The sequence below is a fragment of the Novosphingobium sp. genome, from assembly GCF_019748365.1.
Taxonomy (GTDB): domain Bacteria; phylum Pseudomonadota; class Alphaproteobacteria; order Sphingomonadales; family Sphingomonadaceae; genus Novosphingobium.
On the sequence record NZ_JAIEPN010000003.1, the window covers coordinates 1 to 54744 of the forward strand.

A 54744-nucleotide genomic window follows, 5' to 3' on the forward strand; every position below is an offset into this window, starting at 1 on the left:
GAGTGCCCCCGCATGGCGCGCGTTACCGTCGAAGATTGCGTCGACAAGATCCCCAACCGCTTCGATCTCGTGCTGCTGGCTGCCGAGCGCGCTCGCGCGATTTCGGGCGGCGCGGAACTGACCGTCGATCGCGACCGTGACAAGAACCCGGTCGTCGCGCTGCGCGAAATCGCCGAATCGACCGTGCGACCGGCCGTGCTCAAGGAAAACCTGATCCAGTCGATGCAGCGCGTGCTGCCGGACGACGACGATCAGGTCGACGAAATCGGCTCGCTCTCGCAGTCGGCCGAAGCGCTGCGCATCACCGCAGCGGCGCCGGTGCGCAATACCTCGCTCGGCGCAGACTACGACGGCTGATCCTCTATTCCCCCCTCCCGCCTGCGGGAGGGGTCGGGGGAGGGCGTGTTCGCAGCACAGCCTCTGGATAAAGCCCCAATGGCCGCTTGCACCATGCAGGCGGTCTTGCCACATTCGAAGGCATGGCCAGCCCCTTGCCTTCGCGCGCTGACCGCGACCGCAGCCCGGTCAAGGCTGTGCTCGGCCCGACCAACACGGGCAAGACTCACCTCGCCATCGAACGCCTTTGCGCCCACTCCTCCGGCGCCATCGGCTTTCCGCTGCGCCTGCTGGCGCGCGAGGTCTATGACCGCGTCTGCAAGATCAAGGGCGAGGCCAACGTCGCGCTGATCACCGGCGAGGAGCGGATCGAGCCGCCCAATGCGCGCTGGCACCTCTGCACGGTGGAAGCGATGCCGAGCCGGCCGGATCTTGCCTTCGTCGCGCTTGATGAGGCCCAGCTCGCCGCCGATCCCGAACGCGGCCACGTCTTTACCGACCGGCTGCTCCACACGCGGGGCCGCGAGGAGACGATGCTGCTCGGCTCGGCCACGCTCGAACCGATGGTCAAGGCGCTGGTGCCGGGTGTCGAGGTCGTCAGCCGCCCGCGCTTTTCCACGCTGAGCCATGTCGGCGCGAAGAAACTGAGCCGCATCCCGCCCCGAAGCGCCATCGTCGCCTTCTCTGCCGAGCAGGTCTACGCGATGGCCGAAATGTTGCGGCGCTTTCGCGGCGGCGCGGCAGTGGTGATGGGGGCGCTCAGCCCGCAGACCCGCAATGCCCAGGTCGCCATGTATCAGGCGGGCGAAGTCGATTACCTCGTCGCCACCGACGCCATCGGCATGGGGCTCAATCTCGATGTCAGCCATGTCGCCTTCGCGGGCCTTTCCAAGTACGACGGCCACCGCCACCGCCGCCTGACGACCGCCGAAATGGCCCAGATCGCCGGTCGCGCCGGGCGGCACCACAAGGATGGCACGTTCGGCACGCTCGCAGGCATGGGCGGCCATGATCCTGAATTTGCCGACGAGGAAGTCTACGCGATCGAGGAGCACCGTTTCCCCCCGCTCACCCGCCTGTTCTGGCGGGAGGCCGAGCCGCGCTTCGACAGCCTGACAACGCTGATCGAGGACCTGGAAAGCCCGCCCCCGCAACTGGAACTCTCCCCCGCCCCCCAAGCCATCGATCTGGCCGTGCTGAAGCGCCTGGCCGACGAGCCCGAGGTCGCGGGCACGGTGCGAGGCCGCAGCTCGGTGCAGCGCTTCTGGCAGGTCTGCTCGCTTCCCGATTTCCGCCAGCAGGGTGCCGAGACGCACTCGCGCTTCGTCGCCCGCTTGTGGCAGGACTTGCGCCATGGCTACCTCGGCGCGGATTATGTCGCGCAGGCCATCGCGCAGCAGGACAATCCCTCCGGCGATATCGATACGCTGCAGGGCCGAATCGCCGCGGTGCGCAGTTGGGCCTACATCACCCAGCGTCCAGACTGGGTGCTGGCGCGAGACGAAATGGCCGCCCGCGCCCGTGCTGTCGAGACGCGCCTCTCGGATGCGCTCCACGCCCGCCTCACCGAACGCTTCGTCAACCGCCGCACCACCGTGCTCATGCGCAAGGCCGGCGGCGATGCCTCGCTGCTGCCGGTGCGAATCAGTGATGCAGGCGCCGTGCTCGTCGACGATGAGCCCATCGGCCACCTAGAAGGCTTCCGCTTTGTGGTCGATCCGCTGGCCCGCGCGTCGGACCGCAAGCTGCTGCTCGCCGCGGCCGAGCGTCACCTCCCCGGCCTCCTTTCCGCGCGCGCCGATGCGCTGATCGCAGCGGCTGCGGAACCTGGCGGCCTCGTGCTGGAGCAGGGCGCGCTGAGCTGGAACGGCCTCGTCGTGGCCCGGCTCGAGCCCGGCAAGACCATGCTGGAGCCGCGGCTGCGGCTCGATACAACGCTCGGCCTGCTTTCCGCGCGCCAGCGCCCGCAGCTGATCAGCGCACTCGAGAGCTGGCTGAACCGGCACATTTCCGCCGACCTCGGGCCCCTCGCCCGGCTCGCGGAGGCAGCCCGGGCGCCGCAGTCCGGCCCCGATCTGCGCGCGCTGCTGCTGCTGCTCGTTGCCGGAGGCGGCGTGCTGGCGCGCGAGGATGCGGCGCTCGACAGGCTGGATGGCCGGCAGCGCGATGCACTGCGCCGCCTCGGCGTGCGCATCGGGGCGCTGGATCTGTTCGTTCCTGCCGTGCTCAAGCCCGGCCCGCTCGCATTGTGGTGCAAGCTCGCCGCGCTGCGCGGCGAAGCGCCGCTGCTGCCGCCAGGCAATCTTCCGGCTGTCGTCGCCGCAAAGAGACCGCCTGCCGGTTATCGCCGCGCAGGCGCACAGGCGATCCGCGTCGATCTCGCCGAGAAACTGCTGCAGGCTGCACACCGCTGCCGGATCGGTGCCACGGCAAAGCGCTATCCGCTCGATCCCGCGCTCGCCCGCTCGATGGGTCTCGCCACCGCAGGCTATGCCGCGCTGCTGCGTGCCGCAGGATTTCGCGTGCATATGGCGCGATTGCTCGACGAGGCCGCACACGGCCCTCCCGCCCCGCCGATGTGGGACTGGCGCCCGCCCCGCAACGCTCCAGCGCGCGCCGCCGCAACACCGGCATCACCGCCAACCGGCGCTTTCGCCGTGCTGGCCGAGCTGATTCGCTGATGGCTGGCGAAGGCACCCTGCGTATCGACAAGCTTTTGTGGTTCCTGCGTTTTTCGGGCTCTCGCAGCCTCGCGCAGGAGTGGATTGCCGAAGGGCATATCCGCCTCAATGGTCGCCGAATCGAGCGAGCAAGCACCGCGGTTCGCTGCGGCGACGTGCTGGTCCTCCCACTGCGCAGCGGCGTCAGGGTGATCACGGTGGAACAGCTTCCCCGGCGGCGCGGCCCTGTCGAAGAAGCCAGGGGGTGTTATGAGGTGCTTGACGCAGCGGGCTCACCCCCTCTAGCAAGCCAGTCGGATTTACCTGAACCCGCCCAAACCGAACCTGAGGGACTGCCACTGCCATGACCTATGTCGTTACCGAAGCCTGCATTCGCTGCAAGTTCATGGATTGCGTCGAGGTTTGCCCGGTGGATTGCTTCTACGAGGGCGAGAACATGCTGGTGATCAATCCCAGCGAGTGCATCGACTGCGGCGTGTGCGAGCCCGAGTGCCCGGCCGAAGCCATCCTGCCCGATACCGAAAGCGGCCTTGAGCAGTGGCTCGAACTCAACGCGAAGTACTCGGCCGAGTGGCCCAACATCACCACCAAGAAGGACGCCCCTGCCGACGCCGACGATCACAAGGGCGAAGACGGCAAGTTCGAAAAGTACTTCTCGGCCGAGCCCGGCGAGGGCGACTGACCGCCTTGCCGCAGGGTCCGGGTGGGCGCCCCGGTTGCGCCCTCGGAACCACGGCACTTTGGCGCAGTATCCGCACCCTTACCTCTGGCATTTTTGTGACAGAGCTGCTATATACGCCCGCAAGCGCTGGGCGGAACGATCCTCCCTGTCGCCAACAACACGCTAAGGCAGGACAAACGGCAAACGGATCGCAGTGCTTGTAGACCGCGTTTAAAGACGGTCGTTTGCCGGACCTCCCCCCAAAGGGCCCGGATTGCTGTCCGGGGGCGTCTCTGCCCCACCTTGCCTTCGTCCCTGCTGCGCCGAAAGGATAAGCAATGGCAACCAAGGCACTTGCCTTCGATGTTGGGGATTACGTGGTCTATCCCAAGCACGGTGTTGGCCGTGTGGTGGAACTTCAGAACGAGGAAATTGCAGGCATGAAGCTGCAGCTCTATGTGCTGCGCTTCGAAAAAGAACGCATGACCCTGCGCGTGCCCGTCAACAAGGTTGAGGCGATCGGTATGCGCAAGCTGTCTTCGGACAAGACGCTGCGTGAAGCGCTCGATACCCTTAAGGGCAAGCCCAAGGTCAAGCGCACGATGTGGTCGCGCCGTGCGCAGGAATACGAAGCCAAGATCAACTCGGGCGATCTCGTCTCGATCGCGGAAGTGACGCGCGATCTGTTCCGCGCTGATGACCAGCCGGAACAGAGCTACTCCGAACGCCAGATCTTCGAAGCCGCGTCTTCGCGTCTGGCGCGCGAACTCGCCGCCATGGAAAAGACGGACGAGCCCGCCGCGCTCAAGAAGATCCTCGCGATCCTCAACGAGCACGCGCCGAAGTACTACGAAACGGCCTGAGGCCAGCTGCGCCCTCCGCCTCTTTGGGGAGAGGTGGAGGCGCTCACAAAAAAGGGCCGCCGGATCACTCCGGCGGCCCTTTTTCGTGCCCATCGCTCCGGCAAACCGACAACGGGGATCGGCGGACGACTTGGCGTGAGGCGTCTCAGTGCCTTATAGAGGCAACACACCATCTTCAAGGAGTGCGCCATGATCAAGGATATCGTCCGCACGCTCGGCGGGATCGCCGTGGCCGCCATCGCCCTTTCGCTCAGCGCCTGCGACGGCGTGACAATGGAAATGAACGGCATGAAGGGCGTGCGACTCGCCGAACTCGATCTCACGGCCAAGGCACCCGAGGAAATCACCCTGCTCGGCCCGGACAATGTGCGCGTGGTTCAGGGCGACAAGCTCGCGATCACGGTAGAGGGCAACGAGGATGCCAAGGACAGGCTGCGCTTCGTGCTCAAGGATGGCAAGCTCGCCATCGGCCGCGAAGGTTGGAAGATCGGCGGTTCGGATGATCTCGCCACGATCAACGTGACCGTCCCGGCGGCGCGGCGGCTGGTCATGGCGGGGTCAGGCACGATGCACGCCGATGCCCTGCGCGGTGATGCCGCCAGCATCAGCATTGCCGGTTCCGGCGATATCGAAGTGCCTGTGGTCGACACCAACGAACTCAAGGTCGAAGTGATCGGCTCGGGCGATTTCAAGGCAGGCGGCAAGGCAAAATCGCTCAAGATCTCGGTCGCCGGATCAGGCTCGGCCGATCTTGCCGGCCTCAGCGCCGAAGATGCCAAGGTCGAGATCGCCGGATCAGGCGATGCGCGCTTCGCGTCGGACGGTCAGGTCAAGGCCGACATCATGGGTTCCGGCTCGGTCACGGTCAAAGGCCGTGCGCAGTGCAAGGTCAACGCGATGGGTTCGGGCACGCTGACTTGCGAGCCTTGATCACCACACCGGTCATGGTGCGGCAAGGATCGTTGGGCTAGGCCTTGGCGTCCTGTTGTGAAAGGCCACCGGCGCTTGTCCCGATCCCTGCTTTTTTCCGTCCTTGGCGTCATGGTTCTGTCGAGCGGCATAGCGGAAGCTTCGAGCCAGCCCGAGGCGGACCGCGCCGCGTACAAGCGCGAAGCGCTGATCGCCAAGCTGGAGAGGAAGTACAGCCGCCAGCTCGAGGCCTGCAATCGCGGGCAGACTGCCGCCTGCGCCGAAGCCAATCGGATCAGCGGCGAGATCACGCTGCTCCGCAAGGAACGCTAGAGCCTGTCCTGATGAGGTGGAGGCATCGTCATCGCGTCAGGAAGCTTCTCGGCAAGGAGCGCCGCGCAGCGCGGGCTGGTAGCCCGTGCCAGCGGCGCGACGCTGTCCGAGGGGCTTCCTGACGCGACCCCGAAGGGGCGGGCCGCTTTTGGCCCATCGCAGCGTTGATCGTCGGTCACTATGGGCCAGCATAGCTCCCTCCTCTCGCCTCGCGCTGGGCCAAAATCGGCTCCGTGCCGATGCCTCCACCTCATCAGGACAGGCTCTAGGCAGCCGCGCGGCGCAGCCGATCGTTGATGGCAACGCCGATGCCGTCTTCGGGAATCGGCGCAACCGCGATCCGCGACTCCGGTGCAGCAGCGGCCTGGTGAAGGCAGGCATAGAGCCGCGCTGCGGCTTCAATGAGATCGCCCGCTTCGGAAAGCGACACGGCACCCGCAACGCCCCCAAAGCCGATCAGGAATTCGCCCGGCCCAGCGGTGACCGCGCCAAGCCGCACCGGCTTGCCCGGCGCATAGTGGCTGGCAAGCTGCCCCGGTGCCTCGATGCGTGCCTCGTCTGACGCCATGGCTTCGGCATCCGCCCCGAGAACGGCGGCAAGTTCGGCCTCGGTCACGGGTCCCGGTCGCAGCACCTGCCAGCCACCGTCGGAGCGCAAAGCAACGATCGTCGATTCGAGGCCTTGCTGCGTCTCACCACCATCGAGAATGAGATCGGCCCGCGCCCCCAGCGAAGCCGCGACATGCACCGCGCTGGTTGGGCTGACACCGCCGCTACGATTGGCCGAGGGCGCTGCCAGCGGCAGACCTGCTGCGCCAAGCAAGGCCCGCATCACCGGATGGGCGGGAACCCGCAGGGCGACGGTGGGCAACCCAGCCGTGACCGCGGCGGCCAGCGGCGCATCATCCCGGCGCGGCAGGACCATGGTCAGCGGCCCCGGCCAGAAGGCCGCCGCCAGTGACCTCGCGCGTCCGTCCAGCACCGCAAGTCCTTCCGCCGCCGCCACATCGGGGACGTGAACAATCAGCGGGTTGAAATCAGGCCGCCCCTTGGCACGGTAGATCGCCGCCACCGCCGCATCGCTGTCAGCACGGGCAGCCAGCCCGTAGACCGTCTCGGTCGGCACCGCCACGGTCCCCCCTGCCGTCAGCAGACGCACGGCCTCGGCAATCCCGGCGCTATCGGCGGGCAGCACGTTTGGAGACATTTGCGCGGTCATGGCTTGCCGCTATAGCCCTCGACAGAGGCTGCCAAGGAAAAGAGCGCATGAGCTTTATCGCCCCCACTGAAGACCAGGTCCTGGCCATGCGCGTCTGCGCCGGAATTGACGAGCTCGCAGCGCATGAACGCTACGCCGCGGCCACGCCCGACGTGGTCGAGGCGATTGCCGAGGGCATTGGCGCCTTTGCCGCTGGCGAATGGGCCCCGCTCAACCGAATCGGCGATACCGAAGGCGCGCATTGCAAGGACGGCGTGGTCTCCTCGCCCGCGGGCTATGCCGAGGCCTACAAGGCTTTCGTCGAACAGGGCTGGGGCTCGATTGCCGGTCCGGCCGAGTTTGGCGGACAGGGTCTGCCTTTCACGCTCGCCACCTGCGTGCTCGAAACGCTCGGCGCGGCCAATATGGGCTTCACCCTGCTGCCGATGCTCACGGTCGGCGCGATCGAGGCGCTCGATCACCATGGCAGCGAAGCGCAGAAGGCGATGTATCTGCCCAACCTGATCTCGGGCGCATGGTCGGGCACGATGAACCTCACCGAGCCGCAGGCCGGCTCCGACGTTGGCGCGCTGCGCAGCACGGCGGTGAAGATCGAAGACGGCCCGCACGCGGGCAAGTACCGTATCGCCGGCACAAAGATCTACATCACCTGGGGCGAGCATGAGCTGGCCGAGAACGTGATCCACCTCGTTCTCGCCCGCACCCCCGGCGCGCCCGCCGGTTCGCGCGGCATCTCGCTGTTCATCGTGCCCAAGTATCACGTGAATGCCGATGGCTCGCTGGGCGCGCGCAACGACCTGCGCTCCGTTTCCATCGAGCACAAGCTCGGCATCAACGTCTCGCCCACTTGCGTCATGTCCTACGGTGACAACGGGGAATGCATCGGCGAACTCGTCGGGCACGAGAACGAGGGCCTCAAGGCCATGTTCACGATGATGAACTCGGCGCGCATCAACGTCGGCAGCCAGGGCGTGCAGATCGCCGAACGCGCGCTGCAGCAGGCCCGGATCTACGCGCGCGACCGCGTCCAGTCCGCCCGCGCCGGTTCGCCCGACAAGAACCCGGTTGCGATCATCGAGCACCCCGACGTGCGCCGCATGATCCTGCGCATGCGTGCCCTTACCGAAGGCTCGCGCGCGCTGCTCTACTACACCGCCGGCCAGGTCGATCGCGGCCTGCTGGGCGACAAGGCCGCGGGTGCCCGCGCCGAGCTCCTCGTGCCGCTGCTCAAGGCCTGGGGCACCGATGTCGGCTGCGAAGTCGCCAGCCTCGGCATCCAGATCCACGGCGGCATGGGCTTCGTCGAGGAGACCGGCGCCGCGCAGCACTATCGCGACGCGCGTATCGCCCCGATCTACGAAGGCACCAACGGCATCCAGGCCGCCGATCTCGTCACCCGCAAGCTCGGCATGGAAGCGGGCGGCGTGCTGCAAGCGCTGATGGCAGACATCTCCGCCGAGATGCAGGACGTCCCTGAAGTCGCCTCGCTCGCCAAGGATGCGGCCGCCATCGGCTCGTGGATGGCGAGCGGCGATGCCACGCTCGACGACAAGCTCGCCGGCAGCGTGCCGTTCCTCACGATGTGCGCGGTCGCGGTCGCCGGTTGGCAGCTCGCCCGACAGGCCCGCGCCACCGGCTCGGTGGAGAAGACCGCCGTCACCAAGGTGTTCAACCGCACGATCGTCCCCGAAGCACGCGGGCTCGGTGCGGCAGCGATGGCCGGCGCGGCGCTCTATTATGATCTGGACAGCGAGGCGCTGACCGGATGAGCGAGCCGCTCGAACGTATCGCGGCAGCGCTGGAGCGACTCGCTCCGCAACTGCCCGCCGCGACCGACTGGCACGCACATCCCGCCTATGTCTGGACCGGCACGGCAGCGCGCGCGGTCGATCCGCTCGAGGCGCCGCCATTGGCGCTGATCAAAGGCATCGAGGCCCAGAAAACCGCCGTAGCGGACAACGTCCTGCGCCTCGCTTCCGGTGCAGCGGCGCACGACATGCTGCTGTGGGGTTCACGCGGCATGGGCAAATCCGCACTGGTCCGCTCTGCCGTCCGCGCGGCGCAGGATGCGCATCCGGGGCGGATCGCGCTGATTCAGGCGTCGCCGGATGAAAGTCTGGCCACACTGCTGGGCGCGCTGCGCACGGTGGACCGCCGCTTCCTGATCCTGCTCGATGATCTCGGGTTCGATGCAGGCGATTCGGGCGACGCCCGCCGTCTGCGCTCGTGGCTGGAAGGCGGTGTCGAGGCCCGCCCCGCCAACGTGCGCCTCGCCGTCACCTCGAACCGCCGCGCCATCGTCGAGCGGCACATGGCCGAGCAGGACGACCCGATCAATCCACGCGACGTCGTCGACGACCGCCTTGCGCTGGCGGATCGGTTTGGCCTCTCGCTCGGCTTCCACGCCTGCTCGCAGGATGATTACCTTGCGATCATCGCGGGCTATGCCGCGCACTACGGGCTGAGCTTTGCCGAGGATGACGCGCTCACCTGGTCGAAGCAGCGCGGCAGCCGTTCGGGCCGCGTCGCCTGGCAATATGTCAACGAACTCGCCGGGCGCGCAGGCCGCAGCCTCTAGTTCTGCGGTTTGGTCAGGTCCGAATCCATCGTCGGCTTGACGATGAACTTGGTGCCCGGCTTGGGCGCGGGCGGCATCGGCGTTGCCGGGATCGGCACGATTTCCGCCGCCGGCTTCGCGCCCGGAGCCACCACGCGCCAGATCACGCCGCCGGTATCATCGCTCACCAGCAGCGCGCCATCCTTGGCAAAGGCGACCCAGGTCGGACGACCGTGTGTTTTGCTGTCCTTGGTCAGGAAGCCTGTCAGCACCGGCACCGGTGGCTGCGGCAGTGCATTGCCGTTGTTGTCGAACGCCACGAAAACAACGTCATAGCCCGAAAGCGGCTTGCGGTTCCACGAACCATGCCGCGCGATGAAGGCCCCGCTGGCGAAGCGCTCTCCCATCAGGTTGCCCCCGCGCGCAAAGGCCAGCCCCAGCGGCGCGACGTGCGAGCCGAGGCCGTATTCGGGCTTGCGGACATAGGAGAACATGTCGCGCGGCATGGGATCGTTGACGCGCCAGTCGATGTTCTTCTTCCAGTACACCCAAGGCCAGCCATATTGCGCGCCGAGCGGGACATTGGTGAGGTAATCAGGCACAAGGTCGGAGCCGAGCATGTCGCGCTCGTTCACCGTGGTCCACAGCTCGCCGCTGCGCGGATTCCAGTCCAGCCCGTTGGGATTGCGCAGGCCCTGGGCATATTCGCGCGAGCTCTTACGTTCGAAATCATACTCGTAGATCGCCGCGCGGCCTTTTTCCTTGTCGAGCCCGTTCTCGCCAATGTTGGAGGCCGAACCGACCGAGACGTAGAGCAGCTTGCCGTCCGGGCTCAGCGAAAGGTTGCGCGCCCAGTGGTTGCCGCCGCCGGGGAGGTCCATCAGCTTTTCCGGCTTGCCGGCGAGCGTGGTCTGCCCCGGCGTGAACGGCCACGAGACCACGGCATTGTGGTTGCCAACATAGAGCCGGCCTTCGCGCAGAACCATGCCGAAGGGAGAATCAAGCCCCGGATTGCTCATCTCGAAGCGCTGGTCAGCGGTGCCATCGCCATTGCTGTCGCGCAGCACCACGATCTTGTTTGGCGACGCCTCCCCCGCGCCGGCAGACTTGAGCAGATAGCCCATGACCAGCCCGGTGAGGCCGCCCGGCCCCCGCTGCGCAGGGCCGTTGGTTTCAGCGGCGAGCACATCGCCATTGGGCAGCACGGTAAGCGTCCGGGGATGATCGAGCTTGTCGGCAAACCGCGTCACGACAAGGCCCTCGGCCGCCACCGGCGTTTCGCCCGCGGCCCAGCCGACCGGCTTTGCGATGCCGATGGTGGGGAACCACTGCGGCGCCGCTTCGGCGAGTTCAGGCTTCGGCCCGGTGGTCTTGTCGAGCGTGAGCTGTGCGGTGTCGCCGCGCATCAGCCATACGGCGGCGAGGCCGAGCACGACGAGGACAATGACGAGCCCGGTCAGGGTCTTGCGAATGGTGGACATGGGGCCTTGTCTAGAAGCCGGGCCGCGTTCCCGCAATGGCCCTCGCGGCCAAGCGAACGGCCTGCTAAGGCCAAATCATGTACGACTTTGTCCCCGTTGCCGGCCAACCCAAGCCCGCGCTCTATGCCGACCTTGCCGATGCGGCCCGCGCGATCACGCACGATGAGCCCGACGCGATTGCCAACATGGCCAATTGCGCCGCGCTGCTCAGCCAGTTCCTGCCCGATCTCAACTGGGCGGGGTTCTACCGGATGGTTGGCGGCGAGCTTGTTCTCGGACCCTTTTCCGGCAAGCCAGCCTGCATCCGCATCGCATTAGGTCAGGGCGTCTGCGGCACCGCTGCCGCCACAGGCGAGACGCAGGTGGTGCCTGATGTTCATGCCTTCCCCGGTCATATCGCCTGCGACGCCGCCAGCCGGTCCGAACTGGTGGTGCCTGTCATCCGCGAAGGCGCGGTGATCGCGGTCATCGATCTCGACAGCCCGCTCCTCGATCGTTTTGACGCCGAGGATGCCGCCGGGATCGAGGCCCTCGCGCGCTTGCTTGCCGAGCGGATTTGATCCAGCCAGCGGGAGGGGCCGCCACTGGTGCCCCGTTTCGGCACAGGCGCACCGCAACCCTTGGTCGGCGGCGGCTTGCGATGCTAAACGACGCGTTAAGACCGGATTCCTGCGCGGCAGTCCCGCGTATCCGGCCCGTGCAGGGGATCACCATGGCGAGACTTATCCGTGCCCTTCTGACTGTCGGCGTCGCCGCTTCGCTCGCCGCACCGGCATTCGCGCAAGATCAGGCGCCGCCACCCGCGCCGCAAGGCGGCTGGGCTTCGGGCTATCCCGGCGCCTATCAGGGGACCTGGCAGGGCACATGGCAGGGTACTTATGCTCCACCCCCGGGCGCAGCGCCCGGCGCCTATGCCCCTGCGCCGGGCAGCTATCCCCCGCCGGGGGCCTATCCTCAGCCTGAAGCGGACCCTCGCTACCGCGAGATGGTGGAGAAGTGTCAGGGTGTCGAACGACGCCATAGCGGCACGACGGGCGCGGTTATCGGCGGAGTGCTAGGCGGCGTGGTCGGCAACCGGATCGCCTCGGGCAACCGCGTGCTCGGCACCGTCGCCGGTGCTGCTGCGGGCGCGGTGGCAGGCGGTGCGATCGGCAAGTCGATCGACAAGAACCGTGAACGCGAGTGCGAGGCATTCTTCAGCAGCTATGCACCGCAGCAGCCGTATCCCGGCGTGTTTCCCTATGGGGCGCAGGGTGGCTATCCTGGGGCCTATCCGGCCTATGGCTATGCGCCTTACGGCTATGTCATGGTTCCGGTGATGACCATGCAGAACAACTGCTGCAACAATCCCCCTCCCTGCACCGAAACCCGCACGACCACGGTCACTTATGTGCGCGAACGCGTGCGCAATGTGGTCTACCGCCCAGTGCGCACCAAGCGCGTGAAGGAAAAGCGGGTCTACGTCGGCAGCTGATTCAACGGCGCCTGATACTGGCCAAACAGAAAACCCCGCCGGTTCGCCCGGCGGGGTTTCTTGTTCAGCAAGGGCTCGTAGTCAGAGCTTGCGGCCGATCAGCTCCTTCATGATCTCGTTGGTGCCGCCGAAAATGCGCGTCACGCGCGCACCGCGCCAGGCACGGGCAATCGCGTATTCATTCATGTAACCGGCGCCGCCGTGGAGCTGGAGGCACTTGTCCATCACTTCCCACTGCAGTTCGGTGTGCCACAGCTTGGCCGCGGCGCCCTCCTCGGCAGTCAGCTCGCGCTTGAGGTGGCGGGCCAGCGCCCAGTCGAGGTGCGCCCAGCCCACCTGCAGCTTGGACTTGAGATCCGCCAGCGTGAAGCGGGTGTTCTGGAAATCGAGAATCGGCTTCCCGAACGCCTTACGCTCACGGGTGAACGCAACGGTGTCGTCAAACGCCTTCTGCGCCGAAGCCTGCGCACTGACGGCGATCGACAGGCGCTCCTGCGGCAGTTCGCTCATCAGATAGATGAAGCCCTTGCCTTCTTCGCCGAGGCAGTTGGTAATCGGCACGCGCACGTCCTCGAAGAACAGCTCCGAGGTATCGGCTTCATCCTGACCGATCTTGTCGAGGTTGCGGCCGCGCTTGAAGCCTTCGCGATCCGCCTCGACCAGCACGATCGAGACACCCTTCCACGCCGGCTGGATCTCGGTGTCGGTCTTGCAGCACACGAGGATGAGATCGGCGTTCTGGCCATTGGTGATGTAGGTCTTCGACCCGTTGATCACGTAGTGGTTGCCGTCCTTCTTGGCGCTGGTGCGCATGCCCTGAAGGTCGGAACCGGTGCCCGGCTCGGTCATCGCGATGGCGGTGATCACCTCGCCCGAGACCATCTTGGGCAGCCACTTGCGCTTCTGTTCTTCCGAGCCATACGAGACGAGATAGTTCACCACGATGTCGGACTGGAGCGAGAAGCCCGTGGCAACGCGGCCATAGTAGGCGCTCTCTTCATCGACGATGGCGTTGTAGCCGAAGTCGAGGCCAAGGCCGCCGTATTCCTCGGGAACGGTCGGGCACAGCATGCCAAGCTCGCCCGCCTTGGGCCAGATCGACTTGGGAACGATGCCTGCTTCCGCCCACTCGTTGGCGTGCGGCGCGATTTCGGTTTCGAGATAGCGCCGCACGGTCTGGCGGAACGCCTCGTGATCGGGCGTATAGGCGGATCGGGGAATCAGATCGAGCGACATGGCAGGCTCTCCGGTTTCGTGTCTCTTATCGCCTTCAAAGATAGGCAAACCGGTCCGGTCCGGTCAATCGAAATTAATCGACCGGTTAACTAGTCCTTGAGGGCAGAATCTGGGGCGCTTAAATAGCCCCGCCGGTCAGCCGCTGGCAGATCAGATCAAGCTGATCGAGCGTCTTGTAGCGGATAGTCACCGAACCGGTGCGCGGATCCGCGTCGGCCTGGATCGTCACCTTGAGCCCGAGGAACTCCTCGAGATGCGCCTGGACCGCCGCAATATCGGCGGAGCTTGCCGGATCGCGCCCGGCCCGCGCGCGGCGCGGCTCCGTATCGGGCCGCATGGCCCGCTTCGCCAGCCGCTCGATGTCGCGCACCGAATGGCCCTTGGCGACCGTCTCGCGCGCCAGCGGAACGGGATCCGGCAGCACCGCCAGCGCCCGCGCATGGCCCATCGAAAGCTGCGCACGCTCAACCATATCGAGCACTTCGTTAGGCAGAACCAGCAGCCGCATCAGGTTCGCGACATGGCTGCGCGACTTGTCGACGAAGGTGGCGATTTCCTGCTGCGTCAGCCCGTCCTGTTCGGACAGGCGCTGATAGGCCCGCGCTTCCTCGATCGGATTGAGATCTTCGCGCTGGAGGTTCTCGATCAGCGCCAGCGCAGTCACCTCGCGGTCGTCGAGTTGCCGCACGATCGCCGGGATTTCGTGCAGGCGTGCGCGCTGCGCCGCGCGCCAGCGCCGCTCCCCCGCGACGAGCTGGTAGCGCCCGCCGCCCATCGGCCGCACCACCACCGGCTGGATCACCCCACGCGCGGCGATCGACCGCGCCAGCTCTTCCAGCGCATCCTCGTCGAAGTGCCGCCGCGGCTGCTCGGGATGCGGCTCGATCGAGGCGACCGACAGCGAGGCCAGGCCGCTGACCACCTGCTCACCCGGCGCGGAAACCGAAATCCGCGAAACCACTTCCTCGCGCCGCGTCTCGCCCAGCAGCGCGCCAAGGCCGCGCCCCAGCGCCGGCCGCTTCGCAGCCTTGATGGCGCCACCCGCCTCCGCCTCGCTGCTCATGCTGCTTTCCTCCGCTCCGGCAGGCGGCCGATCAGCTCGCGTGCCAGCTTCATGTAGGCCTGCGAACCGGCGCAGGCATGGTCGTAGATCAGCGCCGGGAGCCCATGGCTCGGCGCTTCGGACAGCCGCACATTGCGCGGAATCACGGCCTCGAACACCAGGCCATGCAGGCAGGAGCGCACGTCATCCGCCACCTGATCGGTCAGCCGGTTGCGCCGGTCATACATGGTGAGCACGATACCGAGGATGCCAAGATCCGGATTGAACCGCTCCTGCACCCGCTCCACCGTCTGCAGCAACTGGCTCAGCCCTTCCAGCGCGAAGAACTCGCACTGCAGCGGCACCAGCAGCGCTTTCGCCGCCGTCATCGCGTTAAGCGTCAGGAGGCCCAGCGAAGGCGGACAATCAATCAGGCAGATATCATGCCCCGCATCCTCGGCCAGCGCCGCGCGGAGCTTGCCGGTGCGGTCTGTCGCACTCACCAGCTCCACCTCGGCGCCTGACAGGTCAACCGTGGCGGGGATAAGGTCCAGCCCTGGAATCCGCGTCGGGATCATGCACGAAGCCACGCTCGCCTGCTCGATCAGCAGATCATAGGATGATCGCTCGCGCTCCGCCGCCGAGATTCCGATCCCGGTCGAGGCATTGCCTTGCGGATCAAGATCGATGAGCAGGACCTTCCACCCGGTCGCAGCGAGCGCCGTGGCAATGTTGATCGCGGTGGTGGTCTTGCCCACCCCGCCCTTCTGGTTCGCGACGGCTATCGTGATCATCGACCTGAACCTCGCTTGCGTGATGCGGCCTTGCCTTTGCGTTGAATCCCGGTGCGCCCGTGCAGATGGCCAACGATGATGCCAGCCGATGCATCGGTCAATGATTGTTCCACGTGAAACACGTGATTCCAATCTGCACCGAGCGTTTCCAGTTCATGCTGCGCCTTGGCCCCCTTCGGCAACAGCCACAATGTCTCCGGTGTGGAAAAGCGCGCCGCAACCTCAAGCAACCGGTCCAGCGGCGCAAAGGCCCTTGCGGAAATCACGTGCCACTGCCGTTCAGCCAGATCCTCCACCCGCGCGAGAATGACCTCGACATTGGTCAGCTCCATCAGTGCCGCCGCCCGGGCGAGCCACTCGGTCCGCAGCCGCCGCGAATCGACCAAGGTCACTGGCCGATCAGGCTGAAGCGCCGCAATCACCAGCCCCGGAAACCCCGCACCGCTCCCCAGATCGAGCCAAGGCCCATCGGGCACTGTTTCACGTGAAACATGCAGGAGCTGCGCACTGTCGACGATATGCCGCTGCCACACCGAATCCAGCGATGGTCGCGACACAAGATTCTGACCCTCGTTCTCCTTGGCCAGCGCACGAACGAGCACCTCCAGCCGCGCCATGGCCTCACCATGCCGCGCGGCTAGCCAGTCCCGCGCCACCGCCTCCCCAATCAGGATCATGCCGCCACCCGCCGCCGCGCCGCGACCAGCAGACTCGCGAGTGCCGCCGGCGTGATGCCCGGAACCCGTCCCGCAGCCGCAAGCGTATCGGGCTGCGCGCGTTCCAGCCGCTCGACCATCTCGCGCGAAAGGCCGGGAACTTCGGCATAGGGAAAGTGATCACCCAGCGGCACGCCATCGCTTGCCCTGAGCTGCTTCAGCTCGGCTTCCTGCCGCGCCAGATAGGGAGCATAGGCCGCATCCTCCGCGATCTCTTCCGCAAGATCGGCGCCCGGCATTGCCTCGCCCAGCCAGCGCTCAAGGGCTGCAAAGGTCACTTCAGGGAAACGCAGCCACTCTTGCAAGGTCCGCCGTACTCCATCCCCGCGCACCATGACGCCATGGGCAATGAGCTCGGTCGGCAGCACTTCCTGCGCCAGCGCCGCTTCGGCCCGCGCTCGCGCTTCCTCCCTCGCGGCAAACCACGCGGCGCGTTCGGGCCCGATGCAGCCTGCCGCCAGTCCCAGCGGCGTCAACCGCGTCGCAGCATTGTTCGCACGCAGCCGCAACCGATACTCCGCCCGCGCGGTCAGCATGCGGTAAGGCTCCGATACGCCGTGCATGGTCAGATCATCCACCATCACCGCCATATAGCTCGAAGCTCGATCAAGCCCCGGAGCCTCACGCCCGAGTACCGCGGACGCGGCGTGCAGCCCCGCAACCAGGCCTTGCGCAGCCGCCTCCTCATACCCGGTCGTGCCATTGATCTGCCCCGCGCAATAGAGACCGGGCATATCCCGCAGCTCGAGGCTTCGCCGCAGCGCGCGCGGATCGATATGATCGTACTCGACCGCATAGCCCGGCACGAGAATGTCGACCGCTTCGAGCCCCTCCATCGACCGCATCATCGCAACCTGCACATCGGTCGGCAATGACGTCGAAACGCCATTGGGATAGATCACATGATCGTCGAGGCTCTCGGGCTCGAGGAAAATCTGGTGCCCGTCCCGATCGCCAAAGCGATGGATCTTGTCCTCGATCGAGGGGCAATAGCGCGGTCCCTGCGCATCGATCGCCCCGCTGAACAAAGGCGAACGGTCAAGGCCCGCGCGAATGGCGTCATGCGTCCGCGCGTTGGTCCGGGCAATCGCACAGAACACTTGCGGCTGCGGGCGGATACGGGTCAGAGGCGACATCGTCCAAGGCTCGGCATCGCTCGGCTGCGCTGGCAGCCGCGACCAGTCAATCGTCCGCCCGTCAAGCCGGGGCGGCGTGCCGGTCTTGAGTCGCGCCATCGGCAGCCCGGCCCCGCGCAACTGCTGCGCCAGCCGATGCGCGGCACTCTCACCGATCCGGCCCCCGATCATCCGCTCTTCACCGCGGAACAACCGGCCACCGAGGAATGTGCCCGTGCACAGCACTACCGCCCGCGCCGCCAGTGCGGTTCCATCGGCAAGGTCGATACCGCAGACGGCGCCTCCCGCCAGCCGCAACGCCGCCGCCTCACCGGCAATGACGGTCAGCCCGCTCTGCGCGGATACCATGCGCTGGATCGCGGCACGAAACAGCTTCCGGTCCGCCTGCACTCGCGGTCCTTGGACTGCGCTGCCCTTGCTCCGATTGAGCATCCGGTAATGGATCGCAGCCTCATCCGCCGCACGGGCAATGAGACCGTCGAAGGCATCGACCTCGCGCACAAGGTGGCCCTTGCCCAGCCCGCCGATCGCAGGATTGCATGACATGGCGCCAATGGTCGCGGGATCGAAGCTAACCAGCGCCGTGCGCGCACCCATCCGCGCGGCAACGGCTGCCGCTTCGACGCCGGCGTGGCCGCCGCCGACAACGATGATATCGAACTGGTGCATGGCGCCGCGATATGCGATTCGCGCTGCCGCGTCAAAGCGGGCCGCGCCGCCTTGTCAGTGTTTCACGTGAAACATCACTTGCCGATGCAGAATCGTCCGAACAGCGCGTCGAGCATGTCTTCGGTGCCGGCCCGGCCAACAAGTCGATCAAGCGCGACGCGCGCCAGCCGCAGATTCTCCGCAGCGAGCAAGGCGTCGCTGCAACGGCCAGCCTCGCCAGTGGCAACCGCAACCTCGGCGAGCAGAGCATGTTGCCGCGCATTGAGCGCGACCGCACCCGGCTGCGGCAGTGCGCCGCGTGCATGATCAATCAGCCCCGCTTGCAGCGCAGCGAGCCCTTGCCCCGTCACCGCAGAAACCCGGAACCGTGCATGGCGCTTTGACGGAATGTCCTTCCGGTCCGCTTGTGCAGCAATCTCCCAGACCGTCCGGCCCACGGGCCCTTCGCCCTCCGGCCCTAGCCACAGCACGAGATCTGCCCGTTCAGCCTCTGCGCGGGCGCGAGCGATGCCGATCTGTTCGATGGCACCAGCGCCCTCGTCACGCAGACCGGCCGTATCAACAAAAGCGAACGGCACGCCGCCAAGCGCCACCGCGCGCACCAACACATCGCGCGTCGTGCCGGGTTCAGCAGCCGTGATTGCCGCCTCATCCTCGACCAAGGCATTGAACAAGGTTGATTTTCCGGCATTGGGCGGGCCCGCGAGGACGACCCGGAAGCCCTCCCGCAGGGGTTCGGCGCGCGGGCGCGCCAACCAGCCGCCAAGCTCATCGGACAGCAGAGCGCAGCCCTGCGCAAAACCCGGCGGCAGGGCGCCATCATCCTCGATCTCGTCGTCGCCCGCAAAATCGAGCGCTGCCTCGATGGCGGCGGAAAGTGCCAGCACCCGGCTCCGCCAATCCGCCACGAGCCGGGACAGCGCACCGCCAGCCATGGCAAGCGCACCGCGCCGCTGCAGTTCGGTCTCGGCGGAGAGCAAGTCCGCAAGCCCTTCGGCCTCAGCAAGATCGATGCGGCCATTGGCGAAGGCGCGGCGGGTAAACTCGCCCGGCTCGGCGCGGCGCAGGCCGGGCACTGCGCTGAGTGCGGCTTCCACCGCCGCGACAACCGCGCGGCCGCCGTGGAGGTGGAGTTCTGCGCTGTCCTCACCGGTTGCCGTGCCGGGACCCGGAAGCCACAACACCATGCCCTGATCCAGCGGCGCGCCAGCTGGGTCGCTCAGCACCGCGAGCACCGCGCGGCGCGGCGGCGGCAGCCTGCCGGCCAAGGCCATCAACGCGGCGCCGGCCTGCGGCCCGCTAACGCGGATCACGGCAATCGCTGCTGGTGGCGCGCCGGACGACAGCGCGAAGATCGTATCAGGCACCGGCGGCAGACGTCGTTCAGGTCTTCGGCTTCTCGCCGCCCGAGGCGCCAGCCTTGAACCCGGCCATCGCCGCGCCCGCGCCTTGCTCGACAAATTGCTGGAACAGCTTGAGACCCATCTCGCCCATCGGTGCGATCTGCTTGGCAAAGCCCTGGAGCTGGTCAACGCTGTTCATGCCCTGCATCGCCTTGGCGATCGCATCGACATAGATGTCGTTCGCCCGCGTCACATCCGGCAGACCCAGAAAGCGGCGCGCCTCTTCCGGCGTGCATTCCACCTCGACGTTGACTTTCATGGACATGCCTTTCGCTCTACGGCCGCAACACTGTCATGTGCTCTTGGCAAAGTCCATCGACAGCGCCAATCAGGAGCTCGACGAACAACCATCCGAAGAGGATCAGCACCATGGGCGAGAAGACGACGATCCCCACCCTCAATGGCGACAACGAGATCCCGGTCTATATCGCGACGCCCGATGATCAGACCGAAGCCGCGATCATCGTCATTCCGGAAATCTTCGGCGTGAACGCAGGCATCCGCACGAAGTGCGAAGATTGGGCCGCGCTCGGCTATGTCGCGCTCGCCCCGGATATCTTTTGGCGCTTTGCTCCCGGCGCCGAACTCGATCCCGATGTCCCGGAAGAGTTCCAGACCGCGCTCGGCTATTTCGGGCAATATGATGCCGATCTCGGCGTACAGGATATTGAAGCGGCGATCCACTGGCTGCGCCACGTGCAGGCGGTGGACAAGGTCGGTCTGGTCGGTTTCTGCCTGGGTGGGCGCATGGCCTATATGGCCGCGGCGCGCACCGATATCGACGCCTCCGTCGGCTATTATGGCGTGATGATCGACCAGATGCTCAACGAGGCGCACGCGATCGCCAATCCGCTGATGCTGCACATCCCGACCGCCGACCACTTCGTCGGGCCTGAGGCGCAGGCCGCGATTCACGGCGCACTCGATTCGCATGCCAAGGTTGTGCTGCACGATTACGTTGGGCTCGATCATGGATTCGCGGCCGAATTGGGCTCACGCCGCGATGAGGCCGGGGCACAGCTTGCGGATGAGCGCACGCGCGATTTCTTCAAGGCGCACCTGACCTGAGGCGGGCTCCGGCCGCGCTGCGTGGCCGGCTATGCCTTTGCGCACGTGTCAGCGGTTGTCATGTCACCACGACTGGCGCAAACCTGCGCTGAATCAATGGCGGCGCGTCGCTCACGTGCCACAAAGCCGCGACACGAACAGGAGAGAGACACCATGCACACCGGCCTCGCCGCCTGGCATCGCTACATGCACACCGGCGATACCGCCTTGCTCTCGGAGCTCATTGCCCCGGACGCGGTGTTCCACTCGCCGGTGGTGCACACCCCGCAGGAAGGCCATGCCAAGGTCCTGATGTACCTCACCGCTGCGGGCGAGGTCTTCGCTGATACCGGCTTCACCTATGTCCGCGAACTGGTCGACGGGCCTGAAGCGCTGCTCGAATTCACGGCGACGGTGGACGGCATCCACGTCAACGGCATCGATCTGATCCGCTTTGATCTCGAAGGAAAGATCATTGATTTCAAGGTGATGGTGCGGCCGCTGAAGGCCATGAACAAGCTCTGGGAAATGATGGCGGCGGCGCTCCAGAACACCTGAGCGCCGCCATCCATTCTCACTGATTCATCGTCGCGAAGAAGTCCTCGTTGGTCTTCGAGTTCTTCATCTTGTCGAGCAGGAACTCCATCGCGTCGATGGTGCCCATCTGCATTAGGATGCGGCGCAGCACCCACATCTTGCTGAGCTGATCCTGCGGCACGAGCAACTCTTCCTTGCGTGTGCCGCTCTTGCCCACGTCCAGCGCCGGGAAGATGCGCTTGTCTGCCACCTTGCGGTCGAGCACGATTTCCGAGTTACCGGTGCCCTTGAACTCTTCGAAGATCACTTCGTCCATGCGGCTGCCGGTATCGATCAGCGCGGTGGCGATGATCGAAAGCGAGCCACCTTCCTCGATGTTGCGCGCAGCACCAAAGAAGCGCTTGGGCCGCTGCAGCGCGTTGGCGTCCACACCGCCAGTCAGCACCTTGCCCGAGCTTGGCACCACGGTGTTGTAGGCACGGCCGAGGCGGGTGATCGAATCGAGCAGGATCACGACATCGCGCTTGTGCTCGACGAGACGCTTGGCCTTCTCGATGACCATTTCGGCAACCTGCACGTGGCGGCTGGCAGGCTCGTCGAAGGTCGAGGAGATCACCTCACCCTTCACGCTGCGCTGCATGTCGGTCACTTCTTCCGGGCGCTCGTCGACAAGCAGCACCAGCAGGAACACTTCCGGATGGTTGTCGGTGATCGCTTTCGCCATGTTCTGCAGCAGCACGGTCTTGCCGGTGCGCGGCGGTGCCACGATCAGCGCGCGCTGGCCCTTGCCCTGCGGGCTGACGAGGTCGATCACGCGGGCCGACTTGTCCTTGACCGTGGGGTCGAGCGTATCGAGCCGCAGGCGCTCGTTGGGATAGAGCGGCGTCAGGTTGTCGAAGTTGACGCGGTGGCGCACCGCATCCGGTTCGTCGAAGTTCACCTTGATGAGCCGCGTGATCGCGAAATAGCGCTCGCCGTCCTTGGGCGCGCGGATCTCGCCTTCCACAGTGTCACCCGTGCGCAGACCCCACTTTCTCACCTGATTGGGCGAGACGTAGATATCGTCCGGGCCGGCCAGATAGTTCGCCTCGGGGCTGCGCAGGAAGCCGAAGCCGTCCGGCAGCACTTCGATCGTGCCGATGCCGAGAATTTCCTCTCCGTCTTCCGCTACTTCCTTGAGGATGGCGAACATCAGGTCCTGCCGCCGCAGCGTGCTCGCACCCTCGACATCAAGCTCCTCGGCCATCTGGACGAGTTCGGCGGGCGTCTTCTTCTTCAGTTCCTTGAGATGCATCTTGTCTTTATCCGATAGGGGGCAATCGCGCGCGCCGGAGGGTCGTTGGGCTTGGGGAAAGCGGACCAAAGGGGGCAGGGCGAGAACGCGCTGCCAAACCGGAATGCACCAGCGCGTTTAGGCCCCGCCGGACTATGCGTCAATCAAAGAACTCTGCGGATCAGAAAGGCTTCACGATCACCAGCACCACGATCAGCGCGGCCGTCACGCCCGGAATTTCGTTGAGCAAGCGCAGCTGCCGCCCGGTCAGCTGCCGCTCGCCGCGCGCCAGCCTGGCGGCATAAGTCGCCAGCCACAGGTGATAACCGCTGAGCACCAGCACCAGCGCCAACTTGGCGTGAAACCAGGGTTGCGTGAACCATTCCCCGCTCACTGCCAGCGCCAGGCCGAAACCCCAGACCACGAACAGCGAAGGCCACATGATGATCTTCATCAGCTTGCGCTCGCGGTCGATCCAGATCGCGTTCTCGGGCGATCCCTCCGGCGCTTCCTGATGATAGACGAAGAAGCGCGGCAGCATGAACAGCCCCGCCATCCAGAAGATCACGAAAATGACATGGCCGGCCTTGAGCCAGAGATAGAGCATTGCGAGTACCTGCAGCATGGACGCAAATGTAGCGGTTTCCCGCCGGAACCGTAAGCCGTCGAACGGGTAACATCCTCGTGAAGCGCGCGCCGCGCTCGGTCAAGCATGAGGGTATGACCGCCCGGCTCTGGAGGTACCCTCAATGCGACCAGCCGCGCACCACCTCGAGCAGCCGCTCCACATGCGGGATCGGCGTGAACTGCCCGATGCCATGGCCGAGGTTGAACACATGCGGGCGGTCGGCAAAGACATCCAGCACGCGCCGCGCGCCGTCTTCCAGCGCCGGTCCACCCGCCAGCAGCAACAGCGGATCGAGGTTGCCTTGCACTGGCAGGCCTGCTGGAAGCGTCTTCGCCGCCCACACCGGGTCGATCGTTTCATCCACACCCACGGCATCAACGCCGGTGCCCTGTGCATAAGCCGCCAGCTTCTCGCCGGCGCCCTTCGGAAAGCCGATGATCGGTACCTCGGGGTGCAGCTTGTGCATGGCTTCGGTGATCCGCGCATTGGGCCCGATCACCCAGCGTTCGAACTCGGCGGGGGCAAGACTGCCGGCCCAGCTGTCGAACAGTTGCAGACCCTCGGCGCCCGCTTTCACCTGACCGCTGAGGTATTCCACGGTCACATCGACGATCGCATCGATGATCGCTTGGAACGCACCCGGATCTCGATAGGCCAGTGCGCGGGTCTCGTGCTGGTCGCGGCTGCCTTCGCCTGCCACCATATAAGTCGCGATGGTCCAGGGGCTGCCTGCGAAACCCAGCATGGTGGCCTCAGGCGGCAAGGCCGCGCTGACGAGGCCCACGGTGTCATAGATCGGCGTCAGGCGCTCAGGCACGCTCCTGAGCGTCTCCAGACCTGCATCGAGCAGGCGGGGCGAGAGTGCAGGGCCTTCACCGGCAAGGAACTGGAGATCCTGACCCATCGCATAAGGCACGATCAGGATGTCCGAAAACAGGATAGCCCCGTCAAAGCCGAACCGGCGCAGCGGCTGGAGCGTGATTTCCGCCGCTGCCTCGGAATCATAGACCAGCGCGAGGAAACCGCCCTTCTCTGCCCGCAGCTCGCGGTACTCGGGAAGGTAGCGCCCTGCCTGGCGCATCAGCCAGATCGGACGGCGGGAAAGATTGGCCCCCTTGAGGGTGGCGAGAAGCGGCTTTTCGGCAGGGCTAGGCATCAGTGCGTCGGTCCAGATCTAATCTATAGATTCTTTTGAATCAGATTGAGGTAGTTAGTTGGCCCTGTGGATAGCGGGGACGACATGCATCTGCCCGAATTGTCCTGCTGTCTCCACAAAAAAGCGTGTCAGCGACTCTGAACGGTTCCGGGGGCAAGCGAAACTTGTCCCCGCTGTCCCCCGCCTGTGGGTAACGTTGTGAGTCTGTTCGCAAGTGCAGGGCCGCGATGCCGAAGCCGGGGGCTCAATTGCAGCGCAAACTTGTCCCCGCTTTCATGCCGTGGTTTATCCTAGTGTTTCCCACAGTCCTCTCCCGGGGGCGAACCAGGAACCTCGATGGCGCGCCTGCACCTGCACCTCCTGTCAGACTCGACCGGCGAAACGCTCGAAATGATCGCCAAGGCGGCGCTCGCGCAGTTCGATGATGCCGATGTCGTGCGCCATTTCTGGCCGATGGTCCGCTCGCAGCAGCATCTCGACCGGATCATGGGTGAGATCACCGCCAATCCCGGTCTGGTGCTATTCACCATGGTCAATGCCGAAACGCGTGAGCTTCTGCAAAGCCGCTGTGCTGCGCTCGGGCTTCCCAGCGTGCCTGCGCTCGATGCGGTGACACTGGCGCTCGAAGCGCAGCTTGGGCAAGCCGCCAAGGGCCGCCCGGGCCGCCAGCATGCGATGGACGAAGCCTATTTCCGTCGGGTCGAGGCGATCCAGTTCACGATTGCGCATGATGACGGCATCGCTTGGGAAGACTGGGAAATCGCCGATATCGTGCTCGCCGGGGTCTCCCGCTCCTCGAAGACGCCGACCGCGATCTATCTCGCCAATCGCGGCTACCGGGTCGCGAACATTCCGATCGTGGTGGAAAGCCCGCCGCCGCCTGCCCTGTTCAGCCTGCGCCGCCCGATGGTTGTGGGGCTTACCACCAGCCCGGAACGTCTGATTCAGGTGCGGCGCAACCGTTTGCTCTCGCTGAATCAGGCGCCGGAGACGGCTTATGTCGATAGCGACCATGTTGCGCGCGAGGTGCAGTTTGCCCGGCGCATGTTCGCGGATAACGGATGGCCGGTGATTGACGTATCGCGGCGATCCATCGAGGAAACCGCCGCTGCCATCATCAATCTCTACAACGAGCGCCGACCCGATGGCAGTGCAGGCACCGGAGGCCATGCGCTGTAACGTGGGACAATGCATGAGGGCAAGACAATGCTGATTCTGGCGTCGCAGAGCGCAAGCCGCAAAGCCATGCTGACGGCCGCGGGTGTGCCGTTCGAAGCGCGCGGATCGGATGTCGACGAGGCAGAGATCAAGCGCGAGCTGATCGGCATCCCCGGCAGCGAGATCGCGATGATCCTGGCCGAGGCCAAGGCGCTTTCGGTTTCGGTCGGCACTCCCGGCCGGTTGGTGCTCGGCGGCGATTCGCTGGTCGAGGTGTGCGGCCGCACGTTCGACAAGCCGGCGAGCCGCGAGGATGCAGCGCGCCACCTGGCATTTTTCTCCGGTCAGACCATGCACCTCCATTCCGCAGCGATCCTCGTGCGCGATGGCGTGCCTGTCTGGCGGCACTGCGAAACCGCCAAGCTGCGCGTGCGCACGCTTTCGAGCGAGTTTGTCGAAGGCTATCTCGCGCAGGAATGGCCTGCTGTCGGCGCCTGTGTCGGTGTATTCCGCATTGAAGCGCTTGGTGTGCAGCTCTTCGATCACATCGAGGGTAGCCATTTCACCGTTCTCGGCATGCCGCTCCTCGCTCTCCTCGGCGCGCTGCGCGCGCAGGGCGAGCTGCCCGCATGAGCCTTCCCTATGCTGAAGTGATCGGTGATCCGATTGTCCAGTCGAAGTCGCCAAAGATCCATGGCTTCTGGCTGGAAGCTCTTGATATAAAAGCCGAATATAAAGCTACACATGTTCACTCGAGCAAGCTTGGCGAATTTCTGAACACCCGCCGCACCGACGCCCTCTGGCGCGGCTGTAACGTCACCATGCCCCACAAGCAGGCGGTGATTCCGCTGCTCGACCGCCTCGATCCGCTCGCCGCCACCGTTGGCGCAGTCAACACGATCGTGCCTGAAGCGGGCCAGCTTGTCGGATACAACACCGACGTTCCGGGCTTTCTCGAACCCCTCCGGCCGGAGCTCGAACGCACCCACTACTTCCGCATGGCCCGCGTTCTCGGCACAGGCGGTGCGGCACGTGCGATCATCAAGGGCCTCGCTGATGCGAAGCTTGTCATCGTGCTGGCGGGTCGCAATCCGGAGAAAGCCCGTGCGCTCCTCGACGAACTGGATTCCGCCGGCGAGCACCATGCCGTTGACATCGCCCATTTCGCCGATCCGACCGACTTCGCTTTCGATGATCGTGATGGGTGCCTTGATCTTGTCGTCAACGCCTCCTCGCTCGGGATGACCGGGCAGCCGCCGCTCGTTTTCGACATGAGCCACGCCCCGCCCGGCTCGATCTTCTACGACATCGTCACCAGTCCGCTCGAAACGCCGTTCCTCAAGACAGCGCGGGCAGCCGGATTTCGAGCCATCGACGGTCTCTCCATGCTGATCGGCCAAGCGGACCATGCCTTCAGGCACTTCTTTGGCGCCGTGCCACCGCGCGACAGGGACGACGAACTGCGCAAGGTGCTCGGGTCATGAGGCGTCCCTTTATCCTCGGTCTCACCGGCTCGATCGGCATGGGCAAGTCCGCGGTCGCGCTCATGCTGCGCGAGCTGGGCGTGCCGGTGTTTGATGCCGACGCGACAGTCCACAAGCTACAAGGCCCAGGCGGCGCCCTGCTCCCCGCCATCGAGGCGGCGTTTCCCGGCACGACCGGGCCGCACGGCGTCGACCGTCCCGCGCTCGGTGCGCAAGTTTTCAGCAATCCCGAGGCGCTCGCGCGGCTCGAAGCCATCGTCCATCCGGCCGTGGCCGACGAGCGCGCGCTTTTCATGCTGGAGCATGCCGGCGAGGCTATCGTGGTGTTCGATATTCCGCTGCTTTACGAGAAGGGCCACGGTGCCGGTCTCGATGCCGTGGCCGTTGTGTCCGCTCCCGCCGAAATGCAGCGCAGCCGGGTTTTGGCGCGGCCCGGCATGACGCCCGAAAAATTTGCCCAGATCCTCGCGCTTCAGGTGCCGGACGCCGAAAAGCGGGCGCGTGCCGACCATGTGATCGATACCGGCGTGACGCTTGCGGAAACGCGCGAACAGGTTGCGGCACTGGTTGCAGCCCTGCGGCAAAAAAACCCGCGCTGAAGCCTTGCAAGCCCCCTTGGTCGGGTCCAGACTACGGCAAATGCGTGAGATCGTTTTCGATACAGAGACGACCGGCCTCGACCCGCAGAGCGGTGATCGGCTGGTGGAGATTGGCTGCATCGAGATGATGAACCGCGTGCCAACCGGCGCGGTCTTTCATGCCTATTTCAACCCGGAACGCTCTATGCCGGCCGAGGCCGAGGCGGTGCACGGCCTTTCCAGCGCGTTCCTTGCCGACAAGCCGCGCTTCGCCGAAAGGGCCGAGGAACTGCTTGATTTCCTGGGCGATGCGCCGCTGGTTGCACACAATGCCGGCTTTGATTTCGGCTTCCTCAATGCCGAGCTCGCGATCTGCGAGCTGCCCGCCGTCGATCGGTCGCGCATGGTCGATACGGTGGCGATTGCGCGGCGCAAGCACCCCGGTGCCAAGCTCAGCCTCGATGCGCTCTGTTCACGCTACGGGATCGATCGCAGTCACCGGGTTCGCCACGGCGCGCTGCTCGATGCCGAACTGCTCGCCCAGCTCTATGTCGAGCTGATGGGAGGGCGGCAAATCGGCCTCGAACTGGCGGCCGAAGTCGAAATCAAGACGGCGGCCGTGGTCGCGCCGATCCGAACCGTCTCCCCCCGCACGCATCGCCCTGCCCGCCCCCATGCTCCGAGTGAAGAAGAGCTCGCCCGGCATGCCGCATTTGTCGAAGGGATCAAGGGAGCCATCTGGCTGCAATGAAACTGCCTTGCCCGGGCTGTCCCGGACAGGTGCTTGAGCGAAGGAGAGTGGACTTATGGATATTCGCGTTTCAGGCCACCAGGTCGATACCGGCGCCGCCTTCGAAGCTCATGCTGAAGAGCGCCTTTCCGCGATTGTCGACAAGTACTTCTCGCGCGCGCTGACCTCGCATGTCACGCTCGGCAAGGCGCCGCACGGCGGGTTTCGCTGCGATATCGTGACTCACGTGGCGCAGGGCCTGATCCTGAAGGGAAGCGCGGTGGCGCAGGATGCCCACATCGCGCTCGACCAGTCGGCGGAGAAGATCGACAAGCAACTGCGCCGCTACAAGCGCCGGATCAATGCAAGGCAGGACCAGGCCGATCATGCCCGCCGCGAGGAAGAGGCGGCCTATACGGTCTTCGTCGTCGAGGAGACCGAGACCGAGGAGCCGGCCGATGCGCCCCTCGTCATCGCCGAAACGCGGGTGGACGTGCCCACGGCCAGCGTGTCCGATGCAGTGATGATGCTGGATCTACGCAACACCAACGCGCTGCTGTTCAAGAACGCCGGCACCGGCGTGCATAACATGGTCTATCGCCGCGGGGATGGATCGATCGGCTGGGTCGAACCGAGCAAGTAACTCGAACGGCAAAGCCACATGGTGATCTGATGTCCTCTCCGGGTATCAGTGACATGGCCAACGCGATTCGGTGCTTGCACCGCGTCGCGTTCGGGCGCATGGGCCGCACCACATCAGGCGCGCGAGCGCATTTTCCGGCATCACTGTTTCCATGACCGCTCTCTTCTCGATCGATCTTCAGGCGGTGCGCATCGTTCGTGCCGAAACCAAGACGCAGATCCTCGGTGCGCTCGCGGATTGCTTCGGCGAGGTCTACGGGCTTGACCGTGCGACCGTGCTGGAACGGATCGAGGAGCGCGAAACGCTCGGCAGCACGGGCTTCGGGCGCGGTGTCGCCATTCCCCACGCAAGGCTTGATGGTCTGGCTCGCCCGGTGGCGGCGTTTTTCCGCCTTGCCAGCCCCGTCGATTTCGCATCGTCGGATGGCATGCCGGTTGACTGCGTGTTCGGCCTGCTTTCGCCCGAACAGGCTGGTGCCACCCACCTGCAGGCGCTTGCAGCGATCTCGCGGCTGATGCGCGACGAGCGCATGCACGAGCGACTGATTGCGGCCCCCGATGCCGATGCAATCTACGCATTGCTTGTCAATGTCATCGACCGCGACGCGGCCTGATCTTGCAGCAGAACCTGCCGATCCTTCAGAACTGACGAAGGGCTTGCGGCGCCTTATCTTGGCCAAGTCGCGGATCATTGCCGCAACGCTCAGGTGTTATTCGGGCAGCCGAGCATCGAGTGAACGCGCAGCATGAGCCCTGCGCGTCTTCCGGCAGCGCTGGAGGCAACAGCGCTGATTCGGTTGGCCGAATCGCGGGGTGGCTTCGGCATGGTGCTCCATCGCGGTGAACCCGATAGCGGCACGATCCTGATTGTTATCTTGGATAATCAAGGATTTGGTCAGACGCAAGCGCGCCTCTTCGAGCGCCTCCCCCACGCGGATGGAACGCGGGGATGGGCTCTCACCAAAGTGCAAGATCCTGAAAAAAAAGCGGATTTCGAGGATTATCTGAATCGCCGCGTGGCTCAGGACCGGGATGCGTGGATTGTTGAACTGACCATCGCTGAAGGCGAACAGTTCATCCTGAATCTGGGAAGGGATGAGAACAAACCCGGATTCATGGGTTGACTTGCCCGGCCCAGATCATAATGGGCCCCACTCTACCTCGCGTGGGCAGCGTTGGGACGGCAAGGAAGCAGTCCCCGCCAGCACGCAGACGGGGGGCAGACGCCTGGGCCTTCGACAGGTTTCCGGTCTTGCAGGAACGACCTGCGATACCAGTACCGATCGCGCCCTGTGCCGACGTTCACCGCCCAATGACGAAGTTGCATGAGCCACCAGTTCCGCGTTGCCAGTGCCCTGTGCATTGCCGCAAGTCTTGCTACCATCCTGTTCAGCACCGGTGGATCCGGCGCCAAAGCACAGGACATCCAGATCCCGGTCGCTGAAGCACCCGGATCCTCGGCCATAACAGTCGAACCGCGCCAGAGCGTGTTCCTGCCGGCCGAACAGCCCCTTCCCCAGCCGGAGCGGACTGACCCCGATAGCGGGGACGTTCTTCCCAGCGCCGCGTCGCTTGCTGACCTTGTTGACCGCACTCCGCTTCCCGCATCGCTCTCGCGCGAGCTGGAATGCCTGGCCAGCGCGGTCTATTTCGAGGCCCGCAGCGAAACGCTGGCAGGCCAACTTGCCGTTGGCCGCGTAATCGTGACCCGTGCTGCTTCTGGCCGCTTCCCGAGCTCGTACTGCGGCGTGGTCTACCAACCCTCGCAGTTCTCGTTCGTGCGCGCCAACGCGATGCCGTTGGTTAAGCGCGACAGCGCCAAGTGGCAGCAGGCCGTGAAAATCGCGCTCATCGCGGACAGTGGCGCGTGGCGAAGCCCGGTGGAAGGCGCGATGTTCTTCCATGCAGCGCATATCGCACCGTCCTGGGGCAAGACCCGGATGGCGCGGGTAGACAACCACGTCTTCTATCGCTGAGTGCATCAGTCGGGCGCGAATACCGTTCGCGTCCGACCGGGTTAGTGCCTGAAGTGGCGCATTCCCGTAAACACCATCGCCAGACCAGCAGCATCCGCTGCGGCAATGACTTCATCGTCGCGGATGGAGCCGCCCGGCTGGATAACGGCCGTCGCGCCGGCTTCGACTGCCGCCATCAGTCCGTCCGCAAAGGGGAAGAAGGCGTCTGAAGCCACCGCAGAGCCAACGGTGCGCGGCGCGCTCCAGCCATGCGTTTCGGCCGCTTCCTGCGCCTTCACCGCGGCAATCCGGGCGCTGTCGCGCCGATTCATCTGGCCTGCGCCAATCCCCGCAGTCACCCCCTCGCGGGCATAGACGATGGCGTTGGACTTCACGTGCTTGGCCACGGTCCAGGCAAAGCGGCAATCGGCCAGCTCCTGCGCGGTGGGCTGGCGCTTGGTGACCACTTGCAGCATGTCATCCGTCAGCGTGCCGTTGTCACGATCCTGAACCAGCAAGCCCCCGGCGATCGGCACGGTAACGAGGCCGCTGCGATCGGCAGAGGGCATTTCATCCAGCAGTAGCAGACGCAGGTTCTTCTTGCGCGCGAAGGTTGCCAAAGCGGCGTCGTCGGCGCCAGGCGCGACCACGACTTCGGTGAAGATCTCGCAGATGGCTTCGGCTGTGGCCCCGTCGAGCGGGGTGTTGAGCGCGACAATGCCGCCGAATGCCGAGACCGAATCGCAGGCAAGCGCCGCCTGCCATGCCGCGAGCGGCGTTGCTGCGACCGCGACGCCGCATGGGTTGGCGTGCTTTACAATAACCACCGCAGGCTGATCCGAGCCGAACTCGGCGATCAACTCCAATGCCGCATTGGCGTCATTATAATTGTTGTAGGACAGCTCCTTGCCCTGCACCTGCCGCGCCTGCGGGAGGCCGCTGACTGCGCCGCCTTGCACTGGCACATAGAGTGCGGCGCTCTGGTGCGGGTTTTCGCCATAGCGCAAAGTGGAGACGAGCTTGTTCGCTAAGAGCAAGGTCTGCGGGAAATGCTGCTGCTGGTCGGTGACGGCGAACCACTGCGCGATCGCGGCATCATAGGAGGCAGTTGCGGCAAAGGCCTTGGCTGCCATCGCCTTGCGGAACGCGAGACTGGTCGCACCACCTGTTTCTTCCAGCGCCGCGATCAGCACGGCGTAGTCCGCAGGATCCGTCACGATGGTCACATAGTGGTGATTTTTGGCGGCAGAGCGGACCATCGAAGGGCCGCCGATGTCGATGTTCTCGATCACCTCCTCGCGGCCCGCTCCCTTCGCGACGGTCGCCGAAAAGGGGTAGAGATTGACCACGACAAGATCGATCGCCCCGATGGCATGTTCGGCCATGGAAGCGGCATGCGCTGGATCGTCACGGACGGCGAGCAAGCCGCCATGGACCTTGGGGTGCAGCGTCTTGACCCGTCCGTCCATCATCTCGGGAAAGCCGGTGAGGTCTGAAATGTCGCGCACGACAAGGCCGGCATCTCGCAACGCTGCAGATGTGCCACCAGTTGAAACGAGTTCGACGCCATGCGCAGCAAGGACGCGGCCGAGGTCTGCAAGGCCGGTCTTGTCGGACACTGAAAGCAGCGCCCGTTTGATGGTCACATCCGTCACAATGGAAAATCCTGTCTAGCGCATCTTCTTGAGCAGCCACGAGAACGCCTCGCCGCTGCGTGGAATCTTGGCCGAGATAACCAGCTGCCGCGTGGCCAGCGGCCGCCCCCTTTCATCGGACCAGAGGCTCTCTTCCAGCGTGACCGGGTCGCGGCCGGAGCGGAACTGCCAGAGGCTGCCATCAGGCAAGGCAAGCGTGACGCCAAGACCATCCCGCCCTTGCGCAAGCTCGATATGAGGGCCGAGGTGGAAGCGCAAGGCAACGCCGATCATGCCCCGCTTGCCGCGCCGTCCGGTCGGCACCAGCAGGTCCTCTCCGCGCAGCTCGCTGCCGTCGTCGCGGATGATCAGGATGCGGCGATGGGTGAGGCCATAGCGGCTGACGTAGCCATTGTGGCTCGCTTCGATGCGAGTCGCGCCAGCACCCTCGCCGCTCAGGATCCGGCGGTCGACTTCGACCTCGGATACGCCGGGTCCGAGCTTGCCGTTGATGAGGACCGCGGTGGAATTGAAGTCATCGATTGCGAGCGTCGAATGCGCAGCGGTGGCGCGCAAACCTTGCGCGAGGCGCAGTGGAATAAGCCCTCCGGCAAATGCGGCACCGCCGCAATTGACGATCAGGCGCTCCCCCCCATGGCTGAACTCGAAGGCCAACGTCGATGCACAGCCATCGCGGGCATGCCGCGCGAGCGGAGGCGGGGCGGCATCAAATTGCAGCACGGCCCTGCCTGCGCTGACACGCTGGTATCCCCAATGGCGCGCATCGCGCAGCGGCCGCGTGCGCACACCGCTCGCCTTGATGAGTGCGGCAATTCGATCGGGTGACACGGCACCTGCGCCCTGCCACGACCCTAGTCCGCCATCGCTGTGGAGCAAGGTGAGCAGCGGGGGAACCAGCAGCTCAAGGATCGCCTCAAGCTGCGGCGGCGGGGTGCTGCGCACCGCAGCATAGCACGCACGAAGCTCGATCAGCAGTTCGATCGCCTCGATCTGGCCGAGCGGGCTGCGGGAAAGCACGCCGCCATCATCGCTGACGAGATTGCCCAGCGCCTTGATCAATCCGCCTTCGCCATAAAGGCGGCGCGCACGGCCGTCGGCAAGCAGGAGCCCGGCCGCGGTAATCGCAGTCCACCCTGCCACTTCGGCAAGTGTATCCTCCGCACGACCGACATGGCGATCCAGCCAGCGCGCGGTTTCCTCGAACGTCGTCAGAACGCGCGCGCGAAGCTTGCGATCCTGACTCGAGAGCAAGAGCGGCGCGTGCACCAACCATGACAGCAGGCGATGGCCCGCATTGCCAACGGCCCATGCCGGGCCTGCACCGGGCCGCGGATTGGCGGCGAGCCAGGCCGCGAAGATGCGCTCGGCAACGGGTGCGCATTGCGGGCGGGTGGCGCAGCCGGCAAGATCGCGTAGCCAGCCGAACCCATGCACCATGCGCTCGAACGGCGGAGAAAGCCGGGGGCCGCTGAACTCGGTATCCGCGATTGGCAGCTTGACGCCATGGAGCAGGAAATGCCCCGCCCTGATGGCCGTGCCCGAAGCGGGATCGCCCGAAAGCGCGCTTTCGACCGTGGCAGTCAGGCGTGGGCGTGCACGCTTGCGAAACGGATTGAGGGCCGAAGGCGGAAGGCCCATCCCGTAGGCAAGCCGGATAAGCCTTTCACCCGCGCTGACCTGCGGAGGGGAGAAATCGGCAATGGCCAGTGCCTTGCCAGGTTCAAGCGGTGCCGGTTCTGCTTCGGCCTTTGCGATCGCGAGCGATTCAGGCGCGGGACCCAGTGGCAGTGCCGGCCGTGCTTCCCCACCTTCAAGCACAGAGCCTTTCGCCGACCCGAGGACCAAGCCCTCTTCCTGGGCATCACGGGTTCCGGGGAACAGGCGCGCCACGGCGTCAGTCGGCGCCCTTCAGCGCGGCGATATTGGCGGCATAGCAAGCAGAGCCGCCCTTGAACGAGGCCGTGCCGGCAACCAGCACGTCGGCCCCGGCGTTGGTGCACAGGCGGCCCGTTGCAGCATCGATACCGCCATCGACTTCCAGATGGATCGCGCGCCCGGTCTTGTCGATCATCTTGCGAACGGCCTCGATCTTGCGAAGCTGGCTGGCGATGAAGCTCTGGCCGCCGAAGCCGGGGTTCACGCTCATGATCAGGACCAGATCGATCTCCTCGATCAGATAATCGAGCATCTTGGCCGGCGTGGCGGGGTTGAGGGCAATCCCGGCCTTCTTGCCGAGCGCGTGAATGGCCTGAACCGTGCGGTGGATGTGAGGACCCGCTTCGGGATGCACGGTGATGATATCCGCGCCGGCGGCGGCAAACGCTTCAAGATAAGGATCGACCGGCGCAATCATCAGGTGAACGTCGAAGGGCTTTGTGCTGTGCGGGCGTAGCGCCTTCACGACAGCGGGCCCGATCGTGAGGTTCGGCACGAAGTGGCCGTCCATCACATCGACGTGGATCCAGTCTGCGCCCGCGCCGTCGATCGCCTGCACCTCTTCACCCAACCGGGCAAAATCGGCTGACAGAATCGAGGGGGAAATCAGCGGGGCGGCCATCACGATAAAACTCGCAAACAGGGATCGGTTGCGATGGGCGCTCATGCGCTTGGCGGCGACCGTCTCCCTCTGCGATTACCGGTCGCGAATCGGTGGAACAAGCGCAATTGCCTCGCTTTTCCACACGCATTATCCCTATTTGAAGCCGTTTCGGCGCAAAGCTGGTCACGATTCACCCCGAGCGGCGGCGGCGGCATGCCAAGCCCTTGATACAACGTTGGCCTTGCCGAACAGGCCAAAGCCTGCCTATGCCCCCGCCGTGTCCGCGCGGCTTCCTCCAGAAGCTGCCGATATCGGGAAAGATGCCATGATTTTGCCAAAGGGGCGCCATGCCCTGGCATTGCTGCTGGGACTAATGATCGTGCCGCAGGGAGCGTTTGTGACCGCTGCTGTCGCTGCGCCGGCGTGCATCGGGCCAGCAAGCGACACGTGGATCAACATCACAGTCGATCGCGTGCGCAACGGCAAAGGACTGATCACCGCAACGCTCTATCCGAACGAGCCCAAGCGCTTTCTCGTCAAGAACGGATCACTCTACGTCGCCAGTACCCCCGCCACGGCCGGGCAGACGAGGTTCTGCCTGTTCGTTCCGCACCCGGGCACCTACGCGATAGCGATCTATCATGATGAGGATTCCTCCGGGACAATCAATCGCGGGGGTCTGTTCGGCATTCCCAGTGAAGCTGTCGGTTTCTCCAACAACCCGACGATCTTTCTGGGCCCACCGTCGCTGCGCTCAACTCTCGTGAAGATCGAGCACCCCAACCAGTCGATCACGATCAATGTGAAGAAATTCTGATCGGAACGATCAGATCGCGGCAAAGGCAGCGGTGAGATGGCGAGGGGCCAGTTCCTCCGCCAGCTCATGAGCGCGCGGATCATCGACATCCATCCACCATGCGCCGCCGATTTCCAACGTGGCGGCGCGGCCGCGGTCGGCCAGCCACTGCATGCCATCGGACAGACTGCCCGCTTTGCCTGAATCGATCGCCGCCGCAATGGCTTCGGCAAGGCGCGGTGTGGCAAGAAATGCCCCGCAATCGACCGCATCCCATGCCGGGATGGTCTTGCCAATGGCGCTGATGAAGCCGTTTGCGCCGAGCTTTACCCAGGTGGCGTCATCCGGATCGATGAGGGGGCTATCGATGTGCCGGTCGATCGCCAGCGTGACATCGCGGGTTTCGCTGCCGATGCTGCACAAGGCTGCAAGAATGGCGCTATCGAACATATGGTCGGCCATCATCAACAGATAATCGCCCTTGCAGCGCGAAGCGCCGGCCATGACGGAGTAGCCGTTCGGCTTGCTCCAGTCGGCAACCCGCACCGGTTCGATTTCCACCTCGATGCGCTGTGCCAGATCTGCCAGGAAGGCTTCGACATCGTCGGCCCGGTGGCCTGTCACGACGACCACCCGCGTGACGCCCGCAGCCGCCGCCTGACGGATTCCGATCTCGATCAGCGGAACCCCGCAGACCGGTGTGAGCGGTTTCGATGACGACAGCGAGGCAAGCCGGCTGCCATAGCCGGCTGCGATGATCACGGCATCCATGGGTCAGTTTTTCTCCGGGCCGGGTCCCTTAACACAGACGGCGCCGATCCTGCATCAGGATCGGCGCCGCCAGCGTTACCTGCGCTGAAAGCTTACTCAGCCGCCAGCGCGGTTTCCGAGATGTATTCGTCGACCAGCTGGGCGGCGACATCATCATTGAACTGCTGCGGCGGATGCTTGCAGAAGTAAGCCGACGGACCGATCAGGGCGCCGCCTTCACCGCGCTCCAGCGCCACCTTGCAGCAGCGGATGGCATCCATCACGCAAGCGGCCGAGTTCGGGCTGTCTTCGACCGAGAGGCGCAGCTCGAGGTTCATGGGAACGTTGCCCCACTGCGTGCCTTCAAGACGCAGGAAGCACAGCTTGTTGTCCTTCTGCCACGGCACATAGTCCGAAGGGCCAACGTGGATGTTCTCGTCCGCGAGGCGCTGAGCCAGCATGGCCTGCACCGCTTCGGTCTTCGATTCCTTCTTCGAACCCAGACGCTGACGATCGAGCATGTTCATGAAGTCGGTGTTGCCACCGGTGTTGAGCTGATAGGTCTTTTCGACCGTGACGCCGCGCGCACCGAACAGGCTGGACAGCACGCGGTGGACGATTGTTGCACCGACCTGCGCCTTGATGTCGTCGCCCACGATCGGAATGCGCTTGGCACGGAACTTGGCTTCCCATTCGGGACGGCTGGCGATGAACACCGGCATGCAGTTCACCACGCCGACGCCCGCCTCGAGCGCGCATTCCATGTAGAATTCGGTCGCGGTTTCCGACCCGACGGGCAGGAAGTTGAGCAGAACTTCCGCGCCGGATTCGCGCAGCGCGGCCACGATCGATTCGCGGGTCGCCTCGGGCGCGTCGGCGACAATGAAGCCGCGCTCGCCCATGCCGGTCATGTGATCGGCAACGCCGTCGAGGATCTTGCCCATCATGACCTTTGCGCCAGTGGCGGGCACGGTGGGCTGGAACACGGCGGTGCAGTTCGGCGCGGCGAAAATGGCTTCGGCAATGTCCTTGCCGACCTTGCGGGCATCGACGTCCACACCCATCACGAACTCGACGTCACCAGCGCCATAACCGCCAATGCGCTCATGGATCAGGCCGGCGGAAGAGTTGGTGTTGCGGTAGAATTCTACACCCTGCACAAGCGAGCTTGCGCAGTTGCCCACGCCGATCACTGCGACCTTGATTGGCTTCATTGTAACCCGATCCCCTTGGACAAACGGAATGCCGTTGTAACTAAACTGCCTCACTCCACACAAAAGCACCAGATTGCAAGGATATTTCCGCAGCGTCACGCAAGCGGGAACAAAGCGGTTGCAGGCGTGCCACCCCTTGGTCCTATTGCACATGCGAATGAACCGTCGATTCCTAAGGGAGATAGCATTCCGAACTCTCTGTTTTCACCCAAAACAAAGTCGGTTCGAACAAGCGCAGCAACGCGCCTCGTAGTTTTGCAACGCAGCATTTCTTGTCATCCCAACCCGCTTTGGCACGCCATTGCCCCTAGTGGCAGGGCCTCGTCAGGGCTGTGTGTTGGTCACGAATCAACGTGCTGCGCTCTCGCTGAGCCGGCCCAGCAGCAGGGCCGTGGCGATGAGCGCCATGCCCAGAGCATCCAGCGCGCCCATGGTCTCGCCAAAGGCCAGCCAACCAATCAGGATCGAGAGGGCGGGCTGGGTCAGCAGCACAACACCGATGATCAGAGCAGAGAAATGCCGGAGTGCGAAGACGATGAGTCCCTGCCCAACAACCTGGCTGCAGAAGGCCAGCGCCACCAGTGGCCACCAGACGTGGGGCCAGATCGGTTCACCCAGCCAAATGGCGATACCCAGCATAACCGGCGCGCTGGCCACAGTGGAGGCGCACAGGAGCTCCCAACTTTCGAACCGGCCACGTGCGCCCTGCAGCAGGAGGATATAAAAGAAGTAGAACACTCCGGCGAGAATGCAGAACAGGTCCCCCACCAGAGTGGCGTGATCGATCTCCAATGATCGCCCAAGCAGAATGGCGGCACCGCAGACAGCCGCCAGGATTGCTGCAATCTCTACCCTCCGGGGCAGGCGGCGCGCGGCGACAAGGCCCCAGACCATAAGGATCAGGCTCCCGGAGTTTCCGAACAGCGAAGCATTGCCAAGGCGCGTATAGGCAATACCGATATGCCAGCTGGCCAGATCCAGGGCAAAGAACACACCTGCCGTAGCAACCACCAACCATGCCTTGAGCGGGATGGCGCCTCGGCCGGGTACGCGTTGCCGGAGTGCAAGCAGCGTGAGGAGGGGCAGCGGGAGGAAGAGACGCCAGAAGCCTGCCGAGACCGGGCCGGAATCGGCAAGCCGAACGAACCACGGCCCAAGCGCGAGGGCAAAATTGCCGCCGAGCAGTGCGACAAAGTGCCAGGAGTTCGGGCGCGTTTCATCACGCTGATCATCGATGCTCGTCATGGTCCGCTGGTCAACTCACGCTTGTCATGCGGACACCGGCATCCTAGCTGGGTTGCATATGGAAACCCTGTCGGTCGCGACGGGGTCAGGCTATCACGTTTGGGGGGCTGACGCCGGCAAGGCGATGCACCACTTTCGTTGGCCATAAAGCGCCTGCTCGGGTTTCCCAAGCCTATCTTCTGCCAAGCCTTTGCCCGGGGCGTGGTCAATCGATCTGTTTCAGTACCTCCAAGCCAAAAAGGACTCCCGTCGATGCACGAATCGCTTTTCCGGCCGATCCAGCTTGGCGCGATTACCGCGCCGAACCGCATCCTTATGGCACCGCTTACGCGGGGCCGCGCCGGACCCGATGCCGTTCCGACCGAGATCATGCAGACCTACTATCGTCAGCGCGCGGCCGCGGGGCTCATCATCAGCGAGGCGACCGGGATCAGCCGGGAAGGCTCCGGCTGGCCGAGCGCGCCGGGGATCTGGACCGATGCGCAGGTTGAAGCTTGGAAGCCGGTGACCGACGCCGTGCACGAAGCCGGCGGGCGGATCATCATGCAGCTGTGGCACATGGGTCGCGTCGTGCATCCCTACTTCCTCGGCGGCGAACCACCGGTCTCGGCCTCGGCCACCCAAGCGCCCGGGCATGCCCACACGCCGGAAGGCCGCAAGGAGAACGCGGTGGCACGGCCGCTCCGGCTGGACGAGATGCCGCGCCTCGTCGATGACTATGGCCACGCGGCCGAGAATGCGAAGCGGGCCGGGTTTGATGGCGTGCAGCTTCACAGCGCAAACGGCTATCTCATCGACCAGTTCCTGCGCAATTCATCCAACCTTCGCGATGACGACTACGGCGGAAGCCCCGAAAACCGCGTGCGGTTGATGCGCGAGGTGATGGAACGGCTGGTGGCGATCTGGGGAGCCGATCGCGTGTCGATCCGCCTGTCGCCCAATGGCGAAAGCCAGGGCGTCGATGATAGCGACCCCGCCACGTTGTTCGCCGAGGCAGCCCGCGTGCTCGAGGCACTGAAGGTCTCGTTCATCGAACTGCGGCAGCCGGGGCCGGAGGGCACCTTCGGCGCGACCACCGTGCCGCCGCAGGATCACGTATTCCGTGCAAACTATTCGGGGCCACTCGTGCTCAACAGCGATTACACCCCTGAAGGCGCTGCAGCCGATGTAGCCTCCGGACGGGCGGACGCGATCAGCTTTGGCCGGCCCTACATATCGAATCCCGATCTGGTGGAGCGCATTCGCCTTGGCGCAGAGCTCGCGCCGAATGTCGGTGTGCCGCAGACGTGGTATTTCCCGGGAGAGGCCGGGTATATCGATTATCCGACGCTGGCGGATGAGGCAGCCCGCGCAACAGCTTGAATGTGCGGCGCGGCATGATTGGGCACGACAGGGCAGGGCCATAGGAGCAAGACATGCGCACGATTCCGCGATCCTGGCTTTTTGTGCCCGGCGATAGCGAGAAGAAGCTGCTCAAGACTCCGGAGACGGGTGCGCATGCGCTGATCGTCGATCTGGAAGATGCGGTGGCGGTCTCCGCCAAGCCGGCCGCGCGCCGCATGACGCGGGATTGGCTGGAGGCGCATCGGCGCCAGATCACGATGCGCAAGCAGGCGCGGTGGGTGCGGATAAACGCCGTCGATACCGGCCTGTGGCGCGAGGATCTGGCGGCCGTCATGCCTGGCGCGCCGGAAGGCATCATGTTGCCCAAGGCGGAAGGGCCGGAGCAGATCCGGCAGGTTGCCGCAGAGATCTACGAGCTTGAGCAGCGGCACGGCATCCCCAATGGCCAGACCCGCCTTCTGCCGCTGGTAAGCGAGACGGCGCGCGCTGCGCTCACCATCACGGCCTATATGGATGCCTCGATGCCTCGATTGGCCGGCCTGACCTGGGGCGCCGAAGACCTTTCGGCCGAACTCGGCGCGGCGCGCAAGCGCCATGCCGATGGTCAATGGACCGATGCGTTCCGCTTCGTGCGTGCACAGACGCTGCTGGTTGCACACGCCCGCGGCGTCTGGGCGATCGACACGCTCTATGCCGATTTCCGAGATGTCGAGGGGACCAAGCGGGCCGCCGAAGCAGCCCGGGCAGACGGATTCGCTGGGATGCTGGCTATCCATCCCTCTCAAGTGCCGTTGATCAATGCCGCCTTTACCCCAAGCGAGGAAGAGCTCGCCCATGCGCGTGCCATCGTCGATGCTTTTGTGGCAAACCCCGGGGTAGGTGCGATCCAGCTGAATGGGCGGATGCTGGATCAGCCGCACCTGCGTCAGGCGAGGGCGCTGCTCGGCCTCGATTGATACACCCTTCCGCTCAGGGATTGGCTGCCTTTGAGGCTGAGGGAGCCGGGTCTGCCGGAGCGGTATCGGCAGTAGCAGTCGGAACGGCCGCCGTGTCTGTCGCCTCCGCTGACGCGCCGGGATCGACTTTGGCACCGGCGCTCTGTGCCGCCGGCGCCAGAGGAGCCTGCGCTTGCGACCTGTCGGTCTCGAGCATGGCGTCACTGACTGATCCGGGCAGAATTTCTCCACTTGCAGTCGAACTCGCCTGCGGCGCGGATGACGTGTTGCAAGCGCTGAGCGCAAGGAGGAGTGCTAGCGCTGCTGGGATAGAGAGGTCGGGCAAGCGACGGATCATGACATGTCCTTGGCGTCAGCATCTGCGGCATTACGCGGTTCCAGATGGGCAAGAAAGCATTCGCGGCGCGCCAGCAATGCCTCATCCCACTCGCCGGGTGCAACCGAAATGCCAAGCGCAGCGAGGCTGGTGACACCGTAGTCCTCAATGCCGCACGGCACAATTCCGCCGAAATGCGCGAGATCAGGCGCGAGGTTCACCGAGAAGCCGTGCATCGTCACCCAGCGACGGATGCGGATTCCGATAGCACCGATCTTGGCTTCCCCGCCATCGGTACCGCGCGTCCAGATTCCCACACGGCCTGCTGCCCGCCACGCTTCGACGCCGAAATCACCCAGCGTACCAATGACCCAACCCTCGACCGCGTGGACGAACCCGCGCACGTCACGCGACCGCTTGCCGAGATCGAGCACCATATAGCCAACCCGCTGGCCTGGCCCGTGATAGGTGTAGCGCCCGCCTCGGCCTGCCTCGACCACATCGAAGCGGGGATCGAGCAGCTCATCTGCTGCCGCACTGGTTCCTGCGGTGTAGACTGGCGGATGCTCGAGCAGCCAGATCAACTCGCGCGCCGCGCCTTCCTGCACTGCGGCGTTGCGCGCCGTCATGTCCGCGAGCGCTTCGCGATAGGGCACAAGGTCGTGCGACTGCCTGATCTCGATCTGATCCGGTGCTTGCATGGCCCATGCGCATGGACGTCTGCCTGCGCGCTGGCAAGGGCGAGTATGGGGTGAGCGGGGGGGGTGCGCATCCCGTCTCGTCCTGCTAGGGCTTCCGGCGAAAGGGGCATGACTGCCGTGACGACCTTGGACAGCAGTGCGGCTTGGGCCAGCGCCACGCGCATGGTCGCCGCCAACCGCGACCTCCTCGTCGCGATTGCGGGTGTGTTCTTTGTGCTTCCGGGTCTCGCCGGTGCGGTGTTTGCGCCATCTCCGGCGATGACGCCTGACATGAGCGAGACGCAGATTCTGGCCGTAATGCAGGATTACTACGCCACTTCCCTGCCACTGCTGCTGGTGCTGTCGTTGTTCCCCATGGCCGGGATGCTGACAATGCTCGTGGCTATGCTCGATACTGCAAGACCCACGGTAGGTCAGGCTATTCGGCAAAGTGTGCGCGCGCTGCCATCTTACTTTGCGGCGCAATTGTTGGTTGCGCTTGCCATCGTGCCGCTCTCGATGGCGCTGGCGAGCGTGCTTGCGTTGCTGTTGCCAGACCGGCTGGCGGTATCGGTGGCCTTGGGACTGCTGCTTTATCCGATCATGCGGACCATGCTGGTTGGGCCAGTGGTTGCAAGGGAAGGTATCCGCAACCCGGTGACAGCCATCCGCGAAAGCATCGGGCTGACCCGGCGCAATGCGGGACGGATCCTGCTTTTCATCGGCATGGCCGGCTTCGTGTTCCTCGTCGTCTACGGGCTGATCATGATGTTTGTCGGTGTGGTGCTCGTACTGATGTTCAAGGGGGAACCGCAGCGCCTGCTTGGAGAAGCTGTTTCCGGCGTGCTGCTTGCCATCGGATACACCTACTTCGTCGCCATGCTTGCGGCCATTTATCGGCAGCTCACGGGCGATGCGGCTGGCGCAGAGGTGCGGTGAGTCCGATGGAAGAGGCCGATGTCCAGCTGCCAAGGAGCCGCATGGCACTGCTGTTCATGGTCATGCTGGTCACGGCAGCCGGCAATACCGCCATGCAGTCGGTCATGCCTTCGATCGGAACGCATCTTCACATCGCCGACGTCTGGGTGAGCCTCGCCTACAGCTGGTCCGCATTGCTCTGGATGCTTCTCGCGCCGTTCTGGGCGCGTCGTTCGGACCGGCGCGGGCGCAAGGCGATGATGGCGCTGGGGCTTGTCGGCTTCTCCGTCTCGTTCGCTTTGTGCGGCGCGGCTCTCTATGCAGGATTGAGCGGAGCGATCAGCGGCCTGACCGCCATACTCCTCTTCGCGGCAGCCCGATCGCTCTATGGCGGCTTCGGTTCGGCGGCACCGCCGGCCGTGCAGGCTTATGTTGCCAGCCGCACGAGCCGGGCAGAGCGTACGCAGGCGCTCTCGATGGTTTCCTCCAGCTTCGGGCTGGGCACCGTCCTCGGCCCCGCCCTTGCTCCGCTGCTGATCCTTCCCGGCCTTGGATTGATTGGGCCGTTTGCTGCCTTCACGCTGGCTGCGGTGATTGTCCTTGTCCTGCTCAGGCTGCGACTACCGGATGATGATCCGCGTTATGCCGGACGCGGTGAAATCCTCGGCGAGCCGATGAGCGCGTCCTCAAGCCCGCGCATAGGAAAGTCGGGCGATGAGGTGCGCGATCACCTGCATGAGGAAGTCGATCCCGATCACCATTCGATCGACTCGAAAGCCGGACGGTTGCGTTGGGGCGATCCGCGTCTGCGGGCTTGGCTCGCGGCGGGGACGCTGGGCGGCCAGGCCCAATCCATCCTGCTTGGTGTCGTGGGCTTCCTGCTTCTTGACCGGCTGGGCCTGCGTAGTCAGCCGGACGCTGCGGCAGGGCCGATCGGTCTTGTCCTGATGTGCGGCGCTGTTGCCACGCTGCTGGCACAGTGGGGCTTGATCCCGATGATGAAACTTGGGCCACGCACTTCGACGCTCTGGGGTATGGGCCTTGTCGTGGCTGGTACGCTGGGCATGGCGACAGGAAGCGATCTCCATGCCATCGCGACCGGTTTTGCTATCTGCTCGTTGGGCTTTGGCCTGTTTCGTCCGGGCTTTACGTCCGGTGCGAGCCTCGCCGTAACTCCGGCGGAGCAGGGACAATCAGCCGGTATTGTCGCCGCGGTCAACGGCTCAGCCTACATCATTTCCCCGGCCATCGGGGTCTGGCTCTACAATCATTCAAGCTGGCTGGCGTGGGGCGTGGTCGAATTGCTTGCCGTTACCGTCATGTTGATCTGCGTGTTCGGCATGCGGCGCGATGTCGCTGCCTGACGGGTTCAGGGCAGGTTCAACCGGGAAACAACCCGTGCCGCCGCAGCATCGTGGAGCCGCACCGAAAGCATCAGCAGCAGATTGAGGCCGACTGACAGATAGATAAAGTACCCCAGCGGACTGCCGGCGATCATCGACAAGCCGAGCAGGATCGCGCGCGGATTGGGTCCGAGATAACGCAGCATTACCAGCAGCGGCCGCTGTTCTCGCTGAACTTCGGCCCGGATGCGGCCAAGGAGGGCCGGATCGTTCGCCATGGCCTGCGTCACAGCCGCATCGATCCGCAGGGCATTGGGGCTCATGCCGGCCGCAAGGCGCAGGTACCCGGCCACAAAGGCACGCAGCAGCCAGCCTATACCGCGCTTGTCCTTGAACAGCGCCCGATCACTGCCGCTCGAATTGTGCAGCCACGGCGTGCCATAGGTCCAGTACTGATAGAACCGCCGTTGCACCTCGACATGGTTGGCCTGAACGATATGCCCGGCACCGGCAGACAGCGTCCAGAACCAGGCCCAGCCAGCACCCAGCGTCCGTGTCAGCACCAGCGCGAGCAGCACATAGAGGATGATGTGGCTGGCATAGTCGCAGATCCCGTCCACCAGTTCGCCGAGCGGGCTTGTGCGTCCCGAAATGCGGGCCAGATCCCCGTCTGCCCCGTCAATCACGTGCCACGACATGTGGAGCAGCATCCCTAGCATCGCCCAGAGCGGTCCGGACGTGCTCCAGTAGACGGCCCCTGCGGCAACAACCATCAGGCCGCCGAACACCGAGACCATGTTCGGCGTGATCGGCGTGGGGGCAAGAATGCGGGCCAGCTGCCAGGCCAGCGGGTGATACAGATAGTGGTTGAGCGCGTCCTGCATCTCCCGCGCCCGCGTCGGTCGCTTGGCTGGCGCAGGCCTGGATGTCGATGTGGAAGTGCTCATGTTGCTCTTGCTGCCTTACTTGCGCGCGCCGAGATCGCCATGGCCGACTGTCCCGCTGGCCATGGCCAGCATTGCATCGAGGCTTTTCTTCGCGCCAAGCCGCAAGGTTTCCTCGATCTCAATGCGCGGCGTGAGATCGCGCAGCGCCGTATAGAGCTTTTCGAGGGTGTTGAGCGCCATGTAAGGGCAGATGTTGCAGTTGCAATTCCCGTCGGCCCCCGGGGCGCCGATGAAGGTCTTCTCCGGGAGTGCCAGTTGCATCTGGTGAATGATGTGCGGCTCTGTCGCTACGATCAGCGTGTCGCCGGGGAACGTACGCGCAAACTGCAGGATGCCGCTGGTCGATCCGACATACTCGGCATGGTCGACGATCGTTGGCGGACACTCCGGATGCGCAGCAACGGGTGCGCCGGGGTGTTGCGCCATAAGCTTGAGAAGTTCGGTCTCGGAAAAAGCCTCGTGCACAATGCAGACACCGGGCCATAGCAGCATGTCACGCCCGAACTTGCGATTGAGATAGCCGCCCAGATGCCGATCCGGGCCAAAGATGATCTTCTGCTCCGGCGGAATCTGCGCGAGGATCGTTTCGGCGCTTGATGACGTCACGATGACGTCGCTGAGGGCTTTCACCTCGGTCGAGCAATTGATGTAAGTAAGGGCGATGTGATCGGGATGGGCCTCACGGAAGGCGCGGAACTTTTCCGGCGGGCAGGAATCTTCGAGGCTGCAACCGGCATCCATGTCCGGAAGGATCACGATCTTCTCCGGGCTCAGGATCTTGGCCGTTTCAGCCATGAACTTCACGCCGCAGAAGGCAATGACCTCGGCATCTGTCGCAGCGGCCTTGCGTGACAGCTCAAGCGAATCGCCGACGAAATCGGCGAGGTCCTGAATCTCGGGCTTCTGGTAGTAGTGCGCCAGGATCACCGCCTTGCGGTCCTTGCGCAGCCGGTCGATCTCGGCTCGCAGGTCGAGGCCGGAAAGATTGGCGGGCTGGGCTGTCATGGCTCGAATTCCCCTGGTCGAGAGAGGGCTGATGTCCTTTCTCCTTGGCCCGGCACTTAGGCACCCCCGGCGCTACGGGCAATAGCCTCTGCGTACGCCGCCAATATCGGCATTCCGGCGAGCATCTGGATCAGCGTGTGCACCGCAATCACGAGGCCCATGCCGACCAGCGTTGCCGGGTGAACACGGCCGAGCACCTTGCTGTCGTGACGGGCCATGATCCCGAGGAAGCCGACCTGAAAAGCAGCCTCCAGCCAGGCGCCGCCGGTCTGACCAAGCAGCGGCATCGGCAGGAGGCGCCCAAGTGCCGGCTCCATGAGGATGACGGTTGCCGCGATCATCAGTCGCCGGTGCCACTGCGTCTGCCGGCGCATGGCGATTGCGGCCGCGACCATGAGGGCGAAAACAGCCACCTCGACATGCGTGAGCGCCAGAAAATAGGGATTCGTGAAGAACGGCGGAACCCGGTGCGCAGCCAGGGCCATGCGGCCAGCCAAGGTGCCGAGCCCCACGATCGCGAGGACGAGCGCAAGACTGGCCCAGCCCAGCCGGCGATGGGCAGCAAGGTTGCCACTCCCTGCAAGGCTGTTCTGGGTAACGAGCGTCCCGAGCCAGCCGAGCATGGCAACGCCGTGGGCATGGATATAGAGCGGGGTCTGGACCGGATTAACGAAGCCGCGCAACGCCCATTGCAGAAAGCCGAACACGATCAGTCCGGCGAGTACTTGTGCCAGACGCGTGAAAAACCGCTGATCCGAAAGATAGGAAGCGTTCGGTTGCACCGCCGCGAAGTCCATCGTCCCATTCCCCGTGTTCGTCCCCCGGCTTTGCCGTCCGGGCGAAACAATCCCCGATCGGCAGGCTATGGCTTTGAGGGCTCTCCATCAATCGAAACCGACAGATTGACGTCGCCAAATCCAGCTACTTGCAGCGGGATGGCAAGGTTCTGTCGGATGGCGTCTTTCGCCGCCGAGCGTGCCAGCCCCAGAAGGACGGGGTTGGCTGCCTGCTCCACAGCGAGCCGCTCTGCCAGCTTCGTGTTGTCACGCGTCAGCTTGTCCTGCGCGGCCCGTGTGATCCACATGCCTTCGCGCAGATATTGCGCGCGTGCTTCATCAAGGTTCGGTCGGGTGACCTCTAGCGCAGGCAAGCGCACGGTCAGTGTCTTGCTTGTTGCGTCCCAGCGCATGCGGTCTCGGCCAACCTTTCCGAGATCGATGGCATAGTCCACTCGCGCCGGGATGACCGCGACCTGCCGCGCGGTGACGAGGCCGAACAACCGGCTGTCATCGCTGGCCACGACCGGTGCCAACTCGGCACTGAACACTGTGAGGCGATCCTGCTTGTCGAATGCGACGAGGCTGGTGGCGAGCGGATCCCCGATGGGTGCCGGTTTCCACATCTGCCACGCCAGCCAGGCGGCAACGGCCGCGGCGCCAAGGAACAGCATCCATGGCAAAACCGCGAGCCGCCCCCGGCCCTGCGCCGCGGGCATTGATGGCGCAGGGCGTGGGTTCAGGCGATCAAGGTCCATTGCAACTCTGGCGCCTCCGGCCCGCGTGCAATGCGGCCTTGTGTCTCGAGATCGATGAGATGCGCCAGCACCGAGCGTCCCGCTGCGCCATTGAGGCGCGGATCAAGCCCCTTGTACATTTGGGCGACCATGTTCGGGATCGTGGAGGGCGCCTCGCCGAGCAGACGCAGGATCTGCGCTTCACGCTGGCGTCGATGTCCGATCATCCCGCGGACAAGCTGCTGCGGCTTGGTGACCGCCGGACCGTGTGCGGGATAGTAGACCGTATCCTCGCGGCTTTGCAGCTTTTGCAGCGAGAGCATGTAGGAATTCATGTCCCCGTCCGGTGGCGAAACCACCGTTGTTGACCAGCCCATGACGTGATCGCCGGTAAACAGCGCACCTGTCTCCAGCAAGGCAAAGCACAAATGATTGCTGGTATGGCCGGGAGTCGACACGGCCTCGAGAGTCCATCCGTCGCCTGAAATCTGCTCGCCGTCGGCCAGGACACGGTCGGGCTTGTAGAGCGGATCGAACTCGGCATCGGCCCGCACGCCGATGCCGGCGCCGCTGTCGTCAATCGCCAGAGCGGCGCAGCCGATGATCGGCGCACCGGTCGCGGCTTGCAGCGGCTGCGCGGCCGGGCTGTGATCGCGGTGTGTGTGCGTGCACATGATCGCGACCAGCCGTTGACCCGCAATCGCCTTGATAATGGCATCGACATGGCCTTCGCCATTCGTATCGGCGTGGCCGGCAACGCCGGTGCCGGTCGGGCCCGGATCGATCACGGCAACATCTCGGCCGCTGCCCACCAGGTAGGTCTGCGTTCCGTTGAAAGTGTAGGGCGAAGGGTTGGGAGCCAGCACCCGGCGCACTTGCGGCTCCAGCACAACCGCAAGGCCGGTGTTCCATTCGGAACGATCGGGGATAGAGATGCCCGGTGCAGGATTGGTGGAAGCCATGCGCTGGATATGGGGGCTTTCATTGAGCGGCGCAACGCTGCGTCGCTTGATCCACTGGGCTCGATGTCAGAGTGCGGCCGGGATTGCTGATGCCAACCTTTGCCGCAAGCGCTCGATGGCGCTTCCCGATGTATCGAGGTCGCCCCGCCACGCACGCTCGAGGCGTTGAATGCGCGCATAGAGGCGCTCGCTATCCTGCACGCAGCGCTGGGCATCAGCGGGCAGCGCCAGAACCTGCACCGGATCGCTGAGCGGAAAGTTGGCGATCAGGCGGCCGTGCCGGCGAAGCTGCAACTCGCTGAGTTCGCCGGCAAAATAGGCGCGATGATTGAGCAGCCAAGCCAGACAATGCATGATCCTGGTCGTCGTCCGCAGCGCCTCGCAGCTCACTTGCACATGCGCCAGATCCGCATCGGGGTCATCATTGGCACCTACCAATGCCCGCTTGTCATGTCCCTGGCGCAACCGGTCGAACACCGCGCGCACTTCCTCGGCAAGGACCAGCGCCTCGGCATACAGCGCCTCAATGATGCGCGGGTTTAGGTTCGGCATGAGGGCCATGGTCAGCGCATAAGCCCATCCTTGTGCCCCACTCAACACATCCCCGGCGGCCCGTTCACCACGTTTTGAAACTGTGCCGGAACGATACGCCCAGTGCGATTCGGGCCATGCTGAACGTCGTCAATCAAGAAGCTGTAATCACGCGATAATATCGGGAATCAGGTAGTCCTCAAGCAAAGCGATCTGGTCCTTGAGCCTTAACTTCCGCTTCTTGAGCCGGGCAACCTGCAATTGATCATGTGCGCCAGTGCCGGACAGGGCATCGATTGCCGCATCGAGGTCGCGATGTTCGACCCGCAGCATTTCAAGTCGCTTGCGCATTTCGTCTTCAGTCAACCGCGCCACTCCTCTTCATGCCTCGCATCGACACCGACGCATCGCGGCTTGCAGCACCATCGCAGGCCTTCACGCGTTAATGCTTTGCTGCAACCGGAATACGCACAAGCGCATGCTTTGGACATCCCGACGCAGACAGACTTGCAAGATACGGTGATTGTGGGAGCATGACAACGCGCCCGCTCGGACGAGTCGTGGCCGACACGTCCATGCCGGCGCAAAACTTCGGCCCAGATGCTCCGGTAGCGATCCTGCCGCCGGTGCGGGTTGAGGCTGGTGTCCTTGAGGAGGTTACCGCATGGAACTGTCGCATATCAGCGCCCTTGAATCCAAACATGCTGGTCTTGAACGGCGCATAGCCGAGGAACAGGGTCGCCCGTCGCCCAACGACGTGCTGATCAAGGAGTTGAAGCGTCGAAAACTGCGAATCAAGGAAGAGCTTGCGCAGGTGCAGCAGGTTCACTGACAACGCCCTTCCCGTAAACTGCGGTTGGCTGGCCGGATCGACCGGCCGGCCTCCCGCATCCCGAAGTTCCTCTCTGATATGGCGACGGAGCAATCTTCCGGCAGCTATCGCTTCCTGACGGATACGAATTCATAAGCGCCACAGGCGCTGCAGTTTGCAAACTGCCCTCTCTGCGCTAGGCCATTCAGTATGATCACTGCCGCCGCCGCTGCCCGCGCGATCCTGACGTCGCTTCACGAGGTCATGGCATCCCGCGCCGGTGCGCAGGCCAAGCTCAACCAGATTGTCGACATCATCGGTGACAAGCTCAACAGCGAGGTCTGTTCGATCTATCTGTTGCGCGAAGGCATGCTGGAGCTGTTTGCGACGCGCGGCCTCAATCAGGCAGCGGTCCATGTGACGCGCATGGCGGTGGGCGAAGGCCTTGTCGGCACAATCGCCGCGAACATTGAAACCCTGAACCTCGCTGAAGCCGCCGCCCACCCGGACTTCGCCTTCTTCCCTGAAACCGGCGAAGAGCGTTTCCATTCCTTTGCCGGCGTGCCGATTGTGCGGCGTGCGCGGGCAGTCGGCGTGCTGGGCGTCCAGCACGTCGAGCCGCGGCGCTATGAGGAAGTGGAGATCGAGGCGCTTCAGACCGTGGCCATGGTGCTTTCCGAGCTCATCGCCAATGCCGATCTGATTGATGAGGAAGACGCTTTCGGCGCCGATGCCCACCTCACCGGGCATGAGCGGATTGCGGGTCTTACCTTGGTCAAAGGGCTCGCCAGCGGTATTGCTGTATTCCACCAACCGCGCGTCACCATCGAACATGTCGTCGCGGAAGACACCGAAGCCGAGCGCCAGCGGGTCTATCTCGCGTTCGACAAGATGCGCGAGCAGATCGACCGGATGGCCAGCCAGGCCGAGTTCGGCATGGGCGGCGAACATGAGGAGGTTCTCGAGACCTACCGCATGTTCGCCTATGACGAAGGGTGGAGTCGGCGGATCAACGAGGCGATTGACTCAGGTCTAACCGCCGAAGCGGCAATCGAGCGGGTGCAGCAGCGGACCCGCATGCGGATGCGGCAGATCGACGATCCGCTGCTGGCCGATCGCATGCACGATCTGGAGGATCTTTCAAACCGCCTGTTGCGCATCGTTTCGGGCCAATTGGGAACAGCCGCCAGCCTCGGCTTGAAGGGCGACGCAATTCTCATTGCGCGCAACCTCGGTCCGGCAGAACTTCTGGAATACGACAGGCGGCGCCTCAAGGGTGTGATCCTTGAAGAAGGTTCGCTCACAGCCCACGTGGTCATTGTTGCCCGCGCCATGGGTATCCCCGTGGTGGGACGCATCCGCGCGCTCCGGGCCAAGGTGCGTGAAGGGGACCAGCTGCTGCTGGATGGCGACCAGGGTGTCGTCGATGTGCGGCCAGCGCCTGCGCTCGTCGAGGTCTTCGAGGCGCGGTTTGCGCGTAATCGGGAACGGCAGGCGCTCTATGCCGCGATGCGCGATGTCGAGCCAGTCTCGGCTGACGGCCAGCGTGTCCGTGTCATGATCAACGCGGGCCTTCGCGATGACATGCCGATGCTCAATCTGACCGGGGCGGACGGGATTGGTCTGTTCCGCACCGAGTTCCAGTTCCTTGTTTCGGCAACGCTTCCGGCTCGTGAACGCCAGACGCGCCTCTATCGCGATGTGCTTGATGCAGCAGGTGACCGGCCGGTCGTGTTCCGCACCGTCGATATCGGCGGCGACAAGGTACTTCCCTATCTTCGCCACAATGACGGGGAGACCGAGGAAAACCCGGCCATGGGGTGGCGCGCGCTGCGCGTGACGCTGGAACGTGACGGGCTGCTCAAGGTGCAGGCGCGCGCGCTGCTTGAGGCCGCAGGTGGACGGACGCTCAATGTGGTGTTCCCGATGGTGACCGAGCCTTGGGAATTCGATGCCGCACGTGCTGTTTTCGAGAGTCAGCTCGCGTTTCTGAAACAACAGAAGAAGCTGCTGCCCGATGCGATTCGCTATGGTGCGATGCTGGAGGTACCCGCGCTTGCGGAATGGCTTGATGTGCTGGCTCCGCGTCTGTCCTTCCTTTCCATCGGGACCAACGACCTCACCCAGTTCCTCTTTGCCGCTGATCGGGCCAACCCGAAGCTGGCCGAACGCTATGACTGGCTTTCGCCCGCGATTCTGCGGTTTCTCCGCCGCGTTGTGCTCGCCGTGGCACCTTCGGGTACGGATCTGACGGTGTGCGGTGAGATGGGCGGCCGCCGGCTTGAGGCGCTCGCGTTGCTTGGTATCGGCATTACCCGGCTTTCGATCACCCCGGCCGCCGTGGGTCCGATCAAGGAACTTGTCCGCAAGGTGGAGCTTTCTGCGATTCAGGCAGCGATGGAAGGCTGGCTCGCCCAGCCCCCTTCCGATTTGCGCTCGGAAATAGCCGCTTGGGCCACTGCGCATGGCATAGATTACGACTGACTTCGTCGCACCAAGACGTCAGATCATGCCATTGCGGACTCAAAATCATTGACTTTTCCAGTCAGGACATGCTGCCTCCGTCTGGGCTCGCAACCATCCAGAGAATACCCGGAACAACAATGAACAACGGGAGCTACGCCGTGGCCGAGGACGGCGAAAGCAATATGGTCACAGCAGACCAATCGCCTGACCCGGTTGTTTCCGGTGCGGGAGTCACTCCGCCAGCGGGAGACGACACGAAGGCAAGCGTGTCGATGCGTCTGGCGGCTGCTCGCCTTGCGTTGGGACTGACGACAGCCGAGGTTGCGCGGCGTACAAGGGTCACGCTCCGTCATATCGAAGCGCTTGAGGCGGGCGACTACAGCGTGATGCCCGGTCGTCCCTATGCGATCGGTTTCGCCAAAGCTTATGCGCGCGCTGTCGGGCTGGACGATGGCAAGATTGCCGATGCGGTCCGCTCCGAACTGCAAGGAAGCGCGCCGCGCCCCGAGCCGCGGGTGCTCAACCAGTTTGAAGTGGGTGATCCCGCAAAGACACCTTCCCGGCTGGTCGGCTGGCTCGCGCTGCTGCTGGTGGGCGCTATTCTTGCCATGGGCGGTATCTTCTGGCGCAGCTACTACGCGCCGGCCGTCTCGTTGCCATCGCTTGTTCAGTCTCCCGAGCAGTCTCCAACCCTAGCTGCCACGCAGGCGGTACCTGCACCCCGGCCTGCAAGCCAGAAGCCCCCCGCCAGCGGACCGGTGGTCTTCACAGCGCTTGAGGAAGGCATCTGGGTCAAGTTCTATGATGGGCAGGGCAAGCAGCTGATGCAGAAGCAGCTCGCCAAAGGCGAAAGCTACACTGTTCCCGACGATGCGATCGGCCCCAGGCTCTGGACCGGCCGGCCCGATGCTCTCGCGATCACGATCGCAGGGCAGGCCATTCCCCGTCTTGCCGAGGCTGAGAGGGTCATGAAAGACGTACCGGTCGATGCCGTCAGCTTGCGCAGCCGTCCGGCTGCGCGGGCTGCGGGAGCGACCTCAGGCGCTACAGCTGCGGTTCACTAAACGGCCGTTACCAGCGGCCAACTGTGTGAAACCCGGTGGTCCACCACGCAAATCTTGCCCAGATGCTTGCGCGCGCCCCTCAAGGCAGCGCATGGAAGGAGCAATGATCCGACGGGAGTGACAATGAAGATCATGTTTGGCTCTGGCCGTACTCGTTCGGCGATGGCCCTCACCTTGGCCGCCCTTTCGGTAAACTTCGCGCCGATGGCCCTCGTCCCAGTCGCTCGTGCTCAGGCTGCGCCTGAAAGCACCGATGTTCGGCTGCGGCGAATTGAGGCAGAGCTGCGCGCTGTGCAGCGCAAGGTCTTTCCCGATGGTGCCGGCAAGACGTTTGGACCGGAGATTACCCCGCCCGTAACCGGCGCTGCCCCTTCGGCCCCCACGCCAACTGCCGTTACCGACCTTCTCACACGGATGGACGCTGTCGAGGCCCAGTTGCAGCGGTTGACCGCAGCCAGCGAAGAAAACCAGAATCACATCGCCAAGCTTGAGGCCCGTCTTGCGACACTCGAAGCGGCTGGTTCTGCTGTGACAGCAACGCCTTCGCCTGCTGCCGAGCCCGCTTCTGCTGCACCGGCAGCTGCAGCATCGACACCTCCGGCCGAGCCGACCGCGGCTCCCAAGCCTTCGCCAAAGCCCGCGCCTGCAAAGTCTGAAGCTGCAAAGCCGGATGCGTCGCCTGATCGTGTCGCGGCGGTCATGGCCATCGAAAAGCCTTCTACCGACGACAAGGGTGAGGACGAGTACAGCTATGGCTACCGCTTGTGGGAAGCCAAGTTCTTCCCCGAGGCCCAGCAGCAATTGCTGCGGGTGGTTCAGCAATATCCACGTCATTCCCGCATCAGCTATGCCCGGAACCTTCTCGGACGGGCCTATCTTGACGATGGCAAGCCAGGCACTGCGGCCCAGTATTTTCTCCAGAACTACCAGGCTGATCGCAAAGGCGACCGTGCGGCGGACAGCCTGCTCTATCTCGGCGTTGCGATGAGCC

At 64.5% G+C, this 54744-nt stretch carries 57 protein-coding genes (1 of these 57 only partly in view); 31 read left to right on the forward strand and 26 right to left on the reverse strand.

Annotated elements, in window-relative coordinates:
* Positions 1-12 precede the first annotated feature (12 nt).
* From rpoZ to K5Q19_RS00205, 7 genes are all read left to right on the forward strand, one after another.
* Positions 13-357: a DNA-directed RNA polymerase subunit omega gene (rpoZ, locus tag K5Q19_RS00175; RefSeq protein WP_292939791.1), complete on the forward strand. Its 345-nt coding sequence runs from the start codon at positions 13-15 to the stop codon at positions 355-357.
* 122 nt (positions 358-479) lie between these two features.
* Positions 480-3017, forward strand: coding sequence for a helicase-related protein (locus tag K5Q19_RS00180; protein ID WP_292939523.1), 2538 nt, complete (start codon positions 480-482; stop codon positions 3015-3017).
* On the forward strand, positions 3017-3364 hold the full coding sequence (locus K5Q19_RS00185; protein WP_292939526.1) for a S4 domain-containing protein: 348 nt from the start codon (positions 3017-3019) through the stop codon (positions 3362-3364). Before K5Q19_RS00180 ends, K5Q19_RS00185 begins: the two co-directional genes overlap by 1 nt.
* A complete protein-coding gene (gene fdxA, locus K5Q19_RS00190) occupies positions 3361-3699 on the forward strand; it encodes a ferredoxin FdxA (RefSeq protein ID WP_292939529.1) in 339 nt (112 codons plus the stop codon). Before K5Q19_RS00185 ends, fdxA begins: the two co-directional genes overlap by 4 nt.
* 317 nt (positions 3700-4016) lie before the next feature.
* On the forward strand, positions 4017-4541 hold the full coding sequence (locus K5Q19_RS00195; protein WP_067906430.1) for a CarD family transcriptional regulator: 525 nt from the start codon (positions 4017-4019) through the stop codon (positions 4539-4541).
* Positions 4542-4730: 189 nt separating this feature from the next.
* The gene (locus K5Q19_RS00200) at positions 4731-5471 is read left to right on the forward strand and encodes a head GIN domain-containing protein (RefSeq protein ID WP_292939535.1); all 741 of its coding nucleotides are present in this window, start codon (positions 4731-4733) and stop codon (positions 5469-5471) included.
* A gap of 75 nt (positions 5472-5546) precedes the next feature.
* Entirely contained in the window at positions 5547-5783 is a 237-nt protein-coding gene (locus K5Q19_RS00205; protein WP_292939538.1) for a hypothetical protein, read from the forward strand.
* 265 nt (positions 5784-6048) lie between these two features.
* Here K5Q19_RS00205 and K5Q19_RS00210 read toward each other — a convergent pair whose 3' ends face one another.
* A complete protein-coding gene (locus tag K5Q19_RS00210) occupies positions 6049-7002 on the reverse strand; it encodes an L-threonylcarbamoyladenylate synthase (RefSeq protein WP_292939541.1) in 954 nt (317 codons plus the stop codon).
* Positions 7003-7049: 47 nt separating this feature from the next.
* On the opposite strand from K5Q19_RS00210, the gene K5Q19_RS00215 reads away from it, so the two are divergent.
* Complete coding sequence (locus tag K5Q19_RS00215; RefSeq protein WP_292939544.1) at positions 7050-8771, forward strand: acyl-CoA dehydrogenase; 1722 nt, start codon at positions 7050-7052, stop codon at positions 8769-8771.
* Positions 8768-9580, forward strand: a complete 813-nt coding sequence (locus K5Q19_RS00220) for an ATP-binding protein (protein WP_292939547.1) — start codon at positions 8768-8770, stop codon at positions 9578-9580. Before K5Q19_RS00215 ends, K5Q19_RS00220 begins: the two co-directional genes overlap by 4 nt.
* On the opposite strand, the gene K5Q19_RS00225 is transcribed toward K5Q19_RS00220, so the two are convergent.
* Positions 9577-11040, reverse strand: a complete 1464-nt coding sequence (locus tag K5Q19_RS00225; RefSeq protein ID WP_292939550.1) for a sorbosone dehydrogenase family protein — start codon at positions 11038-11040, stop codon at positions 9577-9579. The genes K5Q19_RS00220 and K5Q19_RS00225 overlap by 4 nt on opposite strands.
* A 77-nt stretch (positions 11041-11117) precedes the next feature.
* Here K5Q19_RS00225 and K5Q19_RS00230 point away from each other — a divergent pair, with 77 nt between their 5' ends.
* On the forward strand, positions 11118-11600 hold the full coding sequence (locus K5Q19_RS00230) for a GAF domain-containing protein (protein WP_292939553.1): 483 nt from the start codon (positions 11118-11120) through the stop codon (positions 11598-11600).
* A gap of 152 nt (positions 11601-11752) precedes the next feature.
* Positions 11753-12514 carry a glycine zipper 2TM domain-containing protein gene (locus tag K5Q19_RS00235; protein ID WP_292939556.1) on the forward strand — a complete coding sequence of 254 codons (762 nt, stop codon included), beginning with the start codon at positions 11753-11755 and terminating at the stop codon, positions 12512-12514.
* Positions 12515-12595: 81 nt separating this feature from the next.
* Here the strand turns inward: K5Q19_RS00235 and K5Q19_RS00240 are convergent, their stop codons facing one another.
* From K5Q19_RS00240 to K5Q19_RS00270, 7 genes are all read right to left on the reverse strand, one after another.
* The gene (locus tag K5Q19_RS00240; protein ID WP_292939559.1) at positions 12596-13750 is read right to left on the reverse strand and encodes an acyl-CoA dehydrogenase family protein; all 1155 of its coding nucleotides are present in this window, start codon (positions 13748-13750) and stop codon (positions 12596-12598) included.
* 118 nt (positions 13751-13868) lie between these two features.
* Positions 13869-14813, reverse strand: a complete 945-nt coding sequence (locus K5Q19_RS00245; protein WP_292939562.1) for a ParB/RepB/Spo0J family partition protein — start codon at positions 14811-14813, stop codon at positions 13869-13871.
* Positions 14810-15586: an AAA family ATPase gene (locus tag K5Q19_RS00250; protein WP_292939565.1), complete on the reverse strand. Its 777-nt coding sequence runs from the start codon at positions 15584-15586 to the stop codon at positions 14810-14812. Before K5Q19_RS00250 ends, K5Q19_RS00245 begins: the two co-directional genes overlap by 4 nt.
* Positions 15583-16263 (reverse strand): 16S rRNA (guanine(527)-N(7))-methyltransferase RsmG, encoded by a 681-nt coding sequence (gene rsmG / locus K5Q19_RS00255; RefSeq protein WP_292939568.1) that lies wholly within the window; start codon positions 16261-16263, stop codon positions 15583-15585. The genes K5Q19_RS00250 and rsmG overlap by 4 nt, the downstream gene beginning before the upstream one ends.
* The gene (gene mnmG / locus K5Q19_RS00260; protein WP_292939571.1) at positions 16260-18107 is read right to left on the reverse strand and encodes a tRNA uridine-5-carboxymethylaminomethyl(34) synthesis enzyme MnmG; all 1848 of its coding nucleotides are present in this window, start codon (positions 18105-18107) and stop codon (positions 16260-16262) included. Before mnmG ends, rsmG begins: the two co-directional genes overlap by 4 nt.
* Positions 18108-18181: 74 nt before the next feature.
* Entirely contained in the window at positions 18182-19474 is a 1293-nt protein-coding gene (gene mnmE / locus K5Q19_RS00265; protein WP_292939574.1) for a tRNA uridine-5-carboxymethylaminomethyl(34) synthesis GTPase MnmE, read from the reverse strand.
* Positions 19475-19490: 16 nt separating this feature from the next.
* Positions 19491-19769: a DUF6489 family protein gene (locus K5Q19_RS00270; RefSeq protein ID WP_292939794.1), complete on the reverse strand. Its 279-nt coding sequence runs from the start codon at positions 19767-19769 to the stop codon at positions 19491-19493.
* A gap of 110 nt (positions 19770-19879) precedes the next feature.
* Here K5Q19_RS00270 and K5Q19_RS00275 point away from each other — a divergent pair, with 110 nt between their 5' ends.
* Both K5Q19_RS00275 and K5Q19_RS00280 read left to right on the forward strand, forming a co-directional pair.
* Positions 19880-20578, forward strand: coding sequence for a dienelactone hydrolase family protein (locus K5Q19_RS00275; protein WP_292939577.1), 699 nt, complete (start codon positions 19880-19882; stop codon positions 20576-20578).
* 153 nt (positions 20579-20731) lie between these two features.
* Positions 20732-21115, forward strand: coding sequence for a nuclear transport factor 2 family protein (locus tag K5Q19_RS00280; protein WP_292939580.1), 384 nt, complete (start codon positions 20732-20734; stop codon positions 21113-21115).
* Positions 21116-21131: 16 nt separating this feature from the next.
* Here the strand turns inward: K5Q19_RS00280 and rho are convergent, their stop codons facing one another.
* The 3 genes from rho to hemE all read right to left on the reverse strand — a co-directional run bounded on the left by rho (position 21132) and on the right by hemE (position 24151).
* Positions 21132-22388, reverse strand: coding sequence for a transcription termination factor Rho (rho, locus tag K5Q19_RS00285; RefSeq protein WP_292939583.1), 1257 nt, complete (start codon positions 22386-22388; stop codon positions 21132-21134).
* A gap of 160 nt (positions 22389-22548) precedes the next feature.
* The gene (locus tag K5Q19_RS00290) at positions 22549-22992 is read right to left on the reverse strand and encodes a CopD family protein (RefSeq protein ID WP_292939586.1); all 444 of its coding nucleotides are present in this window, start codon (positions 22990-22992) and stop codon (positions 22549-22551) included.
* Between the two features lie 121 nt (positions 22993-23113).
* On the reverse strand, positions 23114-24151 hold the full coding sequence (gene hemE, locus K5Q19_RS00295) for a uroporphyrinogen decarboxylase (protein ID WP_292939589.1): 1038 nt from the start codon (positions 24149-24151) through the stop codon (positions 23114-23116).
* Positions 24152-24487: 336 nt separating this feature from the next.
* On the opposite strand from hemE, the gene K5Q19_RS00300 reads away from it, so the two are divergent.
* From K5Q19_RS00300 to K5Q19_RS00340, 9 genes are all read left to right on the forward strand, one after another.
* Complete coding sequence (locus tag K5Q19_RS00300; protein ID WP_292939592.1) at positions 24488-25330, forward strand: pyruvate, water dikinase regulatory protein; 843 nt, start codon at positions 24488-24490, stop codon at positions 25328-25330.
* Positions 25331-25357: 27 nt separating this feature from the next.
* Positions 25358-25942 (forward strand): nucleoside triphosphate pyrophosphatase, encoded by a 585-nt coding sequence (locus tag K5Q19_RS00305; protein ID WP_292939595.1) that lies wholly within the window; start codon positions 25358-25360, stop codon positions 25940-25942.
* Entirely contained in the window at positions 25939-26793 is an 855-nt protein-coding gene (locus K5Q19_RS00310) for a shikimate dehydrogenase (protein ID WP_292939598.1), read from the forward strand. Before K5Q19_RS00305 ends, K5Q19_RS00310 begins: the two co-directional genes overlap by 4 nt.
* Positions 26790-27392 carry a dephospho-CoA kinase gene (coaE, locus tag K5Q19_RS00315; RefSeq protein WP_292939601.1) on the forward strand — a complete coding sequence of 201 codons (603 nt, stop codon included), beginning with the start codon at positions 26790-26792 and terminating at the stop codon, positions 27390-27392. Before K5Q19_RS00310 ends, coaE begins: the two co-directional genes overlap by 4 nt.
* 40 nt (positions 27393-27432) lie before the next feature.
* Entirely contained in the window at positions 27433-28122 is a 690-nt protein-coding gene (dnaQ, locus tag K5Q19_RS00320; RefSeq protein WP_292939604.1) for a DNA polymerase III subunit epsilon, read from the forward strand.
* Positions 28123-28177: 55 nt separating this feature from the next.
* The gene (gene raiA, locus K5Q19_RS00325) at positions 28178-28744 is read left to right on the forward strand and encodes a ribosome-associated translation inhibitor RaiA (protein ID WP_292939606.1); all 567 of its coding nucleotides are present in this window, start codon (positions 28178-28180) and stop codon (positions 28742-28744) included.
* Positions 28745-28895: 151 nt separating this feature from the next.
* Entirely contained in the window at positions 28896-29357 is a 462-nt protein-coding gene (locus tag K5Q19_RS00330) for a PTS sugar transporter subunit IIA (protein ID WP_292939608.1), read from the forward strand.
* Positions 29358-29489: 132 nt separating this feature from the next.
* A complete protein-coding gene (locus K5Q19_RS00335; RefSeq protein ID WP_292939610.1) occupies positions 29490-29867 on the forward strand; it encodes a DUF1491 family protein in 378 nt (125 codons plus the stop codon).
* 201 nt (positions 29868-30068) lie between these two features.
* Complete coding sequence (locus tag K5Q19_RS00340) at positions 30069-30719, forward strand: cell wall hydrolase (RefSeq protein ID WP_292939612.1); 651 nt, start codon at positions 30069-30071, stop codon at positions 30717-30719.
* Between the two features lie 41 nt (positions 30720-30760).
* Here K5Q19_RS00340 and purH read toward each other — a convergent pair whose 3' ends face one another.
* The 3 genes from purH to rpe all read right to left on the reverse strand — a co-directional run bounded on the left by purH (position 30761) and on the right by rpe (position 34910).
* Positions 30761-32353 carry a bifunctional phosphoribosylaminoimidazolecarboxamide formyltransferase/IMP cyclohydrolase gene (gene purH / locus K5Q19_RS00345; protein WP_292939615.1) on the reverse strand — a complete coding sequence of 531 codons (1593 nt, stop codon included), beginning with the start codon at positions 32351-32353 and terminating at the stop codon, positions 30761-30763.
* A gap of 15 nt (positions 32354-32368) precedes the next feature.
* Positions 32369-34135, reverse strand: a complete 1767-nt coding sequence (locus tag K5Q19_RS00350; RefSeq protein ID WP_292939797.1) for a heparinase II/III family protein — start codon at positions 34133-34135, stop codon at positions 32369-32371.
* Positions 34136-34247: 112 nt separating this feature from the next.
* A complete protein-coding gene (gene rpe, locus K5Q19_RS00355) occupies positions 34248-34910 on the reverse strand; it encodes a ribulose-phosphate 3-epimerase (RefSeq protein ID WP_292939799.1) in 663 nt (220 codons plus the stop codon).
* Positions 34911-34959: 49 nt separating this feature from the next.
* Here rpe and K5Q19_RS00360 point away from each other — a divergent pair, with 49 nt between their 5' ends.
* The gene (locus K5Q19_RS00360) at positions 34960-35709 is read left to right on the forward strand and encodes a DUF2141 domain-containing protein (protein WP_292939618.1); all 750 of its coding nucleotides are present in this window, start codon (positions 34960-34962) and stop codon (positions 35707-35709) included.
* Positions 35710-35718: 9 nt separating this feature from the next.
* Here K5Q19_RS00360 and K5Q19_RS00365 read toward each other — a convergent pair whose 3' ends face one another.
* The 3 genes from K5Q19_RS00365 to K5Q19_RS00375 all read right to left on the reverse strand — a co-directional run bounded on the left by K5Q19_RS00365 (position 35719) and on the right by K5Q19_RS00375 (position 38897).
* Complete coding sequence (locus K5Q19_RS00365; protein ID WP_292939621.1) at positions 35719-36459, reverse strand: NTP transferase domain-containing protein; 741 nt, start codon at positions 36457-36459, stop codon at positions 35719-35721.
* A gap of 92 nt (positions 36460-36551) precedes the next feature.
* Positions 36552-37652 carry an inositol-3-phosphate synthase gene (locus tag K5Q19_RS00370; RefSeq protein ID WP_292939624.1) on the reverse strand — a complete coding sequence of 367 codons (1101 nt, stop codon included), beginning with the start codon at positions 37650-37652 and terminating at the stop codon, positions 36552-36554.
* 348 nt (positions 37653-38000) lie between these two features.
* Positions 38001-38897, reverse strand: coding sequence for a DMT family transporter (locus tag K5Q19_RS00375; RefSeq protein WP_292939627.1), 897 nt, complete (start codon positions 38895-38897; stop codon positions 38001-38003).
* Positions 38898-39149: 252 nt separating this feature from the next.
* Here K5Q19_RS00375 and K5Q19_RS00380 point away from each other — a divergent pair, with 252 nt between their 5' ends.
* Both K5Q19_RS00380 and K5Q19_RS00385 read left to right on the forward strand, forming a co-directional pair.
* Positions 39150-40259: an alkene reductase gene (locus tag K5Q19_RS00380; protein WP_292939630.1), complete on the forward strand. Its 1110-nt coding sequence runs from the start codon at positions 39150-39152 to the stop codon at positions 40257-40259.
* 53 nt (positions 40260-40312) lie between these two features.
* On the forward strand, positions 40313-41197 hold the full coding sequence (locus K5Q19_RS00385; RefSeq protein ID WP_292939634.1) for a CoA ester lyase: 885 nt from the start codon (positions 40313-40315) through the stop codon (positions 41195-41197).
* Positions 41198-41530: 333 nt separating this feature from the next.
* Here K5Q19_RS00385 and lipB read toward each other — a convergent pair whose 3' ends face one another.
* Entirely contained in the window at positions 41531-42214 is a 684-nt protein-coding gene (gene lipB, locus K5Q19_RS00390; protein ID WP_292939636.1) for a lipoyl(octanoyl) transferase LipB, read from the reverse strand.
* Positions 42215-42322: 108 nt separating this feature from the next.
* Between lipB and K5Q19_RS00395 the strand changes: the two genes are divergently transcribed.
* Together K5Q19_RS00395 and K5Q19_RS00400 are read left to right on the forward strand one after the other, a co-directional pair.
* Positions 42323-43132: a hypothetical protein gene (locus tag K5Q19_RS00395; RefSeq protein ID WP_292939639.1), complete on the forward strand. Its 810-nt coding sequence runs from the start codon at positions 42323-42325 to the stop codon at positions 43130-43132.
* Between the two features lie 41 nt (positions 43133-43173).
* The gene (locus tag K5Q19_RS00400; protein WP_365757875.1) at positions 43174-44475 is read left to right on the forward strand and encodes an MFS transporter; all 1302 of its coding nucleotides are present in this window, start codon (positions 43174-43176) and stop codon (positions 44473-44475) included.
* 5 nt (positions 44476-44480) lie between these two features.
* Here K5Q19_RS00400 and K5Q19_RS00405 read toward each other — a convergent pair whose 3' ends face one another.
* The 7 genes from K5Q19_RS00405 to K5Q19_RS00435 all read right to left on the reverse strand — a co-directional run bounded on the left by K5Q19_RS00405 (position 44481) and on the right by K5Q19_RS00435 (position 49778).
* Positions 44481-45401 (reverse strand): CDP-alcohol phosphatidyltransferase family protein, encoded by a 921-nt coding sequence (locus tag K5Q19_RS00405; protein ID WP_292939645.1) that lies wholly within the window; start codon positions 45399-45401, stop codon positions 44481-44483.
* 15 nt (positions 45402-45416) lie between these two features.
* Positions 45417-46406, reverse strand: coding sequence for a quinolinate synthase NadA (gene nadA / locus K5Q19_RS00410; protein WP_292939648.1), 990 nt, complete (start codon positions 46404-46406; stop codon positions 45417-45419).
* A 56-nt stretch (positions 46407-46462) separates the two neighbouring features.
* Positions 46463-47203 (reverse strand): adenylate cyclase, encoded by a 741-nt coding sequence (locus K5Q19_RS00415; protein ID WP_292939651.1) that lies wholly within the window; start codon positions 47201-47203, stop codon positions 46463-46465.
* 65 nt (positions 47204-47268) lie between these two features.
* Positions 47269-47901 carry a DUF4230 domain-containing protein gene (locus K5Q19_RS00420; protein ID WP_292939654.1) on the reverse strand — a complete coding sequence of 211 codons (633 nt, stop codon included), beginning with the start codon at positions 47899-47901 and terminating at the stop codon, positions 47269-47271.
* A gap of 20 nt (positions 47902-47921) precedes the next feature.
* Positions 47922-48881 carry an MBL fold metallo-hydrolase gene (locus tag K5Q19_RS00425; RefSeq protein ID WP_292939657.1) on the reverse strand — a complete coding sequence of 320 codons (960 nt, stop codon included), beginning with the start codon at positions 48879-48881 and terminating at the stop codon, positions 47922-47924.
* Positions 48882-48947: 66 nt separating this feature from the next.
* On the reverse strand, positions 48948-49442 hold the full coding sequence (locus tag K5Q19_RS00430; protein ID WP_292939660.1) for a DUF1465 family protein: 495 nt from the start codon (positions 49440-49442) through the stop codon (positions 48948-48950).
* Between the two features lie 138 nt (positions 49443-49580).
* Positions 49581-49778: a DUF465 domain-containing protein gene (locus K5Q19_RS00435; protein ID WP_292939663.1), complete on the reverse strand. Its 198-nt coding sequence runs from the start codon at positions 49776-49778 to the stop codon at positions 49581-49583.
* Between the two features lie 298 nt (positions 49779-50076).
* Here K5Q19_RS00435 and K5Q19_RS00440 point away from each other — a divergent pair, with 298 nt between their 5' ends.
* The 4 genes from K5Q19_RS00440 to K5Q19_RS00455 form a co-directional block, all read left to right on the forward strand.
* Entirely contained in the window at positions 50077-50244 is a 168-nt protein-coding gene (locus K5Q19_RS00440; protein ID WP_292939666.1) for a DUF465 domain-containing protein, read from the forward strand.
* A gap of 189 nt (positions 50245-50433) precedes the next feature.
* Positions 50434-52707 (forward strand): phosphoenolpyruvate--protein phosphotransferase, encoded by a 2274-nt coding sequence (gene ptsP / locus K5Q19_RS00445; protein ID WP_292939668.1) that lies wholly within the window; start codon positions 50434-50436, stop codon positions 52705-52707.
* Positions 52708-52961: 254 nt separating this feature from the next.
* Positions 52962-53753, forward strand: a complete 792-nt coding sequence (locus K5Q19_RS00450) for a helix-turn-helix domain-containing protein (protein WP_292939801.1) — start codon at positions 52962-52964, stop codon at positions 53751-53753.
* 123 nt (positions 53754-53876) lie between these two features.
* Positions 53877-54744, forward strand: the 5' portion of a protein-coding gene (locus K5Q19_RS00455) for a tetratricopeptide repeat protein (RefSeq protein WP_292939670.1). Its footprint extends 125 nt past the window's final position; the window shows 868 of its 993 coding nt (coding positions 1-868); the start codon lies at positions 53877-53879; its stop codon lies beyond the right edge, outside the window.

What these genes read in the sequence shown, in the direction of transcription:
- K5Q19_RS00395 (WP_292939639.1), top strand. Translation starts at nt 42,323, where the DNA reads ATGACTGCCGTGACGACCTTGGACAGCAGTGCGGCTTGGGCCAGCGCC.
- K5Q19_RS00225 (WP_292939550.1), bottom strand. Translation starts at nt 11,040, where the DNA reads ATGTCCACCATTCGCAAGACCCTGACCGGGCTCGTCATTGTCCTCGTC.
- K5Q19_RS00220 (WP_292939547.1), top strand. Translation starts at nt 8,768, where the DNA reads ATGAGCGAGCCGCTCGAACGTATCGCGGCAGCGCTGGAGCGACTCGCT.
- rho (WP_292939583.1), bottom strand. Translation starts at nt 22,388, where the DNA reads ATGCATCTCAAGGAACTGAAGAAGAAGACGCCCGCCGAACTCGTCCAG.
- K5Q19_RS00310 (WP_292939598.1), top strand. Translation starts at nt 25,939, where the DNA reads ATGAGCCTTCCCTATGCTGAAGTGATCGGTGATCCGATTGTCCAGTCG.
- K5Q19_RS00280 (WP_292939580.1), top strand. Translation starts at nt 20,732, where the DNA reads ATGCACACCGGCCTCGCCGCCTGGCATCGCTACATGCACACCGGCGAT.
- K5Q19_RS00195 (WP_067906430.1), top strand. Translation starts at nt 4,017, where the DNA reads ATGGCAACCAAGGCACTTGCCTTCGATGTTGGGGATTACGTGGTCTAT.
- K5Q19_RS00430 (WP_292939660.1), bottom strand. Translation starts at nt 49,442, where the DNA reads ATGGCCCTCATGCCGAACCTAAACCCGCGCATCATTGAGGCGCTGTAT.
- K5Q19_RS00330 (WP_292939608.1), top strand. Translation starts at nt 28,896, where the DNA reads ATGACCGCTCTCTTCTCGATCGATCTTCAGGCGGTGCGCATCGTTCGT.
- K5Q19_RS00415 (WP_292939651.1), bottom strand. Translation starts at nt 47,203, where the DNA reads ATGGACTTCGCGGCGGTGCAACCGAACGCTTCCTATCTTTCGGATCAG.
- K5Q19_RS00215 (WP_292939544.1), top strand. Translation starts at nt 7,050, where the DNA reads ATGAGCTTTATCGCCCCCACTGAAGACCAGGTCCTGGCCATGCGCGTC.
- K5Q19_RS00240 (WP_292939559.1), bottom strand. Translation starts at nt 13,750, where the DNA reads ATGTCGCTCGATCTGATTCCCCGATCCGCCTATACGCCCGATCACGAG.
- K5Q19_RS00275 (WP_292939577.1), top strand. Translation starts at nt 19,880, where the DNA reads ATGGGCGAGAAGACGACGATCCCCACCCTCAATGGCGACAACGAGATC.
- ptsP (WP_292939668.1), top strand. Translation starts at nt 50,434, where the DNA reads ATGATCACTGCCGCCGCCGCTGCCCGCGCGATCCTGACGTCGCTTCAC.
- nadA (WP_292939648.1), bottom strand. Translation starts at nt 46,406, where the DNA reads ATGACAGCCCAGCCCGCCAATCTTTCCGGCCTCGACCTGCGAGCCGAG.
- K5Q19_RS00365 (WP_292939621.1), bottom strand. Translation starts at nt 36,459, where the DNA reads ATGGATGCCGTGATCATCGCAGCCGGCTATGGCAGCCGGCTTGCCTCG.
- K5Q19_RS00235 (WP_292939556.1), top strand. Translation starts at nt 11,753, where the DNA reads ATGGCGAGACTTATCCGTGCCCTTCTGACTGTCGGCGTCGCCGCTTCG.
- K5Q19_RS00300 (WP_292939592.1), top strand. Translation starts at nt 24,488, where the DNA reads ATGGCGCGCCTGCACCTGCACCTCCTGTCAGACTCGACCGGCGAAACG.
- rsmG (WP_292939568.1), bottom strand. Translation starts at nt 16,263, where the DNA reads ATGATCCTGATTGGGGAGGCGGTGGCGCGGGACTGGCTAGCCGCGCGG.
- K5Q19_RS00375 (WP_292939627.1), bottom strand. Translation starts at nt 38,897, where the DNA reads ATGACGAGCATCGATGATCAGCGTGATGAAACGCGCCCGAACTCCTGG.
- K5Q19_RS00270 (WP_292939794.1), bottom strand. Translation starts at nt 19,769, where the DNA reads ATGAAAGTCAACGTCGAGGTGGAATGCACGCCGGAAGAGGCGCGCCGC.
- K5Q19_RS00400 (WP_365757875.1), top strand. Translation starts at nt 43,174, where the DNA reads ATGGCACTGCTGTTCATGGTCATGCTGGTCACGGCAGCCGGCAATACC.
- K5Q19_RS00200 (WP_292939535.1), top strand. Translation starts at nt 4,731, where the DNA reads ATGATCAAGGATATCGTCCGCACGCTCGGCGGGATCGCCGTGGCCGCC.
- dnaQ (WP_292939604.1), top strand. Translation starts at nt 27,433, where the DNA reads ATGCGTGAGATCGTTTTCGATACAGAGACGACCGGCCTCGACCCGCAG.
- rpe (WP_292939799.1), bottom strand. Translation starts at nt 34,910, where the DNA reads ATGGCCGCCCCGCTGATTTCCCCCTCGATTCTGTCAGCCGATTTTGCC.
- K5Q19_RS00405 (WP_292939645.1), bottom strand. Translation starts at nt 45,401, where the DNA reads ATGAGCACTTCCACATCGACATCCAGGCCTGCGCCAGCCAAGCGACCG.
- rpoZ (WP_292939791.1), top strand. Translation starts at nt 13, where the DNA reads ATGGCGCGCGTTACCGTCGAAGATTGCGTCGACAAGATCCCCAACCGC.
- K5Q19_RS00290 (WP_292939586.1), bottom strand. Translation starts at nt 22,992, where the DNA reads ATGCTGCAGGTACTCGCAATGCTCTATCTCTGGCTCAAGGCCGGCCAT.
- lipB (WP_292939636.1), bottom strand. Translation starts at nt 42,214, where the DNA reads ATGCAAGCACCGGATCAGATCGAGATCAGGCAGTCGCACGACCTTGTG.
- K5Q19_RS00380 (WP_292939630.1), top strand. Translation starts at nt 39,150, where the DNA reads ATGCACGAATCGCTTTTCCGGCCGATCCAGCTTGGCGCGATTACCGCG.
- K5Q19_RS00385 (WP_292939634.1), top strand. Translation starts at nt 40,313, where the DNA reads ATGCGCACGATTCCGCGATCCTGGCTTTTTGTGCCCGGCGATAGCGAG.
- K5Q19_RS00180 (WP_292939523.1), top strand. Translation starts at nt 480, where the DNA reads ATGGCCAGCCCCTTGCCTTCGCGCGCTGACCGCGACCGCAGCCCGGTC.
- K5Q19_RS00230 (WP_292939553.1), top strand. Translation starts at nt 11,118, where the DNA reads ATGTACGACTTTGTCCCCGTTGCCGGCCAACCCAAGCCCGCGCTCTAT.
- raiA (WP_292939606.1), top strand. Translation starts at nt 28,178, where the DNA reads ATGGATATTCGCGTTTCAGGCCACCAGGTCGATACCGGCGCCGCCTTC.
- K5Q19_RS00210 (WP_292939541.1), bottom strand. Translation starts at nt 7,002, where the DNA reads ATGACCGCGCAAATGTCTCCAAACGTGCTGCCCGCCGATAGCGCCGGG.
- K5Q19_RS00425 (WP_292939657.1), bottom strand. Translation starts at nt 48,881, where the DNA reads ATGGCTTCCACCAATCCTGCACCGGGCATCTCTATCCCCGATCGTTCC.
- K5Q19_RS00335 (WP_292939610.1), top strand. Translation starts at nt 29,490, where the DNA reads ATGAGCCCTGCGCGTCTTCCGGCAGCGCTGGAGGCAACAGCGCTGATT.
- K5Q19_RS00370 (WP_292939624.1), bottom strand. Translation starts at nt 37,652, where the DNA reads ATGAAGCCAATCAAGGTCGCAGTGATCGGCGTGGGCAACTGCGCAAGC.
- K5Q19_RS00450 (WP_292939801.1), top strand. Translation starts at nt 52,962, where the DNA reads ATGCGTCTGGCGGCTGCTCGCCTTGCGTTGGGACTGACGACAGCCGAG.
- mnmG (WP_292939571.1), bottom strand. Translation starts at nt 18,107, where the DNA reads ATGCACCAGTTCGATATCATCGTTGTCGGCGGCGGCCACGCCGGCGTC.
- K5Q19_RS00440 (WP_292939666.1), top strand. Translation starts at nt 50,077, where the DNA reads ATGGAACTGTCGCATATCAGCGCCCTTGAATCCAAACATGCTGGTCTT.
- coaE (WP_292939601.1), top strand. Translation starts at nt 26,790, where the DNA reads ATGAGGCGTCCCTTTATCCTCGGTCTCACCGGCTCGATCGGCATGGGC.
- K5Q19_RS00185 (WP_292939526.1), top strand. Translation starts at nt 3,017, where the DNA reads ATGGCTGGCGAAGGCACCCTGCGTATCGACAAGCTTTTGTGGTTCCTG.
- hemE (WP_292939589.1), bottom strand. Translation starts at nt 24,151, where the DNA reads ATGCCTAGCCCTGCCGAAAAGCCGCTTCTCGCCACCCTCAAGGGGGCC.
- K5Q19_RS00245 (WP_292939562.1), bottom strand. Translation starts at nt 14,813, where the DNA reads ATGAGCAGCGAGGCGGAGGCGGGTGGCGCCATCAAGGCTGCGAAGCGG.
- fdxA (WP_292939529.1), top strand. Translation starts at nt 3,361, where the DNA reads ATGACCTATGTCGTTACCGAAGCCTGCATTCGCTGCAAGTTCATGGAT.
- K5Q19_RS00420 (WP_292939654.1), bottom strand. Translation starts at nt 47,901, where the DNA reads ATGCCCGCGGCGCAGGGCCGGGGGCGGCTCGCGGTTTTGCCATGGATG.
- K5Q19_RS00250 (WP_292939565.1), bottom strand. Translation starts at nt 15,586, where the DNA reads ATGATCACGATAGCCGTCGCGAACCAGAAGGGCGGGGTGGGCAAGACC.
- K5Q19_RS00340 (WP_292939612.1), top strand. Translation starts at nt 30,069, where the DNA reads ATGAGCCACCAGTTCCGCGTTGCCAGTGCCCTGTGCATTGCCGCAAGT.
- K5Q19_RS00305 (WP_292939595.1), top strand. Translation starts at nt 25,358, where the DNA reads ATGCTGATTCTGGCGTCGCAGAGCGCAAGCCGCAAAGCCATGCTGACG.